49 protein-coding genes, 2 pseudogenes and 3 riboswitches (1 of these 54 only partly in view) are annotated in these 57,162 nt (G+C 73.4%); of the genes and pseudogenes, 31 read left to right on the top strand and 20 right to left on the bottom strand.

All coding sequences use genetic code 11. The annotated features are described in order from the left end of the window. Window positions 1-2,520, bottom strand: a 2,520-nt coding sequence (locus ACFXPX_RS11675; RefSeq protein WP_380640884.1) for a beta-glucosidase, incomplete at its 3' end; no start/stop codon positions are given. A 27-nt stretch (window positions 2,521-2,547) separates the two neighbouring features. Next, window positions 2,548-3,252: an alpha/beta fold hydrolase gene (locus ACFXPX_RS11680; protein WP_380524460.1), complete on the bottom strand. Its 705-nt coding sequence runs from the start codon at window positions 3,250-3,252 to the stop codon at window positions 2,548-2,550. A gap of 152 nt (window positions 3,253-3,404) precedes the next feature. Between ACFXPX_RS11680 and ACFXPX_RS11685 the strand changes: the two genes are divergently transcribed. From ACFXPX_RS11685 to ACFXPX_RS11700, 4 genes are all read left to right on the top strand, one after another. Further along, complete coding sequence (locus ACFXPX_RS11685) at window positions 3,405-4,598, top strand: LacI family DNA-binding transcriptional regulator (RefSeq protein ID WP_380524461.1); 1,194 nt, start codon at window positions 3,405-3,407, stop codon at window positions 4,596-4,598. Between the two features lie 180 nt (window positions 4,599-4,778). Next, entirely contained in the window at window positions 4,779-5,483 is a 705-nt protein-coding gene (locus ACFXPX_RS11690) for a metal-dependent hydrolase (protein WP_380524462.1), read from the top strand. A gap of 122 nt (window positions 5,484-5,605) precedes the next feature. Then, the gene (locus ACFXPX_RS11695; protein ID WP_380524464.1) at window positions 5,606-7,186 is read left to right on the top strand and encodes an FMN-binding glutamate synthase family protein; all 1,581 of its coding nucleotides are present in this window, start codon (window positions 5,606-5,608) and stop codon (window positions 7,184-7,186) included. Window positions 7,187-7,206: 20 nt separating this feature from the next. After that, window positions 7,207-8,934 (top strand): thiamine pyrophosphate-dependent enzyme, encoded by a 1,728-nt coding sequence (locus tag ACFXPX_RS11700; RefSeq protein ID WP_380524465.1) that lies wholly within the window; start codon window positions 7,207-7,209, stop codon window positions 8,932-8,934. Window positions 8,935-8,961: 27 nt separating this feature from the next. Here ACFXPX_RS11700 and ACFXPX_RS11705 read toward each other — a convergent pair whose 3' ends face one another. The 11 genes from ACFXPX_RS11705 to ACFXPX_RS11755 form a co-directional block, all read right to left on the bottom strand. Next, entirely contained in the window at window positions 8,962-9,375 is a 414-nt protein-coding gene (locus tag ACFXPX_RS11705) for an STAS domain-containing protein (RefSeq protein WP_380586284.1), read from the bottom strand. Between the two features lie 22 nt (window positions 9,376-9,397). Then, window positions 9,398-11,071 (bottom strand): SpoIIE family protein phosphatase, encoded by a 1,674-nt coding sequence (locus ACFXPX_RS11710; protein WP_380524467.1) that lies wholly within the window; start codon window positions 11,069-11,071, stop codon window positions 9,398-9,400. Then, on the bottom strand, window positions 11,068-12,891 hold the full coding sequence (locus tag ACFXPX_RS11715) for an ATP-binding protein (RefSeq protein ID WP_380524468.1): 1,824 nt from the start codon (window positions 12,889-12,891) through the stop codon (window positions 11,068-11,070). Before ACFXPX_RS11715 ends, ACFXPX_RS11710 begins: the two co-directional genes overlap by 4 nt. Further along, window positions 12,888-14,141, bottom strand: a complete 1,254-nt coding sequence (locus tag ACFXPX_RS11720) for an ATP-binding protein (protein ID WP_380524469.1) — start codon at window positions 14,139-14,141, stop codon at window positions 12,888-12,890. Before ACFXPX_RS11720 ends, ACFXPX_RS11715 begins: the two co-directional genes overlap by 4 nt. Beyond that, complete coding sequence (locus ACFXPX_RS11725) at window positions 14,129-14,545, bottom strand: anti-sigma regulatory factor (RefSeq protein WP_380524470.1); 417 nt, start codon at window positions 14,543-14,545, stop codon at window positions 14,129-14,131. Before ACFXPX_RS11725 ends, ACFXPX_RS11720 begins: the two co-directional genes overlap by 13 nt. After that, a complete protein-coding gene (locus ACFXPX_RS11730; RefSeq protein ID WP_380524471.1) occupies window positions 14,542-14,919 on the bottom strand; it encodes an STAS domain-containing protein in 378 nt (125 codons plus the stop codon). The genes ACFXPX_RS11725 and ACFXPX_RS11730 overlap by 4 nt, the downstream gene beginning before the upstream one ends. Beyond that, window positions 14,916-15,758, bottom strand: a complete 843-nt coding sequence (locus tag ACFXPX_RS11735; protein ID WP_380524472.1) for an STAS domain-containing protein — start codon at window positions 15,756-15,758, stop codon at window positions 14,916-14,918. The genes ACFXPX_RS11730 and ACFXPX_RS11735 overlap by 4 nt, the downstream gene beginning before the upstream one ends. A 207-nt stretch (window positions 15,759-15,965) precedes the next feature. Continuing rightward, window positions 15,966-16,991 carry a YihY/virulence factor BrkB family protein gene (locus ACFXPX_RS11740; RefSeq protein ID WP_380524473.1) on the bottom strand — a complete coding sequence of 342 codons (1,026 nt, stop codon included), beginning with the start codon at window positions 16,989-16,991 and terminating at the stop codon, window positions 15,966-15,968. Between the two features lie 238 nt (window positions 16,992-17,229). Beyond that, window positions 17,230-17,562 (bottom strand): STAS domain-containing protein, encoded by a 333-nt coding sequence (locus ACFXPX_RS11745; RefSeq protein WP_380524474.1) that lies wholly within the window; start codon window positions 17,560-17,562, stop codon window positions 17,230-17,232. Beyond that, entirely contained in the window at window positions 17,559-18,683 is a 1,125-nt protein-coding gene (locus ACFXPX_RS11750) for a B12-binding domain-containing protein (protein ID WP_380524475.1), read from the bottom strand. Before ACFXPX_RS11750 ends, ACFXPX_RS11745 begins: the two co-directional genes overlap by 4 nt. After that, window positions 18,680-20,338, bottom strand: a complete 1,659-nt coding sequence (locus ACFXPX_RS11755) for a PP2C family protein-serine/threonine phosphatase (RefSeq protein ID WP_380524476.1) — start codon at window positions 20,336-20,338, stop codon at window positions 18,680-18,682. Before ACFXPX_RS11755 ends, ACFXPX_RS11750 begins: the two co-directional genes overlap by 4 nt. A gap of 201 nt (window positions 20,339-20,539) precedes the next feature. Between ACFXPX_RS11755 and ACFXPX_RS11760 the strand changes: the two genes are divergently transcribed. The 7 genes from ACFXPX_RS11760 (at window position 20,540) to ACFXPX_RS11790 (ending at window position 25,616) form a co-directional block, all read left to right on the top strand. After that, complete coding sequence (locus ACFXPX_RS11760) at window positions 20,540-20,926, top strand: STAS domain-containing protein (RefSeq protein WP_380524477.1); 387 nt, start codon at window positions 20,540-20,542, stop codon at window positions 20,924-20,926. Window positions 20,927-21,044: 118 nt separating this feature from the next. Continuing rightward, window positions 21,045-21,527 carry an ATP-binding protein gene (locus ACFXPX_RS11765; protein WP_380524478.1) on the top strand — a complete coding sequence of 161 codons (483 nt, stop codon included), beginning with the start codon at window positions 21,045-21,047 and terminating at the stop codon, window positions 21,525-21,527. Between the two features lie 72 nt (window positions 21,528-21,599). Then, complete coding sequence (locus ACFXPX_RS11770) at window positions 21,600-23,183, top strand: PP2C family protein-serine/threonine phosphatase (RefSeq protein WP_380524479.1); 1,584 nt, start codon at window positions 21,600-21,602, stop codon at window positions 23,181-23,183. Between the two features lie 128 nt (window positions 23,184-23,311). Further along, window positions 23,312-24,256: a SigB/SigF/SigG family RNA polymerase sigma factor gene (locus ACFXPX_RS11775; protein WP_380524480.1), complete on the top strand. Its 945-nt coding sequence runs from the start codon at window positions 23,312-23,314 to the stop codon at window positions 24,254-24,256. An 84-nt stretch (window positions 24,257-24,340) separates the two neighbouring features. Then, window positions 24,341-24,691: an STAS domain-containing protein gene (locus ACFXPX_RS11780; RefSeq protein ID WP_380640810.1), complete on the top strand. Its 351-nt coding sequence runs from the start codon at window positions 24,341-24,343 to the stop codon at window positions 24,689-24,691. 121 nt (window positions 24,692-24,812) lie between these two features. Continuing rightward, window positions 24,813-25,289 carry an ATP-binding protein gene (locus tag ACFXPX_RS11785; RefSeq protein ID WP_380586292.1) on the top strand — a complete coding sequence of 159 codons (477 nt, stop codon included), beginning with the start codon at window positions 24,813-24,815 and terminating at the stop codon, window positions 25,287-25,289. 105 nt (window positions 25,290-25,394) lie between these two features. Continuing rightward, a complete protein-coding gene (locus tag ACFXPX_RS11790; protein ID WP_380524483.1) occupies window positions 25,395-25,616 on the top strand; it encodes a DUF6458 family protein in 222 nt (73 codons plus the stop codon). Window positions 25,617-25,702: 86 nt separating this feature from the next. Here the strand turns inward: ACFXPX_RS11790 and ACFXPX_RS11795 are convergent, their stop codons facing one another. Together ACFXPX_RS11795 and ACFXPX_RS11800 are read right to left on the bottom strand one after the other, a co-directional pair. Further along, window positions 25,703-26,134, bottom strand: coding sequence for an ATP-binding protein (locus tag ACFXPX_RS11795; RefSeq protein ID WP_380524484.1), 432 nt, complete (start codon window positions 26,132-26,134; stop codon window positions 25,703-25,705). A gap of 112 nt (window positions 26,135-26,246) precedes the next feature. Further along, the gene (locus ACFXPX_RS11800; protein ID WP_380524485.1) at window positions 26,247-26,621 is read right to left on the bottom strand and encodes an STAS domain-containing protein; all 375 of its coding nucleotides are present in this window, start codon (window positions 26,619-26,621) and stop codon (window positions 26,247-26,249) included. A 100-nt stretch (window positions 26,622-26,721) separates the two neighbouring features. Here ACFXPX_RS11800 and ACFXPX_RS11805 point away from each other — a divergent pair, with 100 nt between their 5' ends. The 3 genes and pseudogenes from ACFXPX_RS11805 to ACFXPX_RS11815 form a co-directional block, all read left to right on the top strand. Beyond that, window positions 26,722-30,576 (top strand): SpoIIE family protein phosphatase, encoded by a 3,855-nt coding sequence (locus tag ACFXPX_RS11805; protein WP_380640812.1) that lies wholly within the window; start codon window positions 26,722-26,724, stop codon window positions 30,574-30,576. Window positions 30,577-31,307: 731 nt separating this feature from the next. Next, window positions 31,308-31,646: a peptidoglycan-binding protein gene (locus ACFXPX_RS11810; protein WP_380524487.1), complete on the top strand. Its 339-nt coding sequence runs from the start codon at window positions 31,308-31,310 to the stop codon at window positions 31,644-31,646. 302 nt (window positions 31,647-31,948) lie between these two features. Next, a pseudogene (locus tag ACFXPX_RS11815) lies at window positions 31,949-32,146 on the top strand (enoyl-CoA hydratase-related protein); the annotation flags it as partial. A gap of 46 nt (window positions 32,147-32,192) precedes the next feature. On the opposite strand, the gene cobF reads toward ACFXPX_RS11815, so the two are convergent. Beyond that, window positions 32,193-32,951, bottom strand: a complete 759-nt coding sequence (gene cobF / locus ACFXPX_RS11820) for a precorrin-6A synthase (deacetylating) (protein WP_380640814.1) — start codon at window positions 32,949-32,951, stop codon at window positions 32,193-32,195. A 111-nt stretch (window positions 32,952-33,062) separates the two neighbouring features. Next, window positions 33,063-33,211: riboswitch (cobalamin riboswitch) on the top strand. A 98-nt stretch (window positions 33,212-33,309) separates the two neighbouring features. Here cobF and ACFXPX_RS11825 point away from each other — a divergent pair. The 12 genes from ACFXPX_RS11825 (at window position 33,310) to ACFXPX_RS11880 (ending at window position 51,214) form a co-directional block, all read left to right on the top strand. Next, window positions 33,310-34,416, top strand: coding sequence for a peptidase (locus tag ACFXPX_RS11825; RefSeq protein WP_380640816.1), 1,107 nt, complete (start codon window positions 33,310-33,312; stop codon window positions 34,414-34,416). Between the two features lie 29 nt (window positions 34,417-34,445). Continuing rightward, on the top strand, window positions 34,446-34,943 hold the full coding sequence (locus tag ACFXPX_RS11830; protein ID WP_380640818.1) for a flagellar hook-length control protein FliK: 498 nt from the start codon (window positions 34,446-34,448) through the stop codon (window positions 34,941-34,943). Window positions 34,944-35,091: 148 nt separating this feature from the next. After that, a riboswitch (cobalamin riboswitch) is annotated at window positions 35,092-35,236 on the top strand. A 108-nt stretch (window positions 35,237-35,344) separates the two neighbouring features. Then, on the top strand, window positions 35,345-36,901 hold the full coding sequence (locus tag ACFXPX_RS11835; protein ID WP_380640820.1) for a prenyltransferase/squalene oxidase repeat-containing protein: 1,557 nt from the start codon (window positions 35,345-35,347) through the stop codon (window positions 36,899-36,901). After that, a complete protein-coding gene (locus ACFXPX_RS11840) occupies window positions 36,898-37,986 on the top strand; it encodes a hypothetical protein (protein WP_380524493.1) in 1,089 nt (362 codons plus the stop codon). The genes ACFXPX_RS11835 and ACFXPX_RS11840 overlap by 4 nt, the downstream gene beginning before the upstream one ends. A 4-nt stretch (window positions 37,987-37,990) precedes the next feature. After that, window positions 37,991-39,241 carry a CbiQ family ECF transporter T component gene (locus ACFXPX_RS11845; RefSeq protein WP_380640822.1) on the top strand — a complete coding sequence of 417 codons (1,251 nt, stop codon included), beginning with the start codon at window positions 37,991-37,993 and terminating at the stop codon, window positions 39,239-39,241. Continuing rightward, entirely contained in the window at window positions 39,238-40,881 is a 1,644-nt protein-coding gene (locus ACFXPX_RS11850; protein WP_380640824.1) for an ABC transporter ATP-binding protein, read from the top strand. Before ACFXPX_RS11845 ends, ACFXPX_RS11850 begins: the two co-directional genes overlap by 4 nt. After that, the gene (locus tag ACFXPX_RS11855) at window positions 40,878-41,666 is read left to right on the top strand and encodes an ECF transporter S component (RefSeq protein WP_380524496.1); all 789 of its coding nucleotides are present in this window, start codon (window positions 40,878-40,880) and stop codon (window positions 41,664-41,666) included. The genes ACFXPX_RS11850 and ACFXPX_RS11855 overlap by 4 nt, the downstream gene beginning before the upstream one ends. 22 nt (window positions 41,667-41,688) lie before the next feature. Beyond that, a riboswitch (cobalamin riboswitch) is annotated at window positions 41,689-41,813 on the top strand. 37 nt (window positions 41,814-41,850) lie between these two features. Then, window positions 41,851-42,069 carry a CbtB-domain containing protein gene (locus ACFXPX_RS11860; RefSeq protein ID WP_380524497.1) on the top strand — a complete coding sequence of 73 codons (219 nt, stop codon included), beginning with the start codon at window positions 41,851-41,853 and terminating at the stop codon, window positions 42,067-42,069. Window positions 42,070-42,095: 26 nt separating this feature from the next. Next, entirely contained in the window at window positions 42,096-42,971 is an 876-nt protein-coding gene (locus ACFXPX_RS11865) for a CbtA family protein (protein ID WP_380640826.1), read from the top strand. Beyond that, window positions 42,968-43,765: a (2Fe-2S)-binding protein gene (locus tag ACFXPX_RS11870; RefSeq protein ID WP_380640828.1), complete on the top strand. Its 798-nt coding sequence runs from the start codon at window positions 42,968-42,970 to the stop codon at window positions 43,763-43,765. Before ACFXPX_RS11865 ends, ACFXPX_RS11870 begins: the two co-directional genes overlap by 4 nt. 630 nt (window positions 43,766-44,395) lie before the next feature. Next, complete coding sequence (locus tag ACFXPX_RS11875) at window positions 44,396-50,074, top strand: PA14 domain-containing protein (protein WP_380640830.1); 5,679 nt, start codon at window positions 44,396-44,398, stop codon at window positions 50,072-50,074. A 123-nt stretch (window positions 50,075-50,197) separates the two neighbouring features. Continuing rightward, window positions 50,198-51,214 (top strand): ricin-type beta-trefoil lectin domain protein, encoded by a 1,017-nt coding sequence (locus ACFXPX_RS11880; RefSeq protein ID WP_380640832.1) that lies wholly within the window; start codon window positions 50,198-50,200, stop codon window positions 51,212-51,214. Between the two features lie 79 nt (window positions 51,215-51,293). Here the strand turns inward: ACFXPX_RS11880 and ACFXPX_RS11885 are convergent, their stop codons facing one another. Next, window positions 51,294-51,704, bottom strand: a complete 411-nt coding sequence (locus ACFXPX_RS11885; RefSeq protein WP_380640834.1) for a winged helix-turn-helix transcriptional regulator — start codon at window positions 51,702-51,704, stop codon at window positions 51,294-51,296. A gap of 100 nt (window positions 51,705-51,804) precedes the next feature. Here ACFXPX_RS11885 and ACFXPX_RS11890 point away from each other — a divergent pair, with 100 nt between their 5' ends. Together ACFXPX_RS11890 and ACFXPX_RS11895 are read left to right on the top strand one after the other, a co-directional pair. Beyond that, window positions 51,805-52,662 (top strand): alpha/beta fold hydrolase, encoded by an 858-nt coding sequence (locus ACFXPX_RS11890; protein WP_380640836.1) that lies wholly within the window; start codon window positions 51,805-51,807, stop codon window positions 52,660-52,662. A 215-nt stretch (window positions 52,663-52,877) separates the two neighbouring features. After that, a complete protein-coding gene (locus ACFXPX_RS11895) occupies window positions 52,878-53,036 on the top strand; it encodes a hypothetical protein (RefSeq protein WP_380524504.1) in 159 nt (52 codons plus the stop codon). A gap of 303 nt (window positions 53,037-53,339) precedes the next feature. Here ACFXPX_RS11895 and ACFXPX_RS11900 read toward each other — a convergent pair whose 3' ends face one another. After that, window positions 53,340-54,530, bottom strand: a complete 1,191-nt coding sequence (locus tag ACFXPX_RS11900; RefSeq protein ID WP_380524505.1) for an Ig-like domain repeat protein — start codon at window positions 54,528-54,530, stop codon at window positions 53,340-53,342. Between the two features lie 347 nt (window positions 54,531-54,877). Between ACFXPX_RS11900 and ACFXPX_RS11905 the strand changes: the two genes are divergently transcribed. Further along, window positions 54,878-55,042, top strand: coding sequence for a hypothetical protein (locus ACFXPX_RS11905; protein WP_380524506.1), 165 nt, complete (start codon window positions 54,878-54,880; stop codon window positions 55,040-55,042). Here ACFXPX_RS11905 and ACFXPX_RS11910 read toward each other — a convergent pair. Further along, window positions 55,029-55,289 (bottom strand): zinc-binding dehydrogenase, encoded by a 261-nt coding sequence (locus ACFXPX_RS11910; RefSeq protein ID WP_380524507.1) that lies wholly within the window; start codon window positions 55,287-55,289, stop codon window positions 55,029-55,031. The genes ACFXPX_RS11905 and ACFXPX_RS11910 overlap by 14 nt on opposite strands. Window positions 55,290-55,494: 205 nt before the next feature. On the opposite strand from ACFXPX_RS11910, the pseudogene ACFXPX_RS11915 reads away from it, so the two are divergent. Then, window positions 55,495-55,683: pseudogene (locus ACFXPX_RS11915) on the top strand (recombinase family protein); the annotation flags it as partial. Between the two features lie 60 nt (window positions 55,684-55,743). On the opposite strand, the gene ACFXPX_RS11920 reads toward ACFXPX_RS11915, so the two are convergent. Continuing rightward, window positions 55,744-56,373, bottom strand: coding sequence for a winged helix-turn-helix transcriptional regulator (locus ACFXPX_RS11920; protein ID WP_380524508.1), 630 nt, complete (start codon window positions 56,371-56,373; stop codon window positions 55,744-55,746). Window positions 56,374-56,454: 81 nt separating this feature from the next. Here ACFXPX_RS11920 and ACFXPX_RS11925 point away from each other — a divergent pair, with 81 nt between their 5' ends. Beyond that, on the top strand, window positions 56,455-57,162 hold the 5' portion of the coding sequence (locus ACFXPX_RS11925) for an MBL fold metallo-hydrolase (protein WP_380640838.1). Its footprint extends 45 nt past the window's final position; the window shows 708 of its 753 coding nt (coding positions 1-708); it begins with the start codon at window positions 56,455-56,457; the stop codon falls past the right edge of the window.

The raw sequence follows: 57,162 nt of genomic DNA on the forward strand, positions 1-57,162 counted from the left end.
GTCCTGCGGCACCACCAGGGCCCGGGCGAGCCGCCGGTCGCCGGCGCTGCGCCCGGCCTCGACGGTGTGCACGCCGGTGTTGGTGCGCCAGGTCTGCGCGGCCGGGTCCCAGCTCTGCACGGCCCGCAGTGGGAGGGTGATCCGGGCGGTGGCCTGCTCGCCGGGCCCGGCCTCGACCACGGCGAAACCCGCCAGCTGGCGGTCCGGGCGGCTGCGGTCCGAGCCGTCGGTGGCGACGTACACCTGCACCACCTCGCGGCCGGGCCGCGCACCGGTGTTGCGGACCCGGACGGTCACCTCGGCGAGGGCCTCGGCGGAGCCGTCCGTCGGCCGCGCCTCGCCGGTCAGGCGCGCCTCCTCGGACTGCCGTGCCTCGCCGGTCAGGCGCGCCTCCAAGCCCTCGTAGGACCAGTCGGTGTAGCCGGTGCCGGAGCCGAACCAGTAGGCGGGGGCGGCACCGGAGCGGCGCTGCCAGGCCCGGTAGCCGATGAACAGGCCCTCGCTGTAGTCGAGTCGGCCGTCGGTCGGGGAGACCTCCCAGACCGGGCTGTCGGCCTCCTCGGCGGGCCACGTGGTGGGCAGTCGGCCGCCCGGTTCGACGGTGCCGAGCAGCACGTCGGCCAGCGCCTCGCCGGCCTGCTGGCCCGGGAACCAGGCGAGCAGCACCGCGGCGACCGACTCCCGCCAGGGCATCAGCACCGGGGCGCCGGAGTTGACCACCACCACGGTGCGCGGGTTGGCGGCCGCGACCCGGGCGACCAGCTCGTCCTGGCGGCCGGGAAGTCGCAGTCCGGCACGGTCCACGCCCTCGCTCTCCACCTCCTCGGTGGTGCCGACCACGACCACCGCGACCTCGGCCGCCCGGGCCGCCGCCACGGCGCGTTCGATCAGCTCCTCCGCGGAGGCGGTCGGGGCGGCGTGGCCGAGGGTGAAGGAGACCAGCCCGAAGCCGGCGAAGCCGGCCGCCTCCGGGAGGAAGTGGGTGAGCGTCACCTCGGCGGTGCCGGTGTCGGTGAGCTCCAGGTCGAAGCGCCGCTCCGGCGGGTTGAGGAAGGCAGCGGCCGGGTCCTCGCCGACGGGCAGCAGGACGTCGTCGAAGAGCACCGCGCCGTCCGCCTCCAGCCGGAAGCGGCCGACGCCGCGGACGGAGAGCTGGTGGCGCCCGGCGGGGCCGGCCGGGACGGTGGTGGTGACCCGGACCCGGGACAGCCCGCCGAAGGCCACGCCGCCGGGCAGGGTGCCGAGCCAGCGCACCTCGCCCTCCGGCAGGACGGCGGTGCCGAGCGCCGTGCCGTCCGCGTCGAGCAGTTCGGCGGTGCAGTCGGCGGCCAGCGGGGAGAGGTGGGTGCGGGGGTCGGAGCCCAGCTCGTACACCAGCTCGGCGCCGGGGCCGAGGGCGGCGCGCAGGCCGTCCAGCGGGCTGACCACCCGGGTCGGGAAGACCTGGGCGCTGCCGCCGCCGCCGATCCGGGCCTCGGCGGCGGCAGCGCCGATCACCGCGAGCCGGGCCGGCGCCGGGGCGAGCGGCAGTATGCCGCCCTGGTTGCGCAGCAGCACGAAGGACCGGGCGGCCAGTTCGCGCACCAGCGCCTCGCCGTCCACGGGCGCGGGCAGCTGCTCGGCCGGGACGGCCGCCGGTGCGCCGGCCAGCAGGCCGACCCGGGCGGCCAGCCGCAGGACGCGGCGGGCCAGTCCGTCGACCACGGACCCGGGGACCAGGCCCTCGCGGACGGCCCGCACCAAGTGCTCGCCGTAGACGGTGGCCGGGCCGGGCATGGCGACGTCGAGGCCGCCGAGCGCGGCCCGGACGGTGTCCCGGGCGCCGGTCCAGTCCGAGACCAGGACCCCGTCGAAGCCCCACTCCTCGCGCAGGACCCGGTTGTTGAGCTCCTGGTGCTCGCTCATGGACGGGCCGTTGACGCCGTTGTAGGCGGCCATCAGGCCCCAGGGCCGGGCCTTGCGGACGATCGTCTCGAAGGGTGCCAGGTACAGCTCGCGCAGGGCGCGTTCGTCCACCCGGACGTCGACGGTGTAGCGCTCGGTCTCGGAGTCGTTGGCGACGAAGTGCTTCGGCGTGGTGCCGACCCCGCCTTCCTGGACGCCGGCCACCAGCGCGGCGCCGATCTCCCCGGTGAGCACCGGGTCCTCCGAGTAGCACTCGAAGTGGCGGCCGCCGCGCGGGCTGCGATGCAGGTTGACGGTCGGGGCGAGGACGACGTGGGCGCCCTTGCGGCGTGCCTCCTGGGCGAGCAGCCGGCCGGCCCGGCGGGCCAGCTCCGGGTCCCAGGTGGCGGCGAGCGCGGTGGGCGAGGGCAGGGCCACGGACGGGTCGTCCGGGGTCCACCGCTCGCCGCGCACGCCGGCCGGGCCGTCGGACCAGACCAGTCGGCCGAGGCCGATCCGCTCGTCGGCGGGCAGCGACCACATGTCGGCGCCGGCCAGCAGGGCGACCTTGCCGGGCAGGTCCAGCCGGGCCAGGGCGGTCTCGACGGCGGCTTCGCGGCGGGCGTCGGGGGTCATCGGGTTCTCCTTGCGGTCGGTCACGGGTCAGATCCAGCCGTCGAGCGCGGCCATGAAGCCGTCGAAGTCGTCCCGCTGCACGGTGTGGCCGGCGCCGGGCACGGTGCGGACCTCGAAGCCGCGCCCGCGCAGGGCCTCGGCGTCATCGGGGCCGACCAGGAAGCTGCCGTCGGCGAGCACCACCAGCGACTGCACGGCCGCGGCGGCGGGCAGGCCGGCCCGCCGGTCGGCCAGGCCGCGCGCGGTGTCCGGGTCCCAGACGGCGAGGGTGGCGAGTTCGACGTCGACGTCGGCCGCCTCCCAGCGGGGGTTGAGCGCGGTGATCTGCTCCCGGGTGGCGTCCCGGAAGGCGACGAACATCTCCGGGTCGACCTGTGCCTGGGCGAACTGCCAGGCCGGGTCGACGTACACGGCGCGAGTCGGCCTCAGCCGCTCGACCGCGCCGAGCAGGCTGAGGCCGCCGAGCGAGTGGCCGACGGCCAGCTCGATCCCGGCCGGGAGGGTCTCCACCAGGTCGTCGGCGTACGCCTCCAGCGGGTAGCGCTCGTGCGGGCTCGCGCCGGTGCCGCGCGGGCTGAGCCCGTGGCCGCGCTGGTCGACGGCGATGACCCGGTAGCCGTGTTCGGCGAGCGCCGGGCCGACCCGGCGCCAGCTGCGGTGGTCGGACATGATGCCGTGCACCAGTACGGCGATCCGGTCGCCGCTGCCCCACTCGTGGGTGCTCAACTTCATTGCTCTGCAACCTTTCCGGGGGGTGAGCAGCGTGTTCGGTGCCGCAGCGGTTGGTCATGGTTACACGTGTAACGGTTACTCGTGTAACCATAGGTTTAGCAGCAGGATCCGGCCACCGGCCAGAGCCTCGGCGTGAAAAGATGCGAACCGTTATGAACAGCAGCGACACTCCGGCCCCCGAGGCCCCCGCAGGCCGGCCGACCGCTCCCGGCGGGGCTCCGTCGGCTCACAGCGGCACCTCGTCCGCGCCCGCCGGCGGGCGGCCCGGTCTACGGCCCGACGGACGGCCCGCCGACGTACCGGCCGACGACGCACTGCCCGCCGACGTCGGTGGCGCGCCGACCAGCGCGGACGTGGCCCGGCTGGCCGGGGTCTCCCGCGCCACCGTCTCCTTCGTGCTCAACGACACCGCCGGCGGCCGGGTGAGCGAGCGCACCCGGACCAGGGTCCGCGCCGCGGCCGAGCAGCTCGGCTACGTCCCGCACGCGGGAGCCCGCTCGCTGCGGGCCGGCCGCACCGGACTGGTCCTGGTGGTCGGCGACGCGGTGCCGATCGGCCCGCTGTTCAGCGGCTTCTACCGGGAGTTCCAGGAGGCCCTGCACGGGCACGGGTACACCGCCGTCCTGCTCGGCCCCAGCCAAGGAGCCGGGGACGCCGCGGCCCGCACCTGGGCCGAGCTGCGCCCCACCGCCGTGCTCTGCCTGGCCCGTGACCTCACCCCGGACGGCGTGCGGATCCTGCGCCGCTCCGGCACCCGCGCCGTCCTCACCCTCGGCGTGCCGCCCGTCCCCGGCGCGCACGCCCTGACCATGGACCAGCGAGAGGTCGGCGCGGTCGCCGCAGCGCACCTGCTGGAGCGCGGCCGGCGCCGGATCGGCGTCGTGCTGCCCGAGGACCGCGCCCTCGACGTGTTCAGCGACGCCCGGTTGGCGGGCGCCCGGGCGGCGGTGGCCGCCACGGCCGATTCCGGTTCCGGCCCCGGAACCGGTGCGGTCGTCGAACCGCTGCGCCTCGCCTACACCGAGGCATCCGCCGCCGCCCTCGCCGAGCGCTGCCGCGCACTAGGCCTGGACGCCCTGTTCGGCTACAACGACGAGTACGCCGTCCTGGCCCAACGCGCCCTCCAGGACGCCGGGGTCGACGTACCCGCTGCGGTGGCCGTGGTCGGCGCCGACGACCTGCTGCTGGCCCGGCTGGTGCGGCCGAGGCTGAGCTCGGTCCGGGTCGGGCTGCCGTCCGGCGAGGAACTCGCCGCTCTGGTCGAGCAGTTCGTCGCCGATCCGGAGGCACCCCGGGTGAGCCGGAACCTGATGACGGTCGACCTGGCCGCCCGCGACTCCTCGTAGGCCGTCCGCGGGGTTCCTGGTGGTGATCGGGGCGGGGTGCCGCTCCCGGTCGGCAACCCGGCTGGCCGGACCGCCGCAGGTGTTCGGGGGAATGGTCCGGGCCGAAGGGGGCAGGCGGGCGGTCGGCAGGGCGTCGGCGGGGCCGGCGGCCGGCCCGATGGGGAGGGGGCGGGTTCCGGAGTGCTGGGTCAGTCACATGCGATCGGCGGGGCGCTGCTCTTCGCGGCGACCGCGCCGGTGCTGCCGGAGGCGCTGTTCGACACGGGGATGCGGCCGAGCGAAGTGCTGATCGGCACCCTGCTCTGCGCCGGAGCGGCGCTGCTGCCGGACCTCGACCACCACGACGCGACGCCCGCGCACCTGCTGGGTCCGCTGTCGAGGGGGCTGTGCCGGCTGATCGGCAGGCTGTCGGGGGGCCACCGGCACGCGACCCACTCGCTGCTGTTCGTGGCGCTCACCGGGTGGGGCACCTGGATGGGCGTCACCCGCGTCGGCAATGGCTTCACCGTCGGTCTCGCCTTCGTGCTGTTCGCGCTCGCGGCGCGGGCCCTGCACCTGCACCCGCCGGGCCGCGGGCTGACGGCATGGGTGACCTCCGTCGGTCTGGCCGGGGTCGGGGCCGCGACGGTGGCCGTCTGGTTCACCGGCTTCGCCGACCGGCTGCCCTACACGGTCTGCCTGGGGACCTTGAGCCACCTGGTCGGTGACTGCCTGACCCGCAGGGGCGCGCCCCTGTTCTGGCCCTGGCCCGGGCGCTTCGAGCTGGTGCTGATCAGGCGCACCGGCGGGAAGGTGGAGACCAGGTTCGTCGTCCCGCTGATGACGGTCGCCACCTTCGCGGTGCTGTGGTTCTCGGTCTTCTCCCCACTCCTGGCCGCGAGTTGAGCGCCGCGGTGCGGTCCGCGGCTGAGTCGACCAGGTGAGCCGCCTCATGCGATCCGATCACGGGCCAGATCCACGCGACCAGGGCGATTGACCGGGCGTTTCGGGGACAGACGGCTGCTGTGATGAGATTTCTCGCAGTTGCCCTGACAGTCTGTTCAGCGGTCGGCACCACGGTGGCCGCCCTGGTCGTCTCGCCGTGGTGGTGGTGTGCGGCGGCCGTCCTCCTCCCGTTGTCGGCACTGGCCCTGGCGGACCTGTTGCAGACCCGGCATTCCGTGCTGCGGAACTTCCCGGTCATCGGTCATCTGCGGTTCGTGCTGGAGGGCATCCGGCCGGAGGTGCAGCAGTACTTCGTCGAACGCAATGTGGACGGCAGCCCGTTCGACCGTGACACCCGCAGCATCGTCTACCAGCGGGCCAAGGGGACGGACGCGGAGGAGCCCTTCGGCACGGAGCTGGACCTGTACGGCACCGGACGCGAGTTCCTGGTGCCGTCGATGGCCCCGGTCGCCGTGCCGGACCGGGCGCCCCGGGTGCCGGTCGGCGGTCCCGACTGCGCCCGGCCGTACCCGATGGCGTTGCTCAACGTGTCGGCGATGAGCTACGGCTCGCTGTCCGCCAACGCGCTGCTGGCCCTGAACACCGGTGCGGCGCTGGGGGGTTTCGCCCACGACACCGGCGAGGGAGGGCTGTCCGAGTACCACCTGCGGCCCGGAGGAGACCTGATCTGGGAGATCGGCACCGGCTACTTCGGCTGCCGCACCGAGGACGGCGACTTCGACCCCGGCGCGTTCGCCGAGAAGGCGGCGCACCCGCACGTCAAGTGCGTGTCGCTCAAGCTCAGCCAGGGTGCCAAGCCGGGGATCGGCGGCGTGCTGCCCGGGTCGAAGGTCGACGCGCGGATCGCGCGGGTGCGCGGGGTCCCGGAGGGCAGGACGGTGGTCTCCCCGCCCTACCACCGGGTGTTCTCCACGCCGCGCGAACTGGTCCGCTTCATCGGCCGGATGCGCGAACTGACGGGCGGCAAGCCGACCGGCTTCAAGCTCTGTGTCGGTTCGCGCCAGCAGTTCCTCGCCGTCTGCAAGGCGATGCTGGAGGAGGGGGTGACACCGGACTTCATCGTCGTGGACGGCGCGGAGGGCGGGACGGGGGCCGCCCCGCTCGAATTCGCCGACCACCTCGGAATGCCGCTCACCGAGGGACTGATGACGGTCCACGACGCACTGGTCGGCACCGGGCTGCGGGACCGCATCCGGATCGGCGCCAGCGGCAAGGTGGCCACCGGGAGCGACCTGGTCAAGCGGCTGATCCAGGGGGCGGACTACACCAACGCGGCCCGGGCCATGATGTTCGCCGTCGGCTGCATCCAGGCCCAGCGCTGCCACACCAACACCTGTCCGGTCGGCGTGGCCACCCAGGACCCGCGCCGCGCCCGTGCGCTGCACGTGGGCGACAAGTCCCAGCGGGTACGGCGCTACCAGGAGGCCACCGTCCGCAGCGCCCTGCAGATCATGGCCGCCATGGGCGTCGACCACCCGTCCCAGCTGCGCCCGCACATGCTCCAGCGGCGCCTCGGCCCGCAGACCATCCGCTCCTACGCGGACACCCATCACCGGCTGGAGCCCGGGCAGTTGCTCCAGGAGCCACCCGCCGGCTGGGCGCGCGACTGGGACGCCGCCCGCCCCGACCGGTTCACCGTCTGACACCCCCGAGAGGAACCCCCGTGGCACGAACCGTAGCCCGCGTGATCGTCGATGCCCTGCAGGAGCTGGGCGTGCGCCAGGTGTTCGGCGTCGTCGGCGACGCCCTGAACCCGCTCACCGACGCCATCCGCACCACCGAAGGCCTGGACTGGGTCGGCTGCCGGCACGAGGAGGCCGCGGCGTTCGCGGCCGGCGCCCAGTCCCAGCTGTCCGGCAGCCTGGGCGTGTGCATGGGGACCGTCGGCCCCGGCTCCGTGCACCTTCTCAACGGACTGTACGACGCGGCCAAGAGCCGCACCCCGGTACTGGCCATCGCCGGCCAGGTTCCGCGTTCCGAGCTGGGCAGCGACTACTTCCAGGAGGTCGACAACGACCTGCTGTTCCGGGACGTCGCGGTCTTCCGGGCCACCGTGACCTCGCCGGACCAGCTGCCCAGGATGCTGGAGACCGCCGTCCGGAGCGCGGTCGGCGAGCGCGGTGTCGCCGTCCTCACCGTCCCCGGGGACCTCGGCGACCGTGAGTTGACCGACGACCGCCCCGCCCGCTTCCCGCGCGTGCGGCCCGTCACCCGGGCCGATGACGCGGGCATCCGCGAGGCCGCCGACCTCGTCAACGCCGCGGAGCGGATCACCCTCCTGGTCGGCCGGGGGGCCCGGGACGCCCGCCAGGAGGTGCTGGAACTCGCCGGGCGGCTGTCCGCCCCGATGGTCCTCACCCTGAAGGCCAAGGAGGGCTTCGAGGGGGAGAACCCGTACCAGATCGGCCAGACCGGCCTGATCGGCAATCCCGCCGCCGCCCAGGCGCTCGACGCCTGCGACACCCTGATCATGCTCGGTACCGACTTCCCCTACCGGGACTGGTACCCCGCCGACTGCAAGGTCGTCCAGATCGACCTCCTGGAGCGCAACCTCGGCCGCCGCACCCCGGTCGACGTGGGACTGGCCGGCGACACCGGTGCCACCCTCCGCGCGCTCCTGCCGCTCCTGCGGCCCGCCGGGGGCGACGCCCACCTCAAGGAGGCCCGCGAACGCTTCGAGCAGTGGACCGAAGGACAGCGGCACCTGGCGGACCCCCGGCACGACCACCGACTGCTCGGACGGCTGCGCAGCGCGCTGGACAACCGCGACCACGACGTCCGGCCGGAGGCGTTGGCCGCCGCGGTCGACGCCTGCGCGAGCGACGACGCGATCTTCACCTCCGACACCGGCATGGCGACGGTCTGGCTGTCCCGGTTCGTGACCATGCGCGGCCGCCGTCGCCTGCTCGGGTCCTACAACCTGGGTTCGATGGCCAACGCCATGCCCCAGGCCATCGGCGCCCAGCTCTGGGCCCCCGACCGGCAGGTCGTGGCCTTCTGCGGTGACGGGGGGCTGAGCATGCTCCTCGGCGACCTGATGACGATCAGGACCCACCGGCTGCCGGTCAAGCTCATCGTGTTCGACAACCGCCGCCTCGGCATGGTGAAGCTCGAACAGGAACAGGCCGGACTGCCGGAGTTCGGCACCGAGCTGGACAACCCGGACTTCGCCGCCGTCGCGACCGCCCTCGGCCTGACCGGTATCCGGGTCACCCGTCCCTCGGAGCTGTCCGACGCGGTCCGCCGGGCCTTCGACACACCCGGACCGGTGCTCCTGGACGTCCTGACCAACCCGCAGGAACTCGCCGTTCCGGGCAAGCCGACCGTCGAGCAGGGTTGGGGATTCGCGATCGCCAAGATCAAGGAGACGCTCCGGAGCCACGACGGCTGACCGGGACCCGCCGGGGTTCAGGGCGGGTCACCGGCCGACGTCATCGGCCCCGCCCGGCGATCGCGGGTCTTCGCCGGGCGGGGCCGGGCGTGCTCCGGTCAGGGCGGCGACGGCCGCTTCGACCCGCTGGTGGTGCGTCACCAGGCCGTCCACGCCGGTCAGGGTGAACAGCATCCGCAGGTGGGCGGGTGTGCCGACCAGCGGGAGCCGGGTTCCGGGGGGACGGGGGCGGCGGGAGGCGAGGACGAGCTCGGAGACCCCGATCGAATCGCAGAACTCCAGCCCGGAGATGTCCAGGACCACCGGTACCCCGGTCGGGACCCCTTCGAGGGCCCGGTGGAGGCGTGGCGCGGTGTGGTAGTCGAGCTCCCCGGCGAGCACGACGACGGCCGCACCCGCCGGATGGGTGCTGACGACGATGGTGAGGGTGAAGGCGGGCACCACGTGGCTCCGGGGAGGTCGGTCAGTCGAGGCGGGCGAGCAGGAGGGCGACGTCGTCGGTCTGGGCTCTCGCGAACGTGGTGAGCAGCAGGTCGCCGGTCGCGTCCAGGTCGGCGGGGGCCCGGCAGAAGGTGTCCCGGAGACCCTCCAGGCTGACTTCCAGGTCCTCGCCCGGTACCTCCACCAGGCCGTCGGTGACCAGCAGCAGGGTGCTGCCGGGAGGCACGTCGTAGGTGCGGACGGGCGGCTGCGGCAGGTCGAGCCCGAGCAGGATGCCGTGCTCGGTGAGGTAGCCGGCCGAGCCGTCGGGCAGTCGCAGCAGCGGCGGCAGGTGGCCCGCGTTGGCGAGGTGGAGCCGGCGGCGGCCCGGTTCGATGAGCACCAGGCAGACCGTGGCGGTGACGCCCGGGCGCAGCCGGACGAGCAGTGTGTCCAACCGGCGCAGCAGGGCCTGCGGGTCGTGCCCCTCGATCGCGTAGGCGCGCAGGGCGTGCCGGAGCTCGCCCATCACCATGGCGGCTTCGAGGGAGTGCCCGGCGACGTCGCCGATGGCCAGGAGCAGACCGGCCGGGGTGTCGATCGCCTCGTAGAAGTCGCCGCCGATCTCGCTGCGGTCCGAGGCGGGCTCGTACCGGACGGCGAGGTCGACGCCGGCGACGGTGGGGAGCCGGCTGGGCAGGAAGCTCCGTTGGAGGGTCAGGGCGAGAGCGTGCTCCTCGGCCTGGCTGCGCAGTGCTTCGAGGGCGAGCGCGGTGGCCTGGGTCAGCTGGGACAGCAGCCGGCGTTCGTCCAGTCCTGCGACGGCCCGGGCTTCGACGGCCAGGGCCACCAGGGGGCGGCCGGGCTTGGTCCGGGCGACGACCAGGGCGACCGGACCGTCCTGCGGCGCACCCGGCGAGCCGGCGCTCTCCGCCAGCGCGGCCCGCCACTCGGCGGCGCCGAGCTCGGCGATGGCGGTTCCGGTGGTGTCCCCCAGGGTGTGGTGGGCGATCGTGTCCAGCAGGGCAGGCCGCGCGGTGAGCAGGCGGATCCCGTGGTTGTCGGCCGCCACCGGCCGGTCGGTCGCCCCGGGCGCCGCGCCGCCCGGGGAGCACTCGGCGAGGTGGACCGACTCGGCGTGGGGGCCGAGCGCGATGGCGGTCGCGCAGCCGGCGCCGAGGTCGGCCGCGCCCAGCGCGGCGGCCGTCACCAGGGCGTTGGCGTCGGCCGCGCCGTAGAGCGCCAGGGTGCTGCGGTGCAGCGCGGCGACCCGCCCGGCCAGCAGTTCCGCCCTGCGGCGTGCCCGGGAGTAGCGCAGCACGGCGCTGACGGTGGCCTGGAGTTCGGCGGGGTCGATGGGCTCGGTGAGGTAGGCGTCGGCGCCCCGGTGCAGTCCCTGGGTGCGGTCGCTCGCCTCGATGGCGGTGGCCGAGATGTGGATGACGGGGAGGTCGGCCGTGCGGGGCCGCTCCTTGATCCGCTCGCACACCTCGAAGCCCGTCATGTCGGGCAGCTTGACGTCCACCACGGCCAGTTCGGGCAGTTCCCGCTCGGGGGCGTCCGCGAGCATGGCCAGCGCCTGGCCGCCGTCGACGGCTTCGACGACGGTGTGTCCGTTGCGGCGCAGCCAGCTGCCCACGACGTAGCGGGTGGCGGGGTTGTCGTCGAGGACCAGGATCGTGGCCGGCCCGGCGTCGGGAACGGCGGTACCGGTCATGGGTGCTCCTCCGGCTGGGCGGGCGGGCCCGGCGGCCGCCGACTGGGCGCGCTGGTCTCCGGCACGGCGGCGCGCGCGGCCCCGCCGTGCAGGGCGCGCCCCAGCCGGTCGCCGGTCAGGTCCGACTTGTGCAGGATCGCTCGGGCCCTGGTCAGGCGGTCGTGGTCGAGGGAGGTGAGCAGGGCGGAGGTGAGGACCACGACCGGCAGACGGCTGACGGCCGGGTCGGCCTTCAGCTGCGCCAGCACCCGGTAGCCGTCGAGGTCCTTCATGTGGAGGTCGAGGAAGACGCCGTCCGGCTGTTCGCGCCGGATCACGGAGAGTGCCTCGGCACTGTCCGCGACCTCCACGACGTGCTCGGCGACCTCGTGCAGCAGGGGTTTCAGCACAGCACGGAACGCCGGGTCGTCGTCCACCACGACGACCCGCGCCGCCCGGGGCGCCGGTCCGCCGCCCTGATCGGGCGACAGCGGGAGCCGCACCGTGATCGTGGTGCCCACGCCCTCGGTACTGCTCAGGTGCAACTCGCCGCCGAGGAGTTCGGCCAGTCGCCGGGCGTACGGCAGGCCGAGGCCGGTGCCGTGCCGCCCCCGCTGGTGCGGGCCGCGGACTTGGTAGAACTCCTCGAACACGCGGCTCTGCTGATCAACCGGGATCCCGATCCCGGTGTCGGCCACGGTCAGGACGAGCTGCTCCGGTCCGAGCGGTCCGGTCCCGTCGAAGCGGGCGTCGAGGTTCACCGACCCCGTCTCGGTGAACTTCAGGGCGTTGGACAGCAGGTTGCGCAGGATCCGGGTGAGCATCGTCTCGTCGCCGAGGACCGGCCGCGGGTCCTGCGGTGCGGTGATGGCCAGTTCGACGTCCGGGCCGGCCAGGCCGCGCAGTGTGCCCTCCAGCTGGGTCAGTACGGCCCGCAGGTCCAGCTGCGCCCAGGTGGGTTCGAGGTTCCCGGATTCGGCCTTGGCCACGTCCAGGAGTTCGTCGACGAGGGCGAGCAGGGTGCGGCCGGAGTCGGCGATCAGCGAGAGCTGCTGCCCGCGTTCGGCCTCCGGGCACCCGGTGTCGGCCAGCAGCAGCTCCGCCAGCCCCACGACCGCGTTGACGGGCGTGCGCAGCTCGTGGCTGACATTGGCCCAGAACCGGGTCTTGGCCTCACTGGCCTCGCGCAACTGCCGCGATTTCTCGTCCAGTTCGGCGTAGAGCGCGACCACGCCGCGATTCGTCTCCTCGAGCTCCTTGGAGAGTTCGGCGTAGAGGGCGACGACCCCGCGGTTCGTCTCGGCCAGCTCCTCGTTGAGGCGTTTGAGCTCCTCGCGCTGCGCCCGGGTCTGTTCCAGCGCGGCTATCAGGTCGTGGGCCTGCGCCCGGGAGTCGTCCAGGTCGCTCTCGCCGCCGTGGCTGTCCAGCAGCCACCGTGCCCGCTGTACGGCGACGAGTTGGTCGCCCGCCAGGTGCGGGAGCTGCTGCTCCAGGCTCACCCAGCCGCCCGCGCCGCCGGGGCCGATCCTGGTCGTGAGCAGCCGGCCGCAGGCGCCGACGGTCTCGTCCGAGGGCACCCGGGCACCCTGCCACTCCAGGGTGACGTGCAGGCCGGGGAGAGGCGCTAGGTGGAGGTCGAAGCGGGCGGTGAGCAGCTCACTGCCGAGCAGATCGCGGCAGAGCTCGCTCAGGGCGGTCGCCAGGCGCACGGCGTCCTGGTCGTCGGACCCGAGCAGCTCCGCGACGGTCTTGCCGACCCGGCGCAGGACGAAGCCGTCCCTGGCCGAGACGACCGGTACCGTGCCGAGCCGGAGTGCGGAGGGTTCCACCGGGGCGTTCACCACAGTCCCTTCGCCACCAGGACGCCGGCGTCGTCCCGGCGCACGCCGGCCTCGCGCAGCAGCAGCGCCGCGGCCGTGGCCGGCAGGTGGGAGAACGCGCCGCCCAGCTCGGAGGGCCGCCAGCGGTCGGTCAGCCCGTCGGAGTGCATGACCACCGCGCTGTGGTCTGCCAGTCGGTGGCTGATGGTGCGCAGCACGGGCAACTGGTGGCCGACGATCCCGGGAGCCGACGGGAGCGAGCGGCGCGTCCCGGTCGCCGGGTCGACGACGAAGGTGCTGATGTTGCCGACACCGCTGAAGCTGACCCGGTGCTCGGCCGGCTCGACCAGGGCGACCGCCACCGCGCCGCCGCGCCCGGAGCGCAGGGCGCGGTGGATGTCGGCCAGCACCCCGTCCGGCGTCCGGGCCGCGCTCCGGCGGAAGGCGGCCACGGCGTCCAGGGCGGCCTTGGCGGCGAGCGGCCCGTGCCCGAGACCGTCGCAGAACATGGTCAGGAACGCCCGGTCCGCGGGCCCGGTGGCGCGCTCCGCGGCAGCGGCGGTCGGTGCGGCGGGCCGGAGCGCGGCGCGCGTCGCGGACGCGTGCTCCGCCCGGTCGGCCGGGCGCGACGGCCGGGTGCCGGTGAGCACCGACCAGTCCAGCACCGTGCGGTGGGCGGCCGGCCGGGTGGCCGGCTCGACCGCCCCGGCTTCCGGCGCCGGGCGCACGGCGTCGACCGGGCGGGCGGCCCAGGCGTCCCCGCAGTGGTCCTGACCGCTCATCGGCCGGGTGATGCCCGTCACCACCGGCTCCGGGCAGGCCGCCGCCCGCCGCCCGCCCGCCGTGCGGTTCCAGAACCGTGCCGTCAGCACGGTGCCCGCTCCGGGCAGTGAGTGCAGGTCGAAGGTGTCGGCCAGGCGGGAGATGGCGCCCAGCCCGATTCCGAGCGTCCCGCGCGAGGAGACGCCGTCGGTGAGCGACCGGTGGACATCGGCCATGCCAGGCCCGCTGTCCATGGTGACGCACTCCAGTGCGGCCTCGGAGTCCGTGCGGACCACCCGGAGCAGCAGCGACCCCTCCCGGGCGTGCCGGCGCAGGTTGGTCGCCGCCTCGCTGACCGCCAGACCCACCTCGCCGACCCGCTCGGGCAGCAGCCCCGCCCGGTGGCCGATGCTGCGGGCCGCGCTCCGGGCGGCGGCCGGCAGCGATTCGGTGTCCCGGAACCAGACCGCGTCCTCGCACTCCAGCAGGGGGACGGTCAGCGTGCCCATTTGGTCACCGACACCTTCGTGCCCACCGCGACCACGCTCTCCAGGGCGAAGTCGTCCACCAGCCGGCGCGCACCGCTCAGCCCGAGCCCGAGTCCACCGCCGGAGGTCCAGCCGTCGGTCAGGGCCAGGTCGAGGTCGGGGATGCCGGGGCCGCTGTCCTCGAACACCGCGCGCACGCCCCGCCGCCCGTCCCGGTGGATCGCGCCGCAGCGCATCGCGCCGCCGCCCCCGTAGACCAGGGTGTTGCGGGCGAGTTCACTGGCGGCGGTGACCAGCTTGGTCTGGTCCACGAGGGAGAGTCCGCACTGCTGGGCCAGGTTGCGCACGAGCTGCCTGGCTCGTACGACGTCGTCGTTGGACACGATCGGTACCGTCTGCTCCGTTCCTTCGCCCGACCCGGTCATGGGCGCTCCGCACGGGAAGTGCGGTCGCGCTCCAGCAGGGCGAGGCCCTTCTCCAGGGTCAGTGCGGTGCGCACACCGCCCAACGACAGGCCCAGTTCGACCAGGGTGATCGCGACCGCCGGCCGCATGCCCACGACGACGGTCTCGGCGTCGAGCAGCTTCGAGATCGCGGCGGCGCCGGCCAGCATCCGCCCGACGAAGGAGTCGACGATCTCCAGCGCGGTGATGTCGATGACCACGCCGATCGCTCCGGTCGCGACGATCCGCTGGGCCAGGTCGTCCTGCAGGTCCAGTACGGTCTGGTCCTCCAGGTCGATCTGGATCGACACCAGCAGGACCCGGCCGAGCTTGAGGATGGGTACGCGGTCGGTCACTTGTGGCCGCCCGCGGCGCTCTGCTCGGCACCGATGCGCTGCAGCACGTACCGCAGTGCGTCGGCCAGGGTCGCCTTGGTGACGATGTCCCCGAACTGGACGCCGAGGGCCACCAGGGTCTGGGCGATCTGCGGCCGGATGCCGGAGATGGTGCACTCCGCGCCCATCAGCCGGGCGGCCACGACCGTCTTCAGCAGGTGCTGCGCGACCTCGGTGTCCACCGCGGGCACGCCCGTGATGTCGATGATCGCCTGCTCGGACTCGGAGTCGACCAGGCTCTGGAGCAGCTTCTCCATGACGATCTGGGTCCGTGCCGAGTCGAGCGTGCCGACGAGTGGAACCGCGACCACACCCTCCCACAACTTGACGACGGGAGTGGAGAGTTCGAGCAGCTGCTCGGCCTGGGCGCTGATGATCTCCTCACGCGTCCGGGCGTACGCCTCGATCGTGAAGAGCCCGAGCCCGTCGAGCAGGCGGGACAGCTGGAGGTAGGCGGTGATGTCCTCGGCCGAGCTGGACGTGGTGGGCTCCAGCACGTCCTTGCAGGAGAACACGCTGGCGGCGGTCTCGGTGGGGGTGAAGCCGTGCTGCGCCCGGCTGCGCGAGAGCTCCACCAGCAGGGCCCGGACCTCCGAGTGCTCCTCCGCCCGCCAGTCCAGGCCGCCCTGGCGGAGGCCGTGCGCCAGAGCCTGGTAGAGGTCGGTCAGCTCCCGTTCGATCTCCGCCCGGCTGATCCGGCCGCGCAGGTTCCCGGAGACTTCCTCCACCCACTTGTCCAAGACCGCCGCGTCCCGCGTCAAGAGCTCCACGAGCCGCTCGGCCGATTCCACTGCCGCCATCAGGCGCACTCCTCCACTACCGCCGAATCGGCTCCCGGAGAGCCCGGGAGCCGGGAGACCGCCCGGGCGCACCGCGGCGGGACGACCGGGCGGTCTCCCGGCCGACCGGTCACCCGGTGCCGATCGGGACCCGTCTGCCCCGGAATCCGGATTCCACTCAGCCGAATCCGATTCCCGGGAACACCCGGGGTGCGGAGGCGGGCTCCGTCAGCCCTGATCGGACCGCCGGGCCGGTACCCGCGCGCCCGGACCGCCGCCGTGGGGTCCGCGGAATCCGACGCGGATCCTCGTGCCGGCCGTGTACGCGGCCGCCGTCGCGTAGGCCGTGTAGGCGCGTCGGTCGGCACCGGTCAGGTCGGCGTCGTGGACGAACGGGCTGGCGAGTCCGCGGGGCCACAGCCGCAGGTGCCGGACGGCGGTGACCTCCGCGCAGGCGACCAGGGCGAGCGCCGCCAGGTAGAGCCAGGCCATCAACCCCAACACGATGCCGAACAGGCCGTACGTCGCGGTGGCTCCCCGAAGCACGTGCCCGACGTAGTACGTCCCCGCCGACAGCAGGAGCTGCCAGACGAGCGCGGCTCCGAGCGCCTCGGGCCACAGGCGGCGCACCGGCGGACCGTCACCGATCAGGAGTTTGAAGGCGAGCAGCAGTAGCCCGCTGTCGACCAGGACGGCCAGCGGTCCGGCCCCGGCCCGGACGAGCGAGTCGAGCGGTGCCGGGCCGACGTCCGCCGTGGCGGCGATGGTGGCCAGGGCGCCGGAGACGGCGACCGCGGCGGCCAGCAGCCCCAGCAGCGGAAGGCCCCGGAGCCTGGCGGCGACGGCGTTGCGGCGCCGGTGCCGGGGCACGGCCCAGACCGTGTCGAAGGCGTTCTGGATGGCCTGGGCCACGCCGGAGGCGCCGTAGAGGCTGCCGGCGATCCCGATGCCGAGGGCGGGTCCGTTGCCCTGGAGGGAGTGGATGTTGGTCGCGATCTGATCGCCGATCACGGGGAACCGGCCCAGCGCGGAGTGCAGGATCTGCTGCTGGAGCTGCGGGTCGCCGTGCAGGGCGAAGCCGAGTGCGGTGACCAGGAGCAGCAGCACGGGGAAGACCGAGAGGAAGCCGTAGTAGGTGATCAGTGCGGCGAGGTAGGCGCCCTGGTCGTCGACGAACTTGTAGATGACCGCCAGTACGGCGCCAACGCGCCGGTGCCGGCGCTGGTAGTCGTCGAGCCGGTCCAGCAGTTCCACGGGCCGTGCCTCCTCGGATGTGCGGGGCCGCCCCGGGAGGGGCGGCCGGTGCACCGTCCAGGGGACGGCCGACGTTGCGGGGCGGGGCCCGGCGGGCGGAGCCGACCTGTCCCTTTCGGGTGACGGCACTCGTCTGCCCCGCTCCGGCCCGGGCATTCCCGCCTCCGTCGGGTCGCGGGCGCTCGGGCGTGCCGGTCCGCCGGGAGTGGCGCCTGCTCGGGCGGACGGTGCGGGCTGGTCAGCGGAGCAGGTAGTCGAAGGTGCCGGTGAGGTGCAGCAGCCGGTCCAGGAGTGCCGGGCGGGGGTCGATCCGCAGGCGCAGGCCGGCGGCGTCGGTGTGGCGGCGGATCTGGATCAGGGTGGACAGCCCCATGGAGTCGCACATGGTCATGGCGGTGCAGTCCAGCTGGAGCGTGCTCGCGCCCGGCCGCGCCGACAGCTCGGTCGTGACGGCCGAGAGGAGGGCGTCACAGGTCTCGTGGTCGAGGTCGGCCTCGACCACGACGGTGATCGTGTCGGGTCGCGGGGCCGGTCCGGGCGCGACGGGGTCTCGATCGGTGGGTGTGGTCATGCCGGGTTTCCGTGGTGCTGGTTCGGGACGTGGACCGTCGGTGGGAGCAGGGCCGCGACCGCGGTGCGCCCGTGGTCGAGCAGGGTGACGGAGCGGGGCAGGTCCCGCAGTTCGTGACGGAGGATCTCCAACGCCGGCAGCATCGAGGAGGCCGGGACGGCGCGGGAGCCGAGGACACCTGCGGTCCAGCTCAGGAAGCCGCAGAACAGGTCGGGGTCGTCGGTGTAGAGGCCGGCGGCCAGGAAGTCGACCACGTGCGCGATGTCCTCGGCAGTGTGCTGGAGCTGTGCCTCCGTGTAGGCCCTGACTGCGGGCACCTCCTTGAGCAGGCCGGAGACGACGGCGCCGACGAGGCGGGGCGCGCTCCGGCTCAGCAGGGTGTACTCCTGGTCGGCGAGGTGCGGGAGGTCGTCGATGGGCTGGTGCTCTGGCACCGGGGAGGCGAGTCCCCGGGCCAGCCGCTCGGCCGCGCCCCGGGCGCTCCGGGCCCAGGCGTCGGCTCCCAGCAGCCGGGCGTACCGGCCGTCCTGGCCGAACGCGGCCCCTCCTGCGAGCACCGGCACGCCCGCCGCCTGGGCGGCCGTGATCGTGGTGTGCGCGGCCGGCAGCCGGGGGGCGAGCGAGGCCGACAGGGCCAGCGCGTCGGGCGCGGTGCGGTGCAGCTCACTGATCAGGAGCGGAGTGGGGACCTGCGAGCCGAGGTAGTCGACCTGCCAGCCGCGCAGGACCAGGACCTGGGCCAGCAGCCGGGCCGGAAAGGCGTGCCACTCGCCGTCCACGCACGACACCGTCACCCTTCCGCGGGGGGTCCGCGGGACGCTGCCGCGCACCGCCGGGTGGGCGACGAGGGCGGTGACGACCCGGTCGTTGATCGCGGTGGCGGTGTGCTCCTGGGCCACGGTCAGCCGGTTGGCGGCCCACTCGGCGCCCACCCGGGCCTGGACGGGGGCGATCACGTCGAGGAGGACGGCCTCCGGCGCCACCCCGGCGCCCAGGGCGTCGAACGCGACGGCGCCGGCTGCCGCCTCGTCGCCGGCCGACACCGCGGCCCACAGACCATCGGCCCATGCCGCCGGGTCGTCCGTCCGCGGAGCCGGAACCTCCAGGTCGGGGGCCGTCACTGGTCCGGCTCCCCGGCAGCGCGCCCGGCACCGGCGGAGAGCCGGCTGCCCTGCGGCGCCGCGATCACGAGAACCGCCATGTCGTCGTGCCGGCTGCTGCCGACCCATTGGGAGGCGAGCATCAGGACCCGTTCGACGATCGCCTCGGCGGGCATCCGGGCGCATTCGCCGAGCACGCGCACCAGCCGTTCCTCCCCGAACATCACGTTCCCCAGCGGACCGCCCCGGGCTTCGGTGACCCCGTCGCTGTACAGGACGCAGGCCTCGCCGGGAGCCAGGACGACGGTGTCGGACTCGATCCGAGTCTCCGGTAGGGCGCCCACCAGGCTGCCGGACGTACGGGCGGTCTCGACGCTCCCGTCCGCCCGGACGACCAGTGGAGCCGGATGGCCGGCCGCCGACAGCCGGACGGTGACCCGGTCCTCCTGCCGCCGCACCGATGCCAGCACCATGGTGGCGAAGCGCGTGTGCTGCGAGGTGAGCAGCGCGCGGTTCAGCAGGGTCAGCAGCCTGGGGTGGTCGTCCGCGAGCGGCAGCAGCGCGTGCAGGGTGTTGCGGATCTTCCCGGTCAGTACGGCGGCCGCCAGCCCCTTCCCGCAGACGTCGCCGAGTACCGCCAGGGTCTCGCCGTCCGGGTCCGTCGCGGGGTGGACGTCGTAGAAGTCGCCCCCGATCCGGTCCCGGTCGACCGAGGCCCGGTAGCCGGCGGCGTAGTCGGTCCCCGCCACGTGTTCCAGCCGCGGCGGCAGCAGTTCACGCATCAGCAGGTCCGTGACGGCGGCCTGCTCCGAGTACATCACCGCAGCCGAGACCGCCGCGCCCGCGCGGGCGGCGAACAGCCGGGCGAAGACCTCCTCCGAGGGCGAGAAGGCGCCGTGGCCCGCGCCGCGCAGCAGCACCAGCGCCCCGGCGGGAACACCGTGGCCCGGCAGCGGGGTGACGGACACCGCGCCGACGGCGGTCATGCCTTCGGGAACGAGCCACTGGGGCGCCGAGGAGGGGTCGATCCAGCGCGAGGGCACGGGCGGGAAGCCCCGCAGGGCCTCCGCCAGGCCGGGTACGGCGGAGGCGTCCGCCCGGGCCCGGCCGTGCACCGGCGGCTCGCCCCGGACGCAGGACACGAAGCGCAACAGCCTGCCGCTGGTGGGGGAGACGACCACCGCGGCGTCCGCCAGGTGGACCGCGGCCTGCTGGGCGGTGGTCTCCAGACACCGTTCGACGTTGAGCGAGGCGAGCAGCTGGCCCGAGAGGTGGGCCAGCAGTTCCCAGCGGTCGCGTTCGAGGGCCGCGGCCAGACTGCGGTCGGCCCCGTCCACCAGCCACCACACGACGCTTCCGTCGGCCTGGACCGAGGGATGGGCCTCGACCTCGCCGCCGGCCAGGACCCCGCGGACGGCCGGCGAGGAGCCCCGGGCGGAGCGCCCGGGATCGCCGGGGCCCTCCCCGGACATCCGCAGGTGGGCTTCGAGCAGCCACGGTGCGACCGCGGCGCCCCGGGCTGCGGAACGGCCGCCGAGCAGCTCCCGGGCGGTGCCGCTGGCATGGACCACGGTCCCGTCGGCGGCGAGGAGCAGCACCGGGTGGGGGGCGTCCGCGAGGAAGGCCAGACCGGGGTGGGTCGGCGTGGGTGGATCGTCCGTCGGAAGGATTGGCATCTCGTCCGGCCCTGCTGGACCATCACCTCACTCTGTTCGTGCAGCGGCTGCGACCGGTGCGCGCTGGCCCGAAGGACTCGGTCGGCCGGCCGCGGAACCGCACGAAGTCGACGGTGCGCTGGATGAGGGTCCATGGTAGCGGCCTCGATCCGCCCCCGGGCCGACCCGATCGGCCGCGCGCGGATGCCGTAGCATCCCGCTGTGACGGAGAACGACGAGGTGGTCGTCCACGGGGCCCACTGGCCGGGCCATCGACTGGTGGCAGCCGAGGGCGAGCTCGAGTGGGAGAGCGCCCAGGCCTTCGCCGAGCAGGTCGACCGCGCCGTCGAGGGGTTCTCGGGCCTGCTGGTCGCGGACCTGTCGCGGGTGGAGTTCGCCGATTCCTCCGCACTCCACACCCTCTTCGAGGCCCACCGGAGCCTTGCTGCCGGAGGCGGGCGGCTGGTGATCGCCGGCCCGCTGGATCCGCTGGTGCGGCGCCTCTTCGAAGTCTCCTCGACCACCGGGTACTTCGCGTTCGCGGAAACCGTGGCCGAGGCCGTCGGTGGACCGGAGCCCACCGAGCCCCGTGCGGGTGGGGCCGGGTGACTCCGGGACCGGAGCGGTGCGGAGTGATGCACGGCTCACCGGGCATGCGAAGGTTGACATCCCGCACCGTTCGCACTCCGAACCTTCCCTGCGGCTTCACCCCGTCAGAGGTCCTCGTATGCCGGAACCGCTCCTCCCGCCCGACAGCACGGCGGGCCCCGCAGTACTGCGCACAGGACCCCCGGCGGACGAGCAGGGGGTCCAGGTGCACCGCGCGGCAGTCGGCGGAGGCCTGCCGGTGGCCACCGCGGCGGATGCCCGGTCGGTCATCACGTCCTTGCTCAGCGCCGTACCCGGTGACACGAGCGCGGCGCGGCGGGACGCCCACCTGGCCGTGACCGAACTGCTCACGAACGCCCTACGGCACGGGGGCGGGCTGACCGGCTTCCGCGCTCGGCTGGACGTGAAGCCGCCGGTGCTGCGCATCGAGGTGGAGGACCGCTCGGACGAACTGCCCCGGGCCCCGGAGCGGGAGGGGCCGGGCCCAGACCGGCTCGGCGGCCGCGGGTGGGTGATCGTCCGGCGACTGGCGGCCAGCTGTAAGGTCGAGCGGTTCCCCGGGGGAGGAAAGCGCATCACCATCACGATCCCCGTCCGCTGAGGGCCCGCCGCCGAACCGGCGGGGGGCGTAACGCCGGACGTCGGTCGGCCCGCGACATGGCATGCTCCTCGCATGACGGACCACGACCGACCAGCACCGCCCGGTTCGAGCGCTGACAGCAGTGCGACGCCGGGTGGTCATCCGCAGGAGAGCGCGATCCAGGACGTGCTGGACGCCTCCTTCGGGTCGATGGTCCTGCTCACGCCGGTGCTGGGGACGCACCGGGAGGTGGTGGACTTCCGCTTCACCGCGAGTTCTCCCCAGGCGGTCGACATCGCCGGGCGCCGCGGCCCGGAGCTGCTGGGACGGAGCGTCCTGGAGATGTATCCCGGGGTCGCCGGCAGCGACCTCTGGCGCGGCTACCTCGACGCCCACGCGACCGGCGTCCGCTGGGAGGGCGAGCTGAACTACGAGGAGGTCGCGGCCGGCATCCCCCGGTCCTCCCGCTACAAGGTGCGGGCGGTGCCCTGCCGGCAGGGACTGGTCGTCTCCTGGACCCGCCTGGACGCCCACGAGCGGAAGCGGCGCAGGCAGGCCCTGATGCGGCAGTTGGGCCGGACCGGCTGGATGGACCACGACCTGGTCCGCGGCGAGGTCAGTTGGTCGCAGGAGGTCTACGCGATCTTCGACCGGCCCCGGCAGCTGGGGCCGCTGGCCTTGTCGGACCTGCCCGCCCGGGCAGCGGAAGAGGACCGTGAGGTCCTGGCCGCAGAGGTCGGCCGGTTGATGGGCGGCGGCGGGCGGATCGACCGCACCGTGCGGATCGTGCTCGCCGGGGGAGAGGTGCGACACGTCCGGATCGTCGCCGAGGCCCAGATGGACGCGCACGGTGATCCGGTCGAACTCAACGGGCTGTTCCAGGACCTGACCGCGGACAGGCGCGCCGAGCAGGAACTGCTGGAGCACCAGCAGGCGGTGCTCGCCCACCAAGGACTGCTCGCGGCCGAACGGGACCTGGCCGCCCGGCTCCAGAACACGCTGCTGCCGCAGTCGCACCAGGTGCTCGAACTGGCGGGCCTGGTCGTCGACGTCGCCTACCGGCCTGTGCAGGAGGGGCTGAACGTCGGCGGCGACTGGTACAGCACGCTCGAACTGCCGGACGGCAGTGCGCTGCTGGTCGTCGGCGACGTCGCGGGCCACGGCCTCGACGCGGTGGCCACGATGGCCCTGCTGCGCTTCACGGCCAAGGGCATGGCCATCACGGGCACGCCGCTGCCGGAGATCCTCCACCGCCTCAACGCCCTGCTGCTGCACAACTACGACCGGCCGTTCAGCACCGCCACCATGATCATGGCCTGCTACCGGCCCGACACCTCGCGGTTCACCTGGGTGCAGGCCGGCCACCTGCCGCCGCTGCTCCTCCGGGACGGCGAGGCCCGCTTCCTGCCGGCTCCGGCGGGCATCCTGCTGGGAGCGACCGGCACCCCGCGCTACGAGGCGTCGTCGATCGAACTGCTGCCCGGCGACGAACTCCTGCTCTACACCGACGGGTTGATCGAGAGTCCGGGGGAACCCCTGGACGCGGCCATGGCGCGACTGGCCTCCGCGGCCCGGGGGCGTGGCGGCGGCGGGCCGTTCCTCGCCGGGCTGGTGCGGGAGTTGGTGGGGACGGCCGAGCGCCGCGACGACGTCTGCGCCCTGCACGTCCGTCGCTGACCGGACGGCAGCCTGTCCCGGCACGTCCGGCGTACACGGAATCTTCACGCCGGAGCCGGGCATGCTCCCGCCGCGAGCGGGTAGTCGCGCCGCCGGCTGTGCCGGAGTGATGGAGGAAGAGGACCGACATGGGTATCACCACTGAAGAGCTGCTCCAGGTGGAGACCGGCCTCGCGCCGGATGCCGCCGGCCCGCTCGTCGGCGCTTCCGGACGCGACGCCGCACCGGAACTCGCCGACGTGGAGGACCCGGGTGAGGTCGCTCCGGCGGACGCCCGGGAGCTGACCCGGGCCCTGCTGGCGCGGCTGGCCGCCCTGGAGGAGGGCACCAAGGAGTACTCGTACGTGCGGGGCACCCTGGTCGAGCTCAACATGTCGCTCGTGCGCTTCGTGCTGCGGCGGTTCGGCGTGAAGCGGGAGAACCAGGACGACCTGCTCCAGGTCGGTGCCATCGGCCTGATCAAGGCCATCGACCGCTTCGACCCCGAGCACGGGGTGGAGTTCAGCTCCTTCGCCATCCCGACGGTGCAGGGCGAGATCCGCCGCCACTTCCGCGACAACACCTGGACGGTGCACGTCCCCCGGCGGATGCAGGAGCTGCGCCTGGCCCTGGCCAAGGCCCAGGACGCGCTGTCCCAGCAGTTCGACCGGGCGCCCACGGTCGCGGAACTGGCCCGACACCTCGAACTGCCCGAACCGGAGATCGTCCAGGGCCTCGCCGCCGCCAACGCGCGTACGGCCGGTTCCCTGGACCTCTCGGTCGACTCGCAGCGGGACGGCAGCGCCATGTCCGTGGCCGACCGGCTGCTCGGCGTCGACGAGGACCACGCCGAGCGGGTGGCCGATCTGGTGGCGCTCAAGCCGTTGATCGCGGCCCTGCCGGCGCGGGAGCGGCTGATGCTGTCGATGCGGTTCACCGAGGACATGACGCAGAGCCAGATCGGGGAGCGGCTGGGACTGTCGCAGATGCACGTCTCCCGGCTGCTCAGCCGCACGCTCAAGACCCTGCGCGAGGGCCTGGCGGGCGACGGGGACCGAGCCAGGCGGGTCGGCCGCAGCAGTGGGCGGGCGTAGGGTGCGTAGGGGTTCGGTGGACGAAGGACGATGATGACGAACGAATCGGGAACCAGCAGCGTGCCGCGGGTCGAGGATCCGCCCGTGACCGGGCTGGAGGTCCGCCTCCACCGCACCGCGGGCGAGCTGTCCGTCTGCGCACTCGTCGGGGACCTGGACATCGAGTCCCGCGCCCCCGCGGGCTCCGCGATCGACGGACTGATAGCGGAGCGCCCCCCGTTGGTCGTTATCGACCTGGAGCGGGTCGGGTTCTGCGACTCCTCCGGCCTCAACCTGCTCCTGCGGGCCCGGATGAACGCCATCGCGGCAGGAGTCGACTTCAGGCTCGCCCACCCCTCGCCCGCGGTGGCGCGGGTCCTGGAGATCACCGGCACCGACTCCATCTTCTCGATCGACGCCGACGGTGAGAGCCTGCGCACCGCGTCCGGCCGATGAGGGACCGCGGGGCGGAGCCGGTGCACCGCGGGCCGGCGGCCGAGCCGTCGATCCACGTCCGAGTCCGAGTGAGCAGCGGGTCCGGCCGGACCGGTACCGCAGTGGAAGGGGGCAGCCGCCCATGACTGCCAACGGGGTGACCCTGGGCGACGGCAGAGCGGCCGTCGGGGCCGTACGACCGGCCGGCGGACAGCTCCGGCGGCTCGGACTGGCAGGGGTGGCCAAGCCCGTGGCCCGGTCCCGCTCCTTCACCGCGCGAGCGCTCGCCGACTGGTTCGGGCCCCTCGAACCGGTCGAACCCTTCGGGCCCGAGGCGTCGGCGCCGACGGGCCAGGACGTCGTCCTCCTGGTGGCCGAACTCGTCGCCAACGCCTTGATGCACGCGGGCGGTGCGCTGGAGCTCGCGCTGCACGCGCGTCCGGGCACGCTGCGGATCGAGGTCAGCGACGGCTCCCCCGTCCTGCCCGCTCTCCGCCTCCCGCACCTGCCCGGTACGCCCGGCGGCCACGGGCTGGTCATCGTCGAGCGCGCCTCCTGCCGGTGGGGCGCCGAGACCCACGAGCTGGGCAAGACCGTGTGGGCCGAGGTCCGGCTGTAGCGACCCCGCCGGAAAGCCCGCAGACGATTCCGCCGATGCCGACATTCAATCCCGGATCCAGGGCACCCGAGGAGCAGAGAGCCGACTGACGAGGAGTGGGACAGCATGGGTATCGGTGGCTGCATCGGATTGTTCGCCCTCGGCGCCATCATGGTCTTCGCGACGGACTGGCACCTGAACGGAATCAACGTGCACACGGTGGGCTGGATCCTGATGGCCGCCGGACTCCTGGGCATGATCACCTATGCGAACATCTACCGCCGGCGGCGCCTGGTCCGCCGGATCGGAGTGGACGAGCCGGTCGAGGAACGCCGCTACTACGAGTAGGCGTCGGGCCGGGGGAATCGCCCGCGGTCAGCGCGGCCTGTGCCGTCCGCGGGCACGACCGGGCGCCGTCGCCGGTCGGCTGCGGCTCAGTAGGCGAACGTGGCGCGAATGCGCTTGCCCCCGTTCGGCAGGGGCTCGATGCGGCAGGTGTGCGCGAGGATCTGCACGAGCGCCCAGCCGCGGCCTCCCGGTGCTTCGGGGGCCCGCTGGTCGAGCGGCTCACCCGTGGGGTGGCGTTCGTCGGCGTCCTCGACATCGACGACGAGCCGGCGGCGCTCGTGGTCGATGCGGGCGTGGAAGCCGGTCAGCCCGCCGGCGTGCCGGTGGGCGTTGACGACCAGTTCGGTGGCGGCGAGCTTGACGTCGGCGAGCAGGCGGTCGGTGTCGCCGTCCAGGGTTCGGACGAGCTCGGTGAGCAGGGCGCGGGCGTCGGCTGCGGTGACCACCCGCCGGGGTCGGTGACGGGTGCCGTCCGCGCCCGGTCCGTCGGGTGAGACCGTTCCGTCGGCGTGGGACATGATGCGGCCTCGTATCAGGGTCTTGTGCGCGGAGCGAGCAGAGGAAGGACGCTGTGGGGCGCTGTGCGAAGCGTGTGCCCGGAGAGTGGTGGTTGATGCCCGGACGGAGTGGTCACGTCGGGCCGGTGCCCGTGGTGGGCGGTCGGCGGAAGGCCGCGGCCATCCGCGCGGCCTCGCGCGGATCGGGTGCGAGGGTGAAGTGGCGGTCCGTCGCGGTGACCTCGAGCAGGCGGCTGACGGCGCTGGTCAGCGGCCCCACCAGGAGGAGCAGGCCGCCTTCGGACCGCATCCGCCGGTCGGCGAGGACCAGGAGGCGCAGCGCGAAGGAGTCGGCGAAGGTGACCTCGGCGAGTTCCACGGCGAGCACCGGCGGCCGCGCGGCGACCGCGGCGTCCAGCTGCTCGGAGAGCTCGGCCCCGCGGTCGTAGTCGAGTTCGCCGCTCAGCGCGAGCACGGCCATGCCCGGGGTGTTCCTGTGGTCCGTCACCCGGCCGATGCTATAGACCTCGGGGTGGCGGCCGGGAGGCGGGTCACCTGCCCGTAAGGTCGTCCACCGGTGCGTCGGCCGGCCCGGCCGACGCGGCACGATGACCCGGTCCAGTGCGGTCGGGTGTGCCCACGTCGACGGGGGAGGAACTCCGGTGCCAGGTGCAGTGCTGCCCCCGGCGGGAGGTGTGTTCGGCGCCGACCCGCTCGTCGGCGCCGACCTGGCCCGGGTCGACTGGGCGGCGACGCCGCTGGGAGAGCCGGAGCACTGGCCGCAGAGCCTGCGAACCGCCGTGCAGATCCTGCTCTCCTCCCGGTTCGCGATGTGGATGGCCTGGGGCCCGGAGCTGACGTTCTTCTGCAACGACGCCTACCGGCGCGACACCCTGGGGCAGCGGTACCCGTGGGCGCTCGGCCGGCCCTTCCCCACGGTGTGGCCGGAGGTCTGGGAGGATGTCCGCCTCCGGGTCGACAGCGTCCTGCACGACGGCGTGTCGACCTGGGACGAGGACCTGCTGCTGTTCCTCGAACGCTCCGGGTACCCGGAGGAGAGCTACCACACGTTCTCCTACAGCCCGTTGCGCGACGAGTCGGGCGCCGTGGCCGGCGTGCTGTGCGTGGTCAACGAGGAGACCCAGCGGGTGGTCGCCGAGCGGCGGATGGCCACCCTGCGCGACCTCGGCTCGGACCCCGGCGCGGTACGCACCGAGGGCGAGTTCCTGGCGTTCGCCGCGGAGCAACTCGCCCGCAACCCCTACTCGATGCCCTTCACGCTGACCTACCTGTTCGAGGAGGGCGGATCGGCGCGCCTGGCGGCCTCGTCCGGCATCGACGCCGCCCACCCCGCGGCCCCGGCGCGCCTTCCCGCCGACACGGAGGTGCCGTGGCCCGTGGCGGCGGCCCGCCAGGGACACAGCCGGGTGGTGGACCTGGACGCGGCACCGGTCTTCGACGGACTGCCGCACGGGATGTGGAGCGAGCCGCCGGCCCGGGCACTGGTGGTCCCGCTGACGCGCGCGGGGGAGAGCCCGGACGGTTTCCTCGTGTCCGGGCTGAACCGGTTCCGGCCGCTGGACGGTGACTACCGCGCCTTCCTCGGCCTCGTCGCGGGCCACCTGGCCGCCGGGATCGCCAGCGCCCGCGACCACGAGGCGCAGCGGCGGCGTGCCGAGGAACTCGCCGAACTGGACCGGGCGAAGACCGCGTTCTTCTCCAACGTCAGCCACGAGTTCCGCACCCCGCTGACCCTGATGACGGGTCCGGTCGGGGACCTCCGCCGACGGCTGGCCGACGCCGGAGAGGACGTCCGGGCCGATCTGGAGGCCGTCCACCGCAACGGCCTGCGGCTGGGCCGGCTCGTCAACGCCCTGCTCGACTTCTCCCGCATCGAGGCGGGACGGTTGCGGGCGGCTCCGGTGCCCGTCGACCTCTCGGCGGTCACCGCCGACCTGGCGTCCGTTTTCCGCTCCGCGATGGAGGCGGCGGGCCTGGCGTTCGAGGTCGACTGCCCGCCCCTGCCGGCCCCGGTCGCGCTCGACACGGGACTCTGGGAGCAGGTGGTGTTCAACCTGCTCAGCAACGCCCTCAAGTTCACACCCGAAGGCGCGGTGCGGGTGCGGGTACGCGCGGTGGACGGGCGCGCGGAACTGACGGTGCAGGACACCGGCACCGGCATCCCCGCCGCCCAGCTCCCGCACCTGTTCGAACGGTTCCACCGGGTGGACAATCCCCGGGCACGCTCGCAGGAGGGCAGCGGCATCGGCCTGGCCCTGGCCAGGGAACTGGTCGAACTGCACGGGGGCACTCTCACCGCCGTGTCGGTCGAGGACGAGGGCAGCAGCTTCACCGCGGCCCTGCCGCTCCGCCCCGGGGCGCGGCCGACGGAGCCCGCCAGCTCCGGTCCGCCGTCCCCGGGGGCGCAGTCCTACCTTCAGGAGGCCCTGGGCTGGCTCCAGGACGCCGAGGAGCCCGACGGCCGGTACGCCGACCCTTCCCGGGACGGCTCCCCCGCGACCGCCGCGGCCGCCACCCGCGTGCTGGTCGCCGACGACAACGCGGACATGCGCCGCTACCTCGCGCGCATCCTGCGCGGCGCCGGCCACTTGGTCACCGTGGTTGCCGACGGTCGGCGCGCACTCGCCGCGGCCCGGGCCCACCTCCCCGACCTGGTGGTCAGCGACGTGATGATGCCCGGTCTGGACGGACTCCACCTGGCCCAGGCCCTGCGGACCGACTCCCGCACCGCAGGGGTGCCCATCCTCCTCCTCTCCGCCAGGGCCGGACAGGAGGCCGCCGTCGAAGGACTGGCGGCGGGCGCGGACGACTACCTGGTCAAGCCCTTCGCCGCCGCCGAACTCCTCGCCCACGTACGCTCGATCGTCGACCTGTCCCGGGTCCGCAGCCGACACGCCCGCTGGCGCACCGCGCTGGTCGACTCCCTCCATGACGCCTTCTTCGTCTGCGACGGGGACGGCGCCGTCGTCGAGACCAACCCGGCCTTCGCCGCACTGCTCGGCCACGGCCCCGAACACCTCCCCAGCGCCCCGCCCCACCCGTGGTGGCCGGACGCCGACACCGAGCCCGACGCGCACCGGCGGACGGCGCGCGCCTTCGCCCGCCTCGTCTCCGGGGACGGCGGCCGTGCCACCCTGTCCGTGCGGCACGCCGACGGGAAGCGGCTGTGGGTGCAAGCGGCCTGCAACCGCGTCCAGGACCCCGACACGGGGACCACCGTCACCGTGGGAACCTTCCGCGACGTCACCGCCGAGTACCACGCGATCCGGCGCGAGGGTGCGGTCGCGGCCTTGGGCGAGATCGTCGCCGACGCGGTCGGCGTCGCCGGGGCCCTCGACGGAGCCGTGGCCGAACTGCGGGCCCTGTGGGACGCGGAACGGGTGCTCGCCGTACTGCTGCCCCGCGAAGCCGCACCGGTGCCGGTCGCCTGGGCCCCGGCCGCCCAGGAGGCGGCGGCCGTTCCCCGGCACCGCGATCTCGCGGCCGTGGCGGGAGCCCCGATGCTCGCGCCGATGGCAGTGCCGGGCGGGGCCGTGGTCCTGCTGGAGCACCCGGCCGGCCCGCTCGCCCTGCTGGTCGAGCTGGGCGGACGCCGGCCCTTCACCCGCGAGGACGAACTGCTCCTCACCCTGCTCGCCGGTCGTCTGGCCCAAGGGCTCGCCCGAGCCCACCGGATCGATCAGCAGCGCGAGACGGCCATCGCCCTGCAACGCGCCATCCTCGGCCCCGCCGATCTCCCGCAGGACTTCGCGGTCCGCTACGAACCGGCCACCCGCCCCCTGGAGGTGGGCGGCGACTGGTACGACACCGTCCCCCTGCGCGACGGCCGGATCGGCATCGTCGTCGGCGACTGCGTCGGCCGCGGGATCGAAGCCGCCACCGTCATGGGCCAGTTGCGCAGCGCGTGCCGTGCCCTGCTGCTCCAGGACCGCAGCCCGGCCCGCACCCTCGCCGCCCTCGACGAGTTCGCCGCCGGCGTCCCCGGGGCCCTGTGCACCACCGTCTTCTGCGCGGTCCTCGACCCGGTCACCGGTGTCCTTCGGTACTCGATCGCCGCTCACCCGCCCGGCATCGTCGCGCTGCCGGACGGCGGGACCGTCCTGCTCGACGACGGCCGGTCGCTGCCCCTCGCCGTGGCCCCCGACACGGTCAGGCCGGAGGCCGTCGCGGTGCTCCCGGCCGGCTCCGTCCTGCTGCTGGCCACCGACGGCTTGGCGGAACGCCGCGGGGTCCCGCTGCCCGAGAGCGTCGAGCACGCCGCCCGGGCCCTCGCCGAGAACGTCGGACTCCCGCTCGACCGGCTCGCCGACCGGCTGATGCAGACGCTGGCCCCACCCGGCGGTTACGAGGACGATGTCGCGCTGCTGCTGTACCACCACGGCGTCGCCCCGGCCGAAGGGCCACCGGACGGTGGCGATCCGATCGGGCAGCAGCCCTGGTGACGTGCCGTGGCATCCACGACGCCGCGCCGCGGGACGACGGCGCGCGACGACCGCTCGGGGCTGCACCCGGCCCCGTCGCCCCGACCTCCGGCTCCCGTACGGCCCCCGGTACCGGGTGTGCAGCAGCCCTCGGCGTTCCGGGCGGGCGTCGTGCCGGGAGCGAGGAGGCGGAACGGCCGTCCGACGACGGCCCGGTGGTGCATGAAGTGGTGGCACGGGGGTAGCCGGAGGTGTGTGGACAGGCCGGCGGCGCGCAGGTTACCCCCCCGGACTCGGCGCGCCGCTCCTGTCCTCCGGCCGGTCTCGCTGCGGTGAGACCGGCCCCACTCCTCTCCCGGGTGGTCTTCGTCCGACGCTGCCGCCTCGGGCCGTGCGCCTCCCTGGTGTGTGCTTCGCGCACGTTCTCTCCTCGGTCCATTCCGAAGGTTCTGGGGCTGGGTCGGGCAGGTCGTCGCCCCCGGTGGGGACGGGCGGCCCTGACCCTGGCCCCACAAGTGGTGCGCGACCCTCACCCACCGGATTCCGGTCACCGCCGGCGGCGGCCGCACCACCGGCGACGTCCAGCTCGCCCACTGGATGGGCAGCCTGACTGGTTTCTTTCTTGATCATTTCAGGTAGGATCCCTGGCGCTGATGACTGGTCTTCGTCATCACCAGAGCCACCGGGGGATGGCCCCAGAAATGGATGTAGTCGCTATGAGAGCACGCGCACTGGCACGTGTCGCTGCGGGCGTGACGTTGTCACTGTCCGTGGTCGTCGGCCTCAGCGGAACGGCCGAGGCCTCCACCACCGCCCCTTACGTGCAGAAGGGGTCGCACGGACCCGCGGTTTCGTGTGTTCAGGCCTTCCTGAACGGTGTCGGCCTCGGCCACAGGATCGCCGTGGACGGCGACTTCGGGCCGGATACGGAGGGCATGGTCGAGGACTTCCAGCGCGCGTACGGCAACGGCCTCAGCAGGGACGGCATCGTCGGGCCCAAGACCGGTACCGCCCTGTGGAATTCGTACTGGCAGATCAATCCGCAGGGCGGCTTGCAGTACTGCTACGACTACATCCCGACGAACTCGTAGCCTCGCTGATGATGCCGGACGGCCCCGGCGCTCCTGCGCAGCGGAGATCCCGTTCCAGCACCGCACCCGCCAGAGCCCGACGTACCGCGCTCACGCCCCCGACGTCGACAACCCGGCGTCCGGCGCTGATGATCGGCCCTTCGGACCGTGAACCACTCCTTGCCCTCGGCGGAGCTGTACGCCAGGACGATGATGCCCGCGATCGATGCCGGCCAGCGAGATGATCGAGCCGCGGGAGAGCAGCTGGATCACCCCGGTGGCGATCGTGAGCCACTCGATCACCAGCACCGTCTTCCGGGTCCGCCGAGACCGTCGCGGCGATGTCCACCCCGGCGGCGGTCATGCTCAAGGAGAGCGTCAACCGCTCCTTCGAGACGACGCTCGCCGAGGGCGTCCGCTTCGAACGCCGGCTGTTCCACTCGGTGTTCGCCACGGCGGACCAGAAGGAGGGCATGGCCGCCTTCGCCGAGAAGCGGGCGCCGAAGTTCGAGCACCGCTGACGGTCCGCGCGTGCGCAGCCCCCTCGCCCGGGGCGGCGCACGCCGGTCAGCCCTCCGACCGCCGCAGCAGGTAGGTGTCCATGATCCAGCCCTTGCGCTCGCGTGCCGACTCGCGCAGCTCGCGGATCCGTGGGGCGGCTTCGGTCAACGGCCCGGCGACCAGGATCTCGTCGGGAGTGCCGAGGTAAGCGCCGTAGTGGATCTCCAGTCCCTGGGGGTCGAGGCCGGTGAAGGCGGCCCGGCCGTCGAGCATCACCACCACGTCGTCCACCCCCTCGGGGAACCCCTCGGCCAGGCGGCGGCCGGTGGTGATCTGCACCGGGCGGCCGACCCGGGTCAGGGTGGTGCGGTGGGCGGCGGCGAGCGCGGAGACACTGCTGATGCCTGGGACCACCTCGTAGTCGAACGCGACCGCGCCGCGGGCCCGTACGTCCTCCACCACCGCGATGACGCTGTCGTAGAGGCTCGGATCCCCCCAGACCAGGAAGGCACCCGTCTCGCCCTCGCCGAGGTGCTCGGCGGCCAGCCGCTCGACCAGGTCGGCGCGCCGGAGGCGCCAGTCGTCCACGGCGGCGGTGTACGCGGGCGTGGTGCGGTCCCGCTCCGCGTCCGGTGCCTCGACCACCCGGTGCCCGGGCCGGCCGTGCTCGGTCAGCATCCGGCGCCGCAGGTGGATCAGGTCCTGTCGTTCCTCGCTCTTGTCGAGGATGAAGAACACGTCCGTGCGACCGATCGCCCGGACCGCTTGCAGGGTGAGGTGGTCGGGGTCGCCCGCGCCGATGCCGATGACGAAGATGTGCCGCATGGGAGCCATTCTGCCGTCCCTGAGGACCTGGCCAGGACGGCGGGGAGAGGAGCGCGCGTCGCGACGGCGGGTGCCGGGCACCGTGGTGTCGCGCTCGAACCCTTGACCGGATCTTTTCCGTGTCGCCATGATGGGCCGTCAAGTTGTGACTCCGCCCTCGGGGGAAGTCCGGTTCGAGTCCGGCGCTGACCCGCAACGGTAGGCCTCCGACCCCGCGTCGGTGGCGAGCCCGAGTACCCGTCGGCGGAGGTGTGTCGTCCACTCCTCCCGTCGTGGTCTGCGGGCCGGAGCTCAGAGGGCTGCCCGGTGCGTTGCCGAGGCCCTCCGGGCGCCTGCGTGCGGGCCCGGAAAGGCCTCCATGCCCGCGCTCCGCCGCACCCTCGGTCTGCTCGCGATACCCGCCCTCGCCCTTGCCGCCGCGCTCCCGGCGGCCACCGCCGCGAGTGCCGCGCCCGCCGCCCCGACCTCGTCCGGGACGTTCCGCCCCGACGCCGCCGCGGGCGGCTGGCTGGCCCGCCAGCTCGTCGGCGGCGACCACTTCGAGTCCGTCTTCAACGGGACCGCCTACCCCGACCAGGGCCTGACCATCGACGCCGTGCTGGCCTTCGCGGCCTCGCGCAGCTCCGACGACGCCGCCGCGAAGGCCACCGCCTGGCTGGCGAAGCCCGAGGTCATCAGCGGCTACCTCGGCGATGGCACCACCGAGGCCTATGCGGGCGCGACCGCCAAGCTGCTGCTCGCCGTCGAGGTCCGCGGCGGGGACCCGACCGCCTTCGGCGGCGTCGACCTGCCGGCCCGGCTGCGCTCGCTGCAGACCGCCGGAGGCCGCTTCTCCGACCGCTCCCAGTGGGGCGACTACAGCAACGCCTTCGGCCAGTCCCTCGCCCTGATCGCCCTGCACCGCACGCCCGGTGACGCCCCGGCGGCGGCCGTCGACTTCCTGGCGAACAGCCAGTGCGCGGACGGCGGCTTCCCGGTCTCCTTCGGCCAGGCCGCCTGCACCAGCGACCCCGACGCCACCGCGCTCGCCGTCCAGGCCCTCGCCGCCACCGGTCGCGCCGCCAAGGCGAACACGGGACTCGGCTGGCTCACCGCCCACCAGAACGGCGACGGCGGGTTCGCGGCCGCCGGGGCGACCGCCTCCAACGCCAACACCACCGGCCTGGCCACCCAGGCGCTGTTCTCCGGCGGGCGCCTGGCCGCCGGCTTCAAGGGCTGGAGCCGGCTGGTCAAGTTCCAGCAGGACTGCTCCGCGGACCCGGCGGTCCGCGGCGCCGTCGCCTACGACGCGAGCGGTTTCAACGCGGGCAACGGAGCCCGGGCCACGGCACAGGCCGTCCTCGGCCTCGCGGGCACCCCGCTGGCCACGCTGTCCGCCGCCGGTGCACGCCCCGGCGCCCCGACCCTCGCCTGCCCGGCCACGGTTACGGACACGGCCACGGCCACGCCCACGGCCGTGCGCTGAACGAGCCTGACTCCAGGAGGATTTCACCGATGACCGACACCTTCACCGCGGTCCGCCCGGCCCGCCGTGCCCGCCCGGCCCGCCGTACGCTCGGGTCGATCGCCGCTGCGGCGGCCCTCACGGCCGGCCTGCTCGGCGTCTCCGCCGTCCAGGCCCCGCAGGCGCGGGCGGACGCCTGCACCGGCACCACCGGGGTCACCGTCGTGGTCGACTTCACCGCCGTCGGCGGCGGCGTCCAGACCGGCTGTGCGCCCGGCGACCCGGCCAGCGGCCTGGCCGCGCTGACCGGGGCCGGTTTCTCGTACTCCTTCCACCCGCGCTTCCCGGGCTTCGTCTGCACGATCAACGCCCTGCCGACGACCTGCACCAACCCGACCGGCAGCGCCTACTGGTCGTACTGGCACGCCCAGCACGGCGGCCCCTGGTCGTACAGCAACCTGGGCGCGGGCAGCTACAACCCGGCACCCGGCGACGTCGAGGGCTGGTCCTTCGGCGCCGGTGCCCAGCCGGGCATCACCGCGTCCTGAACCGCGTCCTGAACCGCGGACGCCGACCGGTGCCCCGGCTCCTCTCCCGGGAGGGGCCGGGGCACCGGTGACCCCCCCACCGCTGCGCGTCAGCCCCGGTGCCGCACCCGGGTCCTCCCGCTCGGCCACCGCTGACGCCTCATTGACTCTGCTTCGGTCAACGTGGTCTGATGAACCGATTTTTTGCCCTCGGCATTCAGGGGAAGCCGGTCCAACTCCGGCGCTGACCCGCAACCGTGGACCCACCTGAGGGTGGGTGAGCCGGAATGCCTGGACCGGGGGTGTGTTCACACAGCACTTGCGTCGTCGCGGACTACGACGTGGTCTCGACGGTCCCGTGTTCCCCGTGGGCGGCCGTCGGCTGCGCCGTTTCTCCCGTGTCGACCGACCAGGGAGTCGTCGTGAGGGTCAGCAGCAGTCGTACACGTCACAGAAACCGGGACCTCGCCTCGCTGGTGGTCGCCGGTGCCGTCGCGGTCGCCGCCTGCGGTACGGTCCTGCTGGGGCACCCCGAGAGCGCGGCAGCCCGGCCGACGATCCCGGCCCTGACCGGTGCCGACCTCACCACCGCTCGGCACGACGCGGACGGCCCCACCGCCACACCGACCCCGCCTGCCGGGAGGAAGCCGGACGCCGCCAAGGGGAGTGCCTACCTCACCGACCCGTCCCGCCTGACGGACGGTCACTACTACGAGGGGTTCCCGGCCTTCGCCGACTTCGGCCTGACCATCGACGGGGCCTACGCCCTCGCCGCGACCGGTACGGACGACGCCGCGCTGCGCAGGATCGTCGACTTCCTGGACCAGCAGGGCAAGGACGCGAGCGCGCGCACCGTCAACGACTGGACCGCCATCGGCACCGAGTACGCCGGCGGCGGGTCCATCGGCAAGGAGGCGCTGCTCGCCGAGGCGGTCGGCCGCAACCCGCGGAACTTCGGCGGCCACGACCTGATCGCCGCCCTCGCCGCGATGGTGTGCACCAAGGCCGACGCGAGCACGGGCTGCGACGCCCCGGGCAACTACACCTACGCCACCTCGGTCTTCTCCCAGGCGCTCGCCGTCATGGCCCAGCTCCGGGCCGGAGAGTCGACCGGTGCCGCTCCCGCGATCGGCTACCTGAGGAGCCTCCAGCACCCGGACGGGTCCTGGCCGAGCCTGATCCCGGCCGCCGGTGACGCGGATGTGGACAGCACGGCCATGGCCGTCATGGCCCTCGCCCTGGTCCCCGGGGACGAGGCCGCCCAGGCGGTCGAGAAGGGCCTCGGCTGGCTCGCCGCACGGCAGTTGCCCGACGGCGGCTTCCCCGGCGCGGCCGGCAACTCCACCAACTCGGCCGCGCTGGCCGTCCAGGGGATGACGCTGCGCAAGGCCGCCTACGGCGGACAGATCGCCAAGGCGCTCGACTTCCTCGCCGGGCAGCAGAATGGTGACGGCGGGTTCAACGTCGCCTCCACCGGGCAGCGGGGGTCGGACGTCCGGGCGTCCACGCAGGTGCTCGGCGGCGCCACCGGCATCTCCTTCGGCACGCTGTCCCGCGACCTCGGCGGCTCGCCGACGCCGACCGGGACGCCGTCCACCACGCCGTCCGGCACGCCGACCCCGACGAGTACGGTCACCCCGACGGGTACTCCCTCCACCACTCCGTCCGGTACGCCCACCCCGACCGGCACCTCCACCCCGACGACCACGTCCACCGGGACCCCGACGGGTTCGCCCACCACGACCGGGCCCGGCCCGACCACCGGCGCGCCGTCGTCCGGTGGCGTCGACGCCCCGACGGATGGCGGTGCCGAGGCGGCCGGAGGCGTCCCGGTGCAGACCGGTTCGGATCACCTCGCGAGCACCGGAACCCAGGCACTGGCGCTGACGGCGGCCGCCGGTGCGCTGACCGCGCTCGGTGCCGCTGCCGTCATCGTCGCCCGTCGCCGCCGGACGGCCGCCCCGGGGCGTCACCGGTGAGCCGGGGACTCGGGCAGCGGCTCGCCCGGCTGTCCGGGGCGGCGGCACTGACCTCGGCGCTGGCATTCGGCGGCCTCGCCGTGGGCGTGGTCCCGGCTGCCGCTGCGCCGTTGCCGATGGAGCAGTGCACTCCGACCTCCGGGGTCGTCCTCGCCGTGGACCTGAGCAAGTGGGGCGGCCCGCTGCTGCGCTCCTGCGGCTCCACGCCCACCACCGGCTACACCCTGCTGAACCAAGGGGGTTGGAAGACCACCGGCACCGGCCACGACGGCCCGGCCTTCATCTGCCGGATCGGCTACAGCGGTTACCAGGGCGGCAAGCAGTTCCCGACCCCGGACCAGGAGAAGTGCGTCCTGACACCTCCGGCCACCGCGTACTGGTCGTACTGGCACGCTGATCCGGGCCAGAACGAGTGGTCCTACAGCCAGCTCGGGGCGATGCTCTACCAGCCGAAGCCCGGCAGCGTCGACCTGTGGATCTACGGCGGCACCAACGTGGAGGGCACCGAGGGGCGTCCGACCTTCTCGCCGGACAGCGTCCGGGCCCACAACCCCAGTTCCGGCGGGCAGCCGGCCGACCCGGGCCAGGGCACGACGGGCGGCTCCGGCGGAGCGGCGAGCGGTTCCGGTACGACGGGCGGATCGGGCACGACGGGCGGCAGCGGTACGACGCGTGGCGGCGGCTCCGGCTCGACCGGGGGTGCCCCGGCCCCGGCCGCACCCCGGCCCGGCGGAACCCGTCCGCCGGCGCCCGCCGCGACCCCGGGAACGGGTACCGCGGCCACTCCTGCGGACGGCATCACCCCGCCGGGAGCGCCCGATCCCACGCCGGTACCGGCCGAAGTCTCCACCGCCCCGCCGACCGAGACCCCGAGTGACGGGCCGACACCGCAGACGGCCGTGGCCGCGGCCGGGGCGACGTCCGCGCCCGCCGTGCCCGGCGGGGTGGTGGACGCCAACCCGGTGGCCGACGCCCCGCACGACTCCGGTTCGATGGTGCCCGCTGCGCTCGGGGCGGTCCTCGTCGTGGCGCTGGGCGTGGCCACGGTGGTGGCCGCACGCCGTCGCCGCCGACGGGCCGAGTGATCCGGTGAGCGCGCAAGACACCTGCGGCCTCGGCTCCCCGCAGCGCAGCCCCGGGCGGGGCGCCGGGGGCCGGCGCGCCCCGCGCAACCTCCACCCGCTGGCCTGGTGGGCCTGGGCGCTCGCCCTGGCGACCGCGGCCAGCCGCACCACCAACCCCTTGCTGCTCCTGCTCGTCCTCGCCGTGCTCGGCTACGTGGTCACCGCCCGCCGCAGCGAGGCCCCGTGGGCCCGCGGGTTCACCTACTACCTGTGGCTGGCGCTGACGGTGGTGGCGATCCGGGTGGTCTTCCGATGCGTCTTCGCCACCGGTGTCACCCCGCACGACCACCTGCTCTTCTCCCTGCCGCACATCCCCACCCCCGACTGGTACGCGGGGATCCGGATCGGCGGCCCGGTCTCGCTGGAGGCCACGCTCTCCGCGGCCTTCGACGGGCTGCGGCTGGCCTGTCTGATCTGCTGCATCGGCGCCGCGAACACCCTCGCCAACCCCAAGCGGGCCCTGCGCGTCCTGCCCGGTGCCCTCTACGAGCTCGGCGTCGCCGTGACGGTGGCGCTCAGTGTCGCGCCCCAGCTGGTGCAGAGCGTCCAACGGGTCGCCCGGGCACGGCGGTTGCGTGCGGGGCGGCGCAAGGGCGTCCGTGCCCTGCGCAGCATCGTGGTGCCGGTCCTGGAGGACGCGCTGGAGCGTTCGCTGGGCCTCGCGGCCGCGATGGACTCGCGTGGCTACGGGCGTTCCGGCACCGCCTCGCGCCGGTCCCGCCGGCTCACCGGGGTGCTGATGCTGCTCGGCATGTGCGGCCTGTGCGCCGGGGTGTACGGACTGCTGGACGGGACGGCCCCGGCCGCGCTCGGCCTGCCCGCCTTCCTCGCGGGTGCCGTGCTCTGCGTGGCGGGTCTGCTGCTCGGCGGGCGCCGGGTGCGGCGCACCACCTACCGGCCGGACCGCTGGCGGGCCGCGGAGTGGGGCGTGGCCGGTTGCGGAGCGGCCGCCGCCGTGCTGCTGTCCGCCACCGTCGGCTACGACGCCACCGACCTCAACCCCTCCCTCTACCCGCTGACCTGGCCGACGCTGCCGCTCGTCCCGGTGCTCGCCCTGCTCCTGGCGGGCGCGGCCGGGATCGTCTCGCCGCCGCCCGGCCGCACGCCCGGACCCACCGCCGTGCCGGGGCCGCGCCCGACCGCGCACCCCGACGACGCCACCGCCACCGCCGCCGCCACCACCACCGACCGCACGACCTCCGAGGTGAGCACGTGATCCGATTCGACCGGGTCGGCGTGGTGTACGACGGCGAGAGCACGCCCGTCCTGCGCGACGTCGACCTGCACATCCCGGAGGGCGAGCTCTGCCTGGTGGTCGGCCGTACCGGGGCGGGCAAGTCCACCCTGCTCGGCGCCGTCAACGGCCTCGTGCCGCACTTCACCGGCGGCACCCTGCGAGGCCGGGTCACCGTGGACGGCCGGGACACCGCCCACCACCCGCCGAGAGAACTCGCCGACGTGGTCGGCGTCGTGGGACAGGACCCGTCGGCCGGCTTCACCACCGACACGGTGGAGGAGGAACTCGCCTACGTCATGGAGCAGTTGGCGATCCCCCCGGAGGTCATGCGCAAGCGGGTCGAGGAGACCCTGGACCTGCTCGGCCTGGCCGAGCTGCGCCACCGCGCCCTGCACGAGCTCTCCGGCGGCCAGCAGCAGCGCGTCGCCATCGGATCAGTCCTCACCGCGCACCCCCGCGTGCTGGTCCTGGACGAGCCGACCTCCGCGCTCGACCCGACGGCGGCCGAGGAGGTGCTGGCCGCGATCACCCGGCTGGTCCACGACCTCGGGGTGACCGTCCTGCTGGCCGAGCACCGCTTGGAGCGCGTCGTCCAGTACGCCGACCGCGTCGCCTACCTGCCGGGGGACGGGACGGTCGTGCACGGTCCGCCCGCCGAGGTCTTCCGGGACACCGCGATCGCGCCACCCGTCGTCGACCTCGGCCGCCTGGCCGGATGGCGGCCGCTGCCGCTGTCCGTCCGGGACGCCCGCCGCGCCGCCGCACCGCTGCGGGAGCGGCTCACGGACGTACCGGTTCCCCCGCCGCGCCGGGCAGCGGCGGCGGGGGAACCGGTGCTGGAGGCGAAGGGCGTGGTGGTCCGGTACGGGCCGGTGGCCGCCGTCCGGGACGTCCGGCTGGACCTGCGCGCGGGCGAGGTCACGGCGCTGATGGGCCGCAACGGCTCCGGCAAGTCCTCGCTGCTGTGGGCCCTCCAGGGCTCCGGGCCCCGCCAGGGCGGCAGCGTGAAGGTCACCGGAGCCGGGGGCGAGAAGGCCGAGGACCCCAAGCGCCTTCCCGCGGCCAGGGCCCGGCAGCTGGTCGGGCTCGTCCCGCAGACCCCCACCGACCTGCTGTACCTGGAGACGGTCACCCGGGAACTCGCCCAGAGCGATGCCGAAGCCGAGGGCGCCGACGGGCCGACCGCCCGGCAGATCCTGGACCGCCTGGCCCCCGGGATCCCGGACGACACCCACCCCCGGGACCTCTCCGAGGGGCAGAAGCTGGCCCTCGTCCTGGCGATCCAACTGTCCGCCGCACCAAGGGTCGTGCTGCTGGACGAACCCACCCGGGGGCTCGACTACCACGCCAAGGAGGCGCTCACCGGCATCGTGGACGCGCTCGCCACCGAAGGCCGTACGGTCGTCGTGTCCACCCACGACGTCGAGTTCGTCGCCTCCGCCGCCGACCGCGTCGTGGTGATGGCCGAGGGCGAGATCGTCGCCGACGGGCCGACCGCCCAGGTCATCGTCGCCTCGCCCACCTTCGCCCCGCAGACCGCCAAGATCCTCGCCCCACTCGGCTACCTGACGCCCCAACAGGTCACCGAGGCCCTCGAACCGGCGGAGGCCGCGCGATGACCGCCGTACGGATCCCCGGCCGGGCCCGCGTCGTCGTCGCCCTGGCCGCCTTCATCGGCCTGGTCGCCTTCACCTGGCCGTTCGTCGTCGCACCCGGGAAGTTCGGCTCCAACTACGCCCCGCCGCTGATCTTCGCCGCCCTGCTCGTCCTGGTCCTCGCCGTCGTCATCGCCGAGATCTCGGCGGGCGGCATCGACGCCAAGGCGCTCGCCATGCTCGGCGTCCTGTCCGCCGTCAACGCCGGGCTCCGACCCCTCGGCGCCGGGACGGCCGGCGTGGAGACGGTCTTCTTCATCCTCGTCCTGGCCGGCCGCGTCTTCGGCCCCGGCTTCGGCTTCACCCTCGGCTGCACCTCGCTGTTCGCCTCCGCCCTGCTCACCGGTGGAGTCGGCCCCTGGATGCCCTACCAGATGTTCGGCTGCGCCTTCGTCGGCATGCTCGCAGGCCTGCTGCCGAAGACCCGGCGCCGCCGGGTGGAGGTGCCCGTGCTGGCCGTGTACGGGGCCTTCTCCGGCTACCTGTTCGGCTTCCTGCTGAACCTGTCCTTCTGGCCGTTCTCCACCGACCCGAACAGTTCGATCGCCTACCTCCCCGGTCTGCCCTTCACCGAGCAGTGGCACCGCTACCTGCTGTTCGACCTCGCCACGTCGCTCGGCTGGGACACCGGCCGCGCCGTCACCACCCTGACCGCCGTGCTCGTCGTCGGGCCCGCCGTCCTGACCGTCTTCCGCCGAGCGGCCCGCCGCGCCAACTTCGAGCCCACCGTGCGCTTCGAGGCCGATTGACGGCCCCGGCGGACAGGCCTACTCTGCCGGATGTAGTGATGGCGTAAGGAAGCCGGTGGAACTCCGGCACGGTCGCGCCACTGTGAGCGGATCGCCCTTCGGGGCGGCCCGCGAGTCAGATACGACGCCATCACGATTCGCCCCAACAAGAGCGGGACGCACGATCCCCGAAGGAGGCTCCACCGTGAGCACCAGTATGCCCGGACCCTCTGCCCTGCCCGTCCCGGTCGTGGTGCCGGCGTCCAAGGCCGTCGCCTGGCTCGTCGTCACCGCGTTCCTCGCGCTGGCCGTCTACTACTTCATCGGCGTCGACCAGGGTGCCTACTCCGTGTTCGGCAAGGACATGCACATCCACGAGTTCGTCCACGACTCGCGGCACTTCCTCGGCTTCCCCTGCCACTGACGAGCGGAAGCAGCGAACAACCAGACATGGAGAAGAAACTCATCCTGCGCGGCGTGCTCGCCGGCGCAGTGGCCGGCCTGCTCGCCTTCGTCTTCGCGCGGATCTTCGCCGAGCCGCAGATCAACGCGGCGATCGAGTACGAGAGCGGTCGTGACGACGCGCAGGGCCTGCTGGACAAAGCCGCCGGGCTGCCCATGGACATGGGCGGACCGGACATCTTCAGCCGCACCGTCCAGGCCAACGTCGGCATCGGCGCCGGCATGATCCTGTTCGGTGCGGCGATGGGCGCGCTGTTCGCGGTGGCGTACACCGTGTGCCTCGGCCGGACCGGCAGGCTCCGCCCGCGCAACCTGGCGATGCTGGTGGCCCTGGGCGGGTTCCTCGGCCTGTACCTCGTGCCGTTCGTCAAGTACCCCGCCAACCCGCCGGCCATCGGACACCCCGACACCATCCGCGACCGCGGCAACCTGTACCTGGCCATGGTCGCCTGCTCGCTCCTGTTCCTCGTGCTGGCGGTCTGGCTCGGCAAGCGCCTCCAGGCCCGGTTCGGGAACTGGAACGCCACCCTGCTCGCCGCCGGCGCCTTCGCGGCGGCGATCGGCATCGTCATGGCGGTGCTCCCCTCGCTCGGCGAACTCGCCGACAACGTCCAGCAGTTCGGCCATCACGCGACCGAGACGCCGCTGCCGCTGACCGACGACAAGGGCGCCATCGTCTACCCGGGCTTCCCGGCGGACACCCTGTTCGAGTTCCGCTTCTACTCGGTGGCCGCGCAGCTGCTGCTGTGGGCCGCGCTGGGCCTGCTCTTCGGACCGATGGCCGAGCGAGTGATCAACGCCCGTACGGCGGCCGCCACGGCGGTCCCGGCCGAGTCCGGCCCCGAGCCGGTCGGCGCGGCGTGACGCACACCCCACCGAGGGCCGCGACGCCGCAGCGCGTCGCGGCCCTCGGGCCGTTCTTCGCCTACGAGACCCACGAGGCCGACGAGACCCACGAGACCCGCCGGGCCCATGAGACCCATGACGACGGCGCAGTCGCCGTGCCCTGGCATCCGATGGCCGAACTCCTCGACGATCCAGCGGTGTTGGGGGAGCGGGTGGCCTTCGCCCGGAACCACCTCGCGGCGGCGGGGGGCCGTCCACCGGAGGCGGTCGAGCGGCGGGTGGCGGCCTCGGTGACCCACCTGGGGCTGGTGGCGCGGCTGCTCTCACCCGCGTTCGCGGTGGCCGTCCTGGACGGGGCGCTGCTCGGGTACGGGCTGCGGGAGGCGAGGTGGCAGCCGACGCCGGGCGGTCCGTTCCCGCTGTCGCTGCCCGCCCGTGACGCCGTTCCCGTCGCCGACCCGGCCGAGCTCGCCGCGCGGTTCGCGGCAGAGGTGCTGGACGGGCCGGTGCGGGAGCTGGGCGAAGCGGTGGCCGCCTTCTCCGTCTCACCGCGGATCCGCTGGGGCAATGTCGCGTCGGCGGTCAACGGAGCGGCCGCGGGCGTCGCCCGCTCGCGGCCGGAACTCGCCTTGGCAGCACGGGAGTTCGCGAGGCGCCTGCTGGCGGTTCCGCCGCTGCGCGGGGCCGGCACCGTGGCCGCGGACGGCACCGGCTTCCGCCGCCGCAGCTGCTGCCTCATCTACCGGGCCGCACCGGACCGGGCCGGCGCGCTGTGCGGCGACTGCGTCCTCGCCGGGCCGGCGGACGCCTGAGCGGAGCAGGGCCCCCTCGGGCCTGCCGCAAAGCCCCCGGGCGGCCGATCCCAGGAAGGATGGTGAGCGGAGCCATGGCCCCACGCGAGGACCGACTGCCCCGGCGGCTCACCGAGGTCCCGATCGGCTGACCGACCGATCGAAGGGGTGACCGGCCGTACGGTTTTCGGCCAAGTGGGTCGCGGGCGCCGGGCCGTTCCACGACTCCGCTTAGGGATACCCGTGGGCATGTTATTGAACATGTCCCTGACAGGAGTGTCCGGGCGGTGACAGCCGGACGCTGTGACCGGTGTTCCGTTTGGAGGCACGGCGGTTCGGTGGATCCGGCCAAGGTGTACCGGCCCTGTTCCGTGGGGTCCGTCGTTCGCGGAGGATTCGTTGCCCGAGTCCTCCGGTCGGGACCGGAGGAGCGTGGACACGCGTCCTGCCGTGCCGCGGGTCCGGCGGACGTCAACGGGGTTGGAGGGGGCTTTGTCCAGAGGTGCCGGCATGGCGCGGTCGTCCGCGCGCTCGCGGTTCCGGTGGATCGTGTTCGTGGTGGCGACGGCGCTGGTGGCTCCGTTGGCACAGGCGGGAGGCCTGCCACCGGCGCAGGCGTCCGCGCCCGCGCCCGCGTCCTCATCCGGATCCGTGGCATCGAGAGCGGTGCCGCGGGATCTGCCGATCCTGTCGGTCCCGTCGGCGGCCGGGCAGCAGCCGCAGGCCGAACTGCGGGAGCCGAAGGCCGACTTCGCGCCCTTGGCGGCCAGCGGGGATCCGCGCTCCGACGAACGGGGGCGCGAGCGCGCCGCAGCCCAGGAGGCGCCGCAGACCAGCCCGGTGTCCCCGGTCGACGGCGCCGTGGTGGGGACGGAGACGCCCGCGCTGCAGGTGGCCGCGGCCGGTGACGGCGTCCTCTACTGCTTCAAGGTCTCCACCGGGTTCGACGGCCGATCCGGCAGCGTGGTGGACTCCGGGTGCCTCGACCAGCCGCAGTGGACGGTCCCCAAGCACGTGCTGCACGACGGTGGCCGGTACACCTGGACGGCGGCGACCGCGGTGTCCGGCGGGACGACCGCCACGCCGCCGCAGTGGGTCGGGCACTTCACGGTCAACCAGCGGGTCGGCGACCCGGGGCCGGCACCGACCGACCACCTGGGACCGGTCACGGTGAACCTGTTCAACGGCAACGCGCACGTCGAGGCCGCCGGGCCGGCGTTCCAGACCGTCGGCGGATCGGCGGGCGTCAACCTCGCCTACAACTCCCGGGAGGGCGCCCCGCACGGCGTCCGCGCCTCGTACTTCAACGACTCCCGGCACGCGGGCGCCCCGGACGCGATCCCAGTGATGGTGCGCGGCGAGTCACAGGTCAACCTGGACTGGGGCATCCCGTGGACCGGCAACCCGGACAACCTGCCGTGGCGTGACAACCCGATGCCGCCCGCCCTGGACAAGAACTGGTTCGTGGTGCGCTGGGAGGGCCAGTTCAAGGCCCCGGTCACCGGGGACTTCCGGTTCGCCGGCGCCCACACCGACGGCGCCCGGATCTGGCTGGGCGACAAGCTCGTCTACGACAACGCGGGGCCCGCCGAGCCCGGCAACGACTTCCTGCTGCCCGGCCCGCGCCAGGCCGGCGAGGTCGCGTTGAAGGCCGGCCAGTCGGTGCCGATCCGGGTCGAGCTGTACCACCACTCCGACGACCGTCCGCGCATGGTGCTGTGGGCCAAGAGCAGCACCGGCACCGACGACCACCGCACCCACAACCTGGATCCGAGGATCGTGCCGACGGAGTGGCTGCTCTCCGCGGACTCCCAGGCGCTGCCGGCGGGTTGGACGCTGTCGGCGCAGTCCAGCGGCTACAGCCGTGCCGAGATGCTGGACGGCTCGGTGGTGCTCACCGACGGAGCCGGCGGCAAGCACACCTGGGCCAAGGCCTCCACGGGCGGCTACGCGCCGCCGGCCGGTGAGGACGGCGTCCTCGCCTTCGACACCTCGGGCCGGATCACCCTCACCGAGGGTGACACCGTGTCGCTGTTCAACCCCGACGGCACGCTGGCGGCGGTGGAGTCGGTCCTGGACGGCAAGAAACCGGCCGCCCTGCAGTACCTCTACAGCGGGACGCCGCCGCGGCTGACGCAGATCAAGGACCCGGTCTCCGGCCGCTCGCACCAGCTCTTCTACAACACCGACGGCGGCGACGGCTGCTACGGCGCAACGCCCCGCCCGCCCGGCTCGGACCCGGCGCCGCCGCAGATGCTCTGCCGCATCCGGTACTGGGACGGCAGCGAGACCAGGCTCTGGTACCAGATGGGCACCCTGGCCCGGGTCGAGAACCCCGGCGCGGTCATGCAGGACTTCGACTACCTGGGCCGGGCCTCGGCCAAGCAGCGCTACGACGAGGCCGGGGACAACGAGGAGGAGAAGCAGAAGGCCCTGGACAGCATCGGGCCGCTGGCCACCATCCGGGACGCCCTGGCCTACGACTGGGTGGCGCACCAGGCCCCGTCCGCGGCGAACGCGTGCACCAACACCGGTGACACCGCCGCCGTCTGCACGGTGATCGGCTACGACTCCGTGACCGAACAGCCCCAGGAGCCGCCCGCCCTGCGCGCGGTCCAGGTGCTGGCACCGGCCCCGGACGGCCGCTCCGCCGACAAGCGCGCCGAGCACTTCTACCAGTACTACCTGGAGCGCAAGCAGGCCACCGTGGCCCTGGCCGGGGTGTACGACTCCACCCGCTCCCGCACCGTCACCTACGACGACGCCGGACGCACCCTGGTCACCACCGACTTCACCGGGGCGAGCATCGCCGCGGAGTGGAACACCAAGGACCAGGCCACCGCGGCCGTCGACAGCGCCGGCCGCCGCTCCACGACGGTCTACGACCACGCCGACCGCCCGGTCGACAAGTACGGGCCCGCACCGGCGTCCTGCTTCACCGGCCAGACCCCGACACCCGCCTGCGCGGCGAAGATGCCGCACACCCACACCACCTACGACGAGGGACTGGCCGGGCTGTCGGCCGCCTTCTACGACAACCCGGAACTGGCGGGCGTCCCGCAGGCGTTCGCCACCGGGGTCGGCGCCGCCGACGGGGCACTGTCACGGTCGTGGGGACCGAGCCCGCCGGTGGCGAACACCGGCGGCTGGTCCGGACGCTTCACCGGCGAGGTGCAGTTCCCGGCAGCCGGGCAGTACGGCCTCGGGTTCACCGCCGTCGACGGCGTCCGCCTCTGGGTCGACGACGTCCTGACCGTCGACAGCTGGAGCGACAAGCCCGCCACCGCAGTCACCGGCACGTACGCCAACACCACGGCCGGCAGCCGGCACCGCGTCCGCGTCGACTACTACAACCGCTCCGGCACGACCGGGGCCCTGGCCTTCACCTGGACCCCGCCCGGCACCGGTACCCCGGTCCCGGTACCCGGGACGAACCTCGCCCCCCGCTACGGCTGGGCGACGGGCACCACCACCGACGACACCTCCGGCGGCGACCAGGAGCGGGCACCGTCCAAGCACAGCGCCAGCAGCTACTCGGACCCGGCGGCGGGCATCGACCCGGCGTACGGGCTCACCGTGTCCACCACGGCCGATCCCGGCGGAATGGGCCTGACCGCCCGTACCACCTACGAGCGTCCGGGCGACGGATACCTGCGCAGGTTGGCCTCGGCCATGCCTGCCGGTGACATTGCCAACCCCGACAAGCGCACCACGACCGTCTACTACGGCGATTCCGAGACCCGCGCCAATCCCTGCGATCCGAGCGCTCCTGCCGCCAACCAGGCCGGCATGGCGAAGACCGCCACTGCGGCCAAACCGGACAGCGGGGCGGCGCTCACGGGTGAGACGGTGTACGACGAGGCGGGCCGCGTGGTGGCCCAGCGCGTCAACGGCGAGCCGTGGGCCTGTAACAGCTACGACGTACGTGGACGAGTGGTCAAGAAGAGCGTTCCCGCGCAGGGGGGCAAGCCGGGTCGTACGGTCGTCACGGACTGGGCGGTCGACGGTGATCCGCTGATCTCGAAGCTGACCGACGAGAACGGGTCGATCACCACCGGGATCGACCTGATCGGCCAGGAGGTCCGCTACAGCGACGCCAACGGCGTCACCTCGACCTCCACGTACGACCAGGTCGGGCGCCTGATCACGGACACGACCACAGTCAAGGGCGTGTCCAGCACCGTGACGTACGCCTGGAACGACGCCAACCAGTTGACCAGCGTCAAGCTGGACGGGACCACCGTCGCCACGCCCGCCTACGATGCGGCCACCGAACTGGTCGGTGTCGCCTACGGCAACGGATCCCGCCTGGACTCGCTGGTACGCAACAGCGCGGGCAAGGCAACGGCGTTGGCGTGGAGGACCTCCGCGTCCACGGTCGTCGACACGGTGACCCGGTCCCGCGACAACCGGGTCACCGACGACGTGGTGACCGCGGACGGGAAGTCCGTCGCGACGTACGCCTACACCTATGACACGGTGGGCCGGCTCGTCGCGGCGAGCGTCCCGCACCACCAGCTCACCTACCGGTTCGACCCGACCGACGGTTGCGGGACAGCGAAGGCCGCCGGGCTGAACACCAACCGCACCACGTCCACGGACAGTCTCAACGGTGCCCCGGCGGTCGCCACCGGCTATTGCTACGACGGTGCCGACCGGCTGACGTCCACCAGTGGTGGCACCGCGCTGTCGTTCGGCTACGACGACCTCGGCGACACGGTCAAGGCCGGGGGCGACACCCTGGGGTACGACGTCACCAAACGGCACGTCCAGACCACGACCGCCTCCGGGACAGCGATCTCGTACACCCGGGACCCGGCCGACAGGCTGACCGCCCGCACGGTCACCGGTGCCACGGACGTGTCGAAGAACGGGACCACCCGCTACTCCTACAGTTCCAAGCACGACGACGCCGACCTCATCCTCAGCAAGGACGGCGGACTGCTCCAGCGGATCGTGGCACTGCCCGGCGGCGTGCTGCTGACCAAGAACTACGACCAGACCGCCACCACCAACTGGTCCTACCCCAACATTCACGGGGATGTGCTGTTCACTGCGGACGGGGCCGCCACCCTCACGGGTGGCATCCGCCTCTACGACCCCTACGGCCAGACCATCGACCCCGCCACCGGCTCCTTCACCGACGTCCCGATCCCCGTCACCGTCGCCGGCGGGATGGACTTCGGGTGGCTGGGCCAGCACGAACGGCCGGTGGAACACCTGGCTGGCCATCAGGCCATCGAGATGGGCGCCCGCCTCTACCTGCCGGTACTCGGCCGCTTCCTCCAGGTCGACCCCGTCGCGGGCGGATCGGCCAACGACTACGACTACGTCAACGCGGACCCGGTCAACGGCTTGGACCTCGCCGGTACCTTCGGCTGGAAGTCCGTCGTCTCCACCGCCACCAAAGCGGCAGAAGTCGTGGCCTACGTGCCGGGCCCGATTGGAACTGTCGCCTCCGGCGCAGCCGCAGCCGGGCAGCTGGCGCAAGGGCACTACAAAGAAGCCGCCATGGACGCGCTCGGTGCCATCCCCGGTGGCAAGCTCGCCAGCACTCTCGCCAGAACCGCCGGAAAGGAAGCCTCGACGGTCGGTAGAGCCGTGCAAGCTGCGGAGAAGTGCAACTCCTTCTCCGTGGAGACCCCTGTGGTGATGGCCGACGGCTCGACCAAACCCATCAGCGTCGTTCAGGTCGGCGACCGGGTCCAGGCCACGGACCCCGCCACCGGCGCGACCCTGGACGAGCCCGTCACGGACGTCATCGTCGGCCACGGCACGAAGCACCTCATCGACATCGGTCTCGATGCCCGGACCCCTGGGAACACGATCACCGCGACCGCCAACCACCCGTTCTGGGTGGACGGCCCGGGCTGGACCGACGCGGGGGACCTGCGGCTCGGCGACCGCATCCGAAGCGGAGGCGGCGTCGACGTCGCGACCGTCACCAGCGTGCACGATCGCGGTGACGTGGACGGCCAGACCGTCTACAACCTCACCATCGGCCACGTCCACACCTACTACGTACTGGCAGGGCCCACCCCCGTCCTGGTGCACAACAACAGTTGCGGCCTGCCGCAAGAGGGCGTTTACGCGTTCAAGGACAGGGCGGACGCGCAAGGGCGCACGTACGTGGGGCAGACCAACGACTTCGACCGCCGACTGAAGGAGCACGCCAGGAACGGCAGGACGGAGAAGGGAGACGACGTCCTGCTCGTCCACGTGCCGGGTGGCAAGGCAGCCCGCGAGAAGGAGGAAGCGTCTCTCATCGCCGAACTCGGAGGCAAGGGAAACCTTTCGAACAAGGTCAATTCTCCGGGGTACAGGCCGTAAGGACCCTGATAGATGCGCTACGAAAGGATCACGCCGGTGACAACCGAACGACCAAGGCAGAGACGGACCTTATGGAGGAAAGCCACCGTCGTCGCGGCGGTGCTGTGCGCGGCAGTGGGACTCATGGCGTCCCCCGCCGCCGCGCGTGAGGAGAGTGGCACGTCGGTCACGGCGCTGGTCCAGCTGACCTTCGCCAACGTCAGCAACGGGAAGCTGCTGGACATCCAGGACGGCAGCTACGACGACAACGCGGCCGTCTCCGTCAACCCGGCGCCGGGGTCCGCCACGACGTGGCGCATCAACACGAACACGAGCCTCGGCTCGGGCTTCGCCGTCGTCAACACCACCACCGGCAAGTGCGTGGACCTGACCACCGCCCGCTACCAGCTGCGGCAACAGCCCTGCGACGGCCGGGCGTCGGAGCAGTGGTACTTCCAGCCGATCGCCGGATCGGCGCAGAAGGCGTTCAGGATCCGCCAGGTCGGCGACAACTCCTGCCTGACCGTTCAGATACCCCCCGCCTACGACAACTGGGCGTACACCTACCGCTGCGACAACACGCCGTACCAGCAGTGGACGCTGCCCGACGCGGTCTACCAGACGGCGTGGAACATGGCCGTGGACTACGCGGCCGCCCGGTGCAACAAGGACACGGCGACCTGCTCGTGGTCCACGACCAGCCAGACACCGCCGTTCACGCTGCCGGAGGCCTGCGTCTCCCCGATCTGGTTCAACGACACCTCGACCACGATCCCGTGGGAGTTCTCGCTGAGCACCACCACGGGGTGGACCAACACCATCGGCTTCAAGCTCGGCGGAAGCCTGAAAGTCGGCGGCAACATCGGCCTGGCCAACGTCGAGCTGACGATCACCGGTGAGATCAACGGATCGACCACGCTGGACCTCAAGCAGGAGCTGGGCAGCAAGCTGACCGTGAGCGTGCCCCCGCGCCAGTACGGCTGGGTCACGCTGTCCGAGCTGGCCACGAAGGCCACCGGAACCTTCACGTTCGACGCCCAGGGCTTCCCCTGGACCGCCGACGACACCATCACCGTGCCCCTCAAGTACGACACCAACGGCGGCGCGAGCATCTACAGCGCACGGACCAGGCCCACGTTCACCAACTGCGCCGGAACGTAGCAGCGCCCGGTCGGGTGAGGGGGTGTGGTGGCCCAGGCCACCGCACCCCCTCGTCGCGCGGTGTGATCACGCCCGTCGACTATCCCTCGTCGACGTCCGGGTCGACGGCTTCGTTGGCGCGGTCGATCTCGGCCATGTGCTCCTCCGCCCAGGTCCGCAGGCCCGCGAGCACGGCCTCCAGGGACAGCCCGAGTCCGGTGAGCCGGTAGAACACCCGCGGCGGCACGGTCGGTTCGACCCGGCGCGACACCAGCCCGTCGCGGGTCAGGCTCCGCAGTGTCACGGACAGCATCTTCTGCGAGACGCCGGGCATCCGGCGTCTCAACTCCGCGAAGCGCACCTCGTCCGGTGCGGCGTCGGCGAGCGTCTTGACGGTCATGGACGTCCACTTCGTGCCGATGCGGTCCAGCAACTGCCGCGTCGGGCAGAGGGGATCGAACAGGTCGCCGCGTGCCCCGCGACCGACGGCCCGGGCTCCTCGGGTGGTCACCCGTGGCTCACCACCTTCCCTGAAAGTGCCGTCTAGGAAGCGGCCTGACGGTTACCTATCGTTCCGTGGTAACCAATGGTAACCGTCCTGAGGAGCCGTCATGCCCGTCCCCACCGCACACCGACTGCACCGCATCGCGACGAACGGCGTCCACCTCAACGTCGCGATCGCCGGGGACGGGCCCGCGGTCCTCCTGCTGCACGGCTTCCCGCACACCTGGCGACTCTGGAGCGGCACCATGGACCGACTGGCCGGCCGCTACCGGGTCATCGCCCCGGACCTGCGGGGCCTCGGCGCCAGCGAACGCGCCGTCGGGGGTTACGACGCCGGCGCCCTGGCCGCCGACGCCGAGGGGCTGCTCGACGCACTCGGCGAGCCCTCGGCGGCGGTGGTCGCCATCGACGCGGGGACCGCCCCCGCCGTCCTGCTCGCGCTGCGCCGGCCCGACCTCGTCCGGCGCCTGGTCGCGATGGAGGCACTGCTCGGCACCCTGCCCGGAGCCGAACACGCCGTCACGGGCGGTGCCCCGTGGTGGTTCGGCTTCCACGCCGTCCCCGGCCTCGCCGAAACCGTCCTGGCCGGGAACGAGGCGCCGTACGTCGACTGGTTCCTCGACGTGGGGACGCTCGGGCGAGGAGTGCCCGACGACATCCGTGCGTCGTTCGTCCGTGCCTACACCGGCAGCGAGGCCCTCCGCTGCGCGTTCTCCTACTACCGGGCCCTGCCCACCAGCGCGCAGCAGATCCGGGACGCCGCCGCGACGGCTCGGCTGACCATGCCCACCATGGCCGTCGGCTCGCACCCCGTCGGCACCGGGCTCGAACGCCAACTCCGCCCCATCGCCGACGACTTGGTCGGCCACCTGCTCCGGGACTGCGGCCACATCATCCCCCTCGACCGCCCCGACGACCTGTACGCGCTCCTCGATCCCTTCCTCTCCGCCGACCTGCCGAACTGACCGGACCCGAGCCGCGGAGTGCCCTCGTGCGGACCCTCAAGACCCGCGAGCGGATCGATCGGCTCACCGAGCTGCCTGAGCAGTCTCAATCCGGCGTGCGGAGGCTGATGCGCGCCTCCTTGAGCTGCGGATCGCACTGGTTGTCGCGAAGTCTTGACAGTGCGTGATGAGCTGAGAACTCCGGTGCTGTACTCCAGGGACGCGAGGGACACGGCATGCCATGGTTCGACGAGAGCGGACGCCATCAGGGTTTCCCGGCGGCGGTGTTGGCGGACGGCAGCGAGCCGGCGCCGTTGCCGGACGGGCGCACGACCTGGTGGCTCTACAACGGTGCGGACGGCCCGCGGGCCGTCGCGGTGCGGGGCGGTTGGTAGCTGTCGCATTGCCGTGAGCGGTGACTGTGGGGGTTCGGCGTTCCGAGCAGCGCACGCCTTCGGTGATCGTCTGGCCGGGCGGCAGCCGACGAAGTCCAGCAGCCAACCGGCGCTGGCGCGGAGTCGGCCGTCGCTGTCCCGGCGGACGGGGCAGCCGAGGCCGGACCAGCGCGTGGCCTGGGCGTCGGCGGAACTCAAGCCCGGTTCGGTCGGCGCCTGGGACTGTTCGGATCGTTGTCACCTGGGCGCCATAGCGTGGCGCGGGCCCCGCCCCACGGCAGGGCCCGCGCTTCTGCGGCGTTCTCAGGCTGTCACCGTCACCGTGGTGGTCTCGGGGCTGGCGCTGTTGCCCTGGTAGACGGTGTCCCCGCTGTAGACGGCGGTGATGGTGTGGGTGCCGGCGGTGTGGAAGGCGGTGACGGTCCCGGCCGCCGCGCAGGTGCCGAGGGAGAGGAACAGGCGTCCGGTGCCGAGGGTCGTGCCGGTGGTGGTGTCGGTGAACGTGACCGTGCCGGTCGGCCTGGTCGTGGCGCTCGTACTGGCCGGGCAGACGATGTCACTGAGCACGACCGGAGCGCCGACCCGGGTGCGGGAGGGCATCGCGGTCAGGGTCGTCTTCACGGGCTTGCCCGGGGTGGTGTAGCTGATGGTGATGCCCGGGGCGGCGCTGGTGGCGGTGGGGCCGGTGCCGCCGGCGGGGACGAGCGACGAGCCTCCGCCGCCGCCACCCCCGCCGCCGCTCGGACTGATGAAGGGGTTGATGTTGCCGCCGCCGCCTCCGCCGTAGTAGCCGCCCCCGCCGGCACCGCCGGTCAGGGAGGCGCCCGGGCCGCCTCCGGTGCCGCCGGTACCGAGGGTGCCAGTCCCACCGCCGAACACCCCGCCCCCGCCGGTGCCGCCGACCCCGCCCTGGGTGGACGTCCCCGCCCCGCCGCCGTTCCCTCCGTTGCAGGTCGCGTTCGTGCCCGGCTGGCCGGCGTCTCCGCCTGCGCTTCCGGTGCACTGGCCGGCCCAGCCGGCTCCGCCGCCGCCCGCGGCCACGATGAGGCGGGAGTCGGTGGTGGTGAGGGGCGTGGTGCCGGGCTGGGTGCGGACGTCGGAGGCGCCGCCGCCGCCTCCGCCGAAGTGGGTGCTGCCACCGCCGTTGAACCCGCCGGTGCACTGCGCGCTACCGGCGCACTGGGCGCCGCCGGTGGCGGTGGCGCCGACTTCGACGTAGAGGGTCTGTCCACCGGAGAGCCCGGTGAGGGTGCCGGACACCTGGGCGCCCCGGCCGCCGCCGACGCCGTTGTCCTCCACGCCGCCGGCCCCGCCGATCGCCGTGACGTCGACCTGCGTGACACCGCCGGGCACGGAGAACGTCTGCTCGGCGCCGGTGGAGGCGAACGTACAGGTGGTGGTGGGGCCGGACACCGTGCAGGTGCCCTGTGCGTGGGCGGGCGCGGGCAGCGCCAGCGGGGCGACGGCCGCGGCGCAGAACACGGCGGCCGCCATGGCCGCCACCCGGCTCCGACGCCCGGGCGAACCGGCATGGTGCCCGCGCGTTGAGCTCAGCCGGTCGGCGACCTCCGACAGTGGGAACATCACGATCAACTCCAGAAGACGGAAGAGGGTCTCTCGGCGAGGGATCGCCTTCCGTCACTGTCGATCACACGGGCGGGGTCGCGGTCGCCCACCGGGCTGACACACCGCCGGTTCACACCGGCGGCCCCTGGCCGGGCGTTCGGCAGTACCCGAGTCCAACGGGTGCGGGCGGAGGCGGAGGTGGAGGGCCGGGCGCCGGCGACGGCGCTTCCTGGGCGGGGCCGGCCGCCGACGCCGTTCTGTTCGCTCCCGGAACGATGAACAGCATCAACAGCCTCGCGCTCGGCATCACGACCTCCTGGGTCATCGGCTACGCGGCCGAGGCGATCGGCAAGGGCATCCCGCTGACGGTGATGCCGTGCACGAACACGGCGCTCACCGGGCACCCGCAGTTCCCCCGGAGCGTCGCTACGGTTGCGTGAAGCCGGCATGCGGGTGCTGCTCGGTGAAGGAGGGTTCGTCCCGAACGTTCCGGGTCAGGGAGTCGACGACGGCGTCCGCGCCCAACTGGCGGGCGGTGCTGCGCTTCTCCTCGCTGGAGGCCATGGCGACGACCGTCGCGCCCACGTGCTTGGCGAGTTGGACGGCGAGCGAGCCGACACCCCCGGCGGCAGCCGGAATCAGGACGGTGTCGTCGGCCGTCCTCGCTGAGCACGAGTTCGCGGTCACCACCGCCGCCCGCCGCCTCGCCCGGGGCGAAGCGATGATGCAGGAGGTCATCGACGTCATGGACGTCCGCGACCGCATCCACACCCTCGTCGTCTACACCCTGGCCCTGCTCCTCGCCGTCTTCAGCCGCAAGCGGGTGCAGAACATGTTCGACACGCCGCCCGGACGACCGAGGCGGTCGGCGGTCGGTCGCACCCGTACGAACCTGGACACCACCACCCCCGGCGGTCGGCTCGTCTTCCACGCCTTCGCCGCCCTCGCGGAGTTCATCCGCGAACTCATCGTCATCGGCACCGACGAGGGCCTGGCCGCAGCCCGCGCCCGGGGCCGCGTCGGCGGACGTGAACTGCGCGCGGGCGCCGGCCCCCGCCAGCTCGAGGCCCCCGCGAAGTAGCCCAGCACGAGCAAGATCAATCTCAGCGGCACTTCTGTACGGCAACTACTCACACCCGGATCAGCGGGGCAGGATGCGCAGTACTGCCTCGCGTTCGCCGCTGAGCCGCAGGCCTTGCTGTAGTGCGGTGCTCAGGTCGAGGTCGCCGAGCAGGGTTGCGGCCAGCAGGTGCGGCGGTCCGGTCAGGGACGCGGTGGGGTGGTCGACCCGGCCGGCGTGGGTGTGCACCGAGCCGTCCTTGACTTCGATGACCAGGTCTTCGTTGCCGTCGGCGTGCAGTTGCAGGGCGATTGCCGGCTGGTCGGGGCGGTGGTCGGTCAGTGCCCGGGCGGGCATGTCCAGCCAGTGGGTGCGGAAGGTGTCGCTGCCGCCCGGCTCACGCAGCAGCGGCACGCCCCACCGGCTCAGCTCCTGCAGCACCGGCTCCAGCGCGCGGCCACGCTCGGTGAGGGAGAACAGGGTGGTGGCCACCGGCGGCGGGGCGGCCTTGCGGTGGATCAGGCCGGCTTCCTCCAGTTCGCGGAGCCGGTCGACCAGCAGATTACTGGCGATCCCGGGCAGGCCGTTGCGCAGGTCGGTGTGCCGGCACGGACCCAGGGCGAGCAGTTCACGGACGATCAGCAGGGTCCACCGGTCGCCGATGGTGTCCAGTGCTTTCGCGATGCCGCAGTACTGCCCGTAGGTGCGCATGCCACCACCCTACATCGTGGTGTTGAGATCCAAAACTCCCTTGTTGACTTTCTCAACAACGTAGGTCTAGCGTCGCTGCCCATGACCACCACTCTTTCCGTGCGTCGGCTGGCCTGGGCCGGCGTCGAGATCCGTCTCGGCGACACCCGCCTGCTGATCGACCCGCTCGAGAACGTCGCTCCGCTGGCGCCGGTGATGGGACCGCCGCACCGGCCGGTCGACCCGGTCGACACCCCGCCCGGCACCCACGCCCTCATCACCCACCTGCATCCCGACCACTACGACCACGACCTGATCGCCCGGATCGCGGCCACCGGCACGATCGGCTGCCACACCCCGAGCGCGGCGGCGCTGCACGAGGCGGGCATCACCCCCGTTGCCCAGGACCTGGGCCGGTCACGCCGCATCGGAGAGCTGACCGTCACCCCGGTGACCTCGCTGGACTGGCGCGGCAACGACTGCGACCAGGTCGCCTGGGTCGTCGAAGGCGCCGGTCGGCGGATCATCCACTGCGGCGACACCCAGTGGCACGGCAGCTGGTGGCAGATCGCCCGCGACCACGGCCCGTTCGACGTCGCGTTCGTCCCGGTCAACGGCGTCATCGCCCACTTCGAGGGCTACGCGGCCAACGTCCCGGCGACCATGACCCCCGAGCAGGGCGTCGAGGCCGCCGTCGCACTCGGCGCCGGCACCGTCTGCGCCATGCACTACGGCCTGTTCCACAACCCGCCGTTCTACACCGAACAACCCGACATCGAGCAGCGCTTCCGGCACGCCGCCGCCGAGCGC

The sequence above is a fragment of the Kitasatospora sp. NPDC059146 genome, from assembly GCF_042786665.1.
Lineage (GTDB): Bacteria > Actinomycetota > Actinomycetes > Streptomycetales > Streptomycetaceae > Kitasatospora.

What these genes read in the sequence shown, in the direction of transcription:
- ACFXPX_RS11920 (WP_380524508.1), bottom strand. Translation starts at nt 56,373, where the DNA reads ATGCGCACCTACGGGCAGTACTGCGGCATCGCGAAAGCACTGGACACC.
- ACFXPX_RS11805 (WP_380640812.1), top strand. Translation starts at nt 26,722, where the DNA reads ATGACCCGGTCCAGTGCGGTCGGGTGTGCCCACGTCGACGGGGGAGGA.
- ACFXPX_RS11785 (WP_380586292.1), top strand. Translation starts at nt 24,813, where the DNA reads ATGACTGCCAACGGGGTGACCCTGGGCGACGGCAGAGCGGCCGTCGGG.
- ACFXPX_RS11720 (WP_380524469.1), bottom strand. Translation starts at nt 14,141, where the DNA reads ATGGGCACGCTGACCGTCCCCCTGCTGGAGTGCGAGGACGCGGTCTGG.
- ACFXPX_RS11890 (WP_380640836.1), top strand. Translation starts at nt 51,805, where the DNA reads ATGCCCGTCCCCACCGCACACCGACTGCACCGCATCGCGACGAACGGC.
- ACFXPX_RS11900 (WP_380524505.1), bottom strand. Translation starts at nt 54,530, where the DNA reads ATGGCGGCCGCCGTGTTCTGCGCCGCGGCCGTCGCCCCGCTGGCGCTG.
- ACFXPX_RS11710 (WP_380524467.1), bottom strand. Translation starts at nt 11,071, where the DNA reads ATGACCGGTACCGCCGTTCCCGACGCCGGGCCGGCCACGATCCTGGTC.
- ACFXPX_RS11680 (WP_380524460.1), bottom strand. Translation starts at nt 3,252, where the DNA reads ATGAAGTTGAGCACCCACGAGTGGGGCAGCGGCGACCGGATCGCCGTA.
- ACFXPX_RS11755 (WP_380524476.1), bottom strand. Translation starts at nt 20,338, where the DNA reads ATGCCAATCCTTCCGACGGACGATCCACCCACGCCGACCCACCCCGGT.
- ACFXPX_RS11865 (WP_380640826.1), top strand. Translation starts at nt 42,096, where the DNA reads ATGGAGAAGAAACTCATCCTGCGCGGCGTGCTCGCCGGCGCAGTGGCC.
- ACFXPX_RS11685 (WP_380524461.1), top strand. Translation starts at nt 3,405, where the DNA reads ATGAACAGCAGCGACACTCCGGCCCCCGAGGCCCCCGCAGGCCGGCCG.
- ACFXPX_RS11735 (WP_380524472.1), bottom strand. Translation starts at nt 15,758, where the DNA reads ATGGCGGCAGTGGAATCGGCCGAGCGGCTCGTGGAGCTCTTGACGCGG.
- ACFXPX_RS11830 (WP_380640818.1), top strand. Translation starts at nt 34,446, where the DNA reads ATGACCGACACCTTCACCGCGGTCCGCCCGGCCCGCCGTGCCCGCCCG.
- ACFXPX_RS11895 (WP_380524504.1), top strand. Translation starts at nt 52,878, where the DNA reads ATGCCATGGTTCGACGAGAGCGGACGCCATCAGGGTTTCCCGGCGGCG.
- ACFXPX_RS11770 (WP_380524479.1), top strand. Translation starts at nt 21,600, where the DNA reads ATGACGGACCACGACCGACCAGCACCGCCCGGTTCGAGCGCTGACAGC.
- ACFXPX_RS11790 (WP_380524483.1), top strand. Translation starts at nt 25,395, where the DNA reads ATGGGTATCGGTGGCTGCATCGGATTGTTCGCCCTCGGCGCCATCATG.
- ACFXPX_RS11825 (WP_380640816.1), top strand. Translation starts at nt 33,310, where the DNA reads ATGCCCGCGCTCCGCCGCACCCTCGGTCTGCTCGCGATACCCGCCCTC.
- ACFXPX_RS11765 (WP_380524478.1), top strand. Translation starts at nt 21,045, where the DNA reads ATGCCGGAACCGCTCCTCCCGCCCGACAGCACGGCGGGCCCCGCAGTA.
- ACFXPX_RS11775 (WP_380524480.1), top strand. Translation starts at nt 23,312, where the DNA reads ATGGGTATCACCACTGAAGAGCTGCTCCAGGTGGAGACCGGCCTCGCG.
- ACFXPX_RS11855 (WP_380524496.1), top strand. Translation starts at nt 40,878, where the DNA reads ATGACCGCCGTACGGATCCCCGGCCGGGCCCGCGTCGTCGTCGCCCTG.
- ACFXPX_RS11725 (WP_380524470.1), bottom strand. Translation starts at nt 14,545, where the DNA reads ATGACCGGGTCGGGCGAAGGAACGGAGCAGACGGTACCGATCGTGTCC.
- cobF (WP_380640814.1), bottom strand. Translation starts at nt 32,951, where the DNA reads ATGCGGCACATCTTCGTCATCGGCATCGGCGCGGGCGACCCCGACCAC.
- ACFXPX_RS11695 (WP_380524464.1), top strand. Translation starts at nt 5,606, where the DNA reads ATGAGATTTCTCGCAGTTGCCCTGACAGTCTGTTCAGCGGTCGGCACC.
- ACFXPX_RS11880 (WP_380640832.1), top strand. Translation starts at nt 50,198, where the DNA reads ATGGCGTCCCCCGCCGCCGCGCGTGAGGAGAGTGGCACGTCGGTCACG.
- ACFXPX_RS11905 (WP_380524506.1), top strand. Translation starts at nt 54,878, where the DNA reads ATGAACAGCATCAACAGCCTCGCGCTCGGCATCACGACCTCCTGGGTC.
- ACFXPX_RS11795 (WP_380524484.1), bottom strand. Translation starts at nt 26,134, where the DNA reads ATGTCCCACGCCGACGGAACGGTCTCACCCGACGGACCGGGCGCGGAC.
- ACFXPX_RS11745 (WP_380524474.1), bottom strand. Translation starts at nt 17,562, where the DNA reads ATGACCACACCCACCGATCGAGACCCCGTCGCGCCCGGACCGGCCCCG.